Raw genomic sequence first — 57,671 nt, forward strand, 5'->3', positions numbered from 1 at the left:
GCCTGGCGGCACTAGCGCGGTGGTCCCACCTGACCCCATGCCGAACTCAGAAGTGAAACGCCGTAGCGCCGATGGTAGTGTGGGGTCTCCCCATGCGAGAGTAGGGAACTGCCAGGCATCAAACAAGTGGAAAGCCCTGTACTGACGTACAGGGCTTTTTGCTGTCTGCAATACGGCAATAATACCCGTGTATCTCGCTCATCAAGACAATATGGTTAATCCATTCCCGGCCCCTGACTGACGTCAGGGGCTTTTTTATTGGGCAAAGGGTTGGAAATAGCCTGTTTACCGGCGGTTCTTGCCGTCTTTTTAACCGCGGCAAATAGCTAAAAAAGCATATTCCAGAAGGATAAATAACCAAAAGATATAACTATATAGCTTTAAGCTGAAAAATTTTCACCTTGGACTTGCATGCTCGACATCGGCAGCGAAACCCGCTATCTTCAGGCATCTAGATGTCTAAACGTATAAGTGGATGTTGTAAGGGAGTCGTTATGCCGATCCGTGTACCAGATGAGTTACCAGCCGTGAATTTTTTGCGCAACGAAAATGTCTTTGTGATGACGACGTCACGCGCTAAAACCCAGGAAATTCGCCCGCTAAAGGTGCTGATACTTAATTTGATGCCCAAAAAGATCGAGACAGAGAACCAGTTTCTACGACTGCTTTCGAATTCTCCTTTGCAGATTGATGTCCAGCTACTGCGCATTGACAGCCGCGAGTCAAAAAACACGCCCGCTGAACACTTAAATAACTTCTACTGCGATTTCGACGATATCCAGCATGATAACTATGACGGCCTGATTGTTACCGGTGCCCCGCTGGGTCTGGTGGACTTTTGTGACGTCGCCTACTGGCCGCAAATCGAACGCGTGATCCATTGGGCAAAAGAGCATGTCACCTCTACGCTGTTCGTCTGTTGGGCAGTACAGGCCGCGTTAAACGTGCTGTATGGCACGCCGAAAATGACCCGGGACACCAAGCTGTCCGGGGTATATGCCCACCAGATGCTGCAACCGCTGGCCTTGCTGACGCGTGGTTTTGATGAGACTTTCCTGGCACCGCATTCCCGTTATGCCGATTTCCCGCTGGAAGAACTGCGCAAATACAGCGATCTGGATATTCTTGCCGGATCCGAAGAAGCCGGTGCATATCTGTTTGCCACCAAAGATAAACGTATGGCGTTTGTCACCGGTCATCCGGAATACGATGCCGGTACGCTGGCTGGCGAGTATCTGCGTGACCTGGAGGCGGGTCTGGCACCGGAAATGCCTTTCAACTATTTCCCACAGGATAACGCCGAGCTGACACCAAAAGCCACCTGGCGCAGCCATGGCCATCTGTTGTTTACCAACTGGCTGAATTATTACGTTTACCAGATCACGCCATTCGATCTTCGTCAGATGAACCCTACGCTGGAATGATCGCCACCATCGCCTAAGCAAACGGCCACTCGGCTGGCCGTTTGTTGCATTGCCTCCTTTCTCTTCTCTTTGCTGCTCCCCCTGCTTGACGATCCTTCGCCATTTCCCTTTTCCTGTTGGTTTTAATGCCGACATTGGAAATTACTCCTGTTTTTTATAAAAAAATATCCGCTCTAATTAAATGAATAATAAGGTGTTTATTTTTTATTTTCAAAAAAATGGAAATCGTTTTTGATTTTATAATTTTATTGATTATTCTTAGTCATATCGGCGAGTAAATGACCAGCCTGGCCATACGACTAAAAATGATCCTCTCTCCTCCAGGGATCTTGTCCGAGATCACCGCATTGCACTCAGGCCTTTAAGGCCAAATTCACTGATAAGTCAGGAGAATGTTGATGTCACAGCAGATAACCCGCAGTTCGCTAGACTTTACACGTCAGTTTTCGCAGCAAACTGCCAGCGTGCTGACCGAACCCGCTATCGACTTTTTAGCCGACCTGGTCAGTCACTTTACCCCGGCTCGCAATCAACTGTTGGCGGAAAGAAAGAAGGTTCAGGCCGCAATCGACGAAGGGCATTTACCAGATTTTATTTCGGAAACGAATTCCATTAGAGAATCATCCTGGCAGATCAAAAGTATTCCAGCCGATCTTCAGGACCGCCGGGTAGAAATTACCGGCCCGGTGGAACGTAAAATGGTGATCAATGCCCTCAACGCCAACGTCAAAGTTTTTATGGCTGACTTCGAAGATTCGCTAGCGCCGGACTGGAGCAAGGTGATTGAGGGACAAATCAATCTGCGTGATGCCGTAAAAGGGACCATCAGCTATACCAATGAATCAGGGAAAATTTATCAGCTTAAACCTGACCCTGCGGTACTGGTATGCCGGGTGAGGGGATTGCACTTGCCGGAGAAACACGTGCTGTGGCAAGGGGAGCCGATCCCCGGTGGCTTATTTGATTTTGCCCTCTACTTCTTTCACAACTACCGTGAGCTGTTGGCAAAAGGCAGCGGTCCCTATTTCTATCTGCCCAAAATGCAGTCCTATCAGGAGGCGCAGTGGTGGCATCGCGTGTTCTGCTTTGCCGAAGATCACGTCGGGCTGCCGCGTGGCACCATCAAGGCAACGGTGCTGATTGAAACCCTGCCCGCAGTGTTTCAGATGGATGAAATCCTTTACCACCTGCGTGACCATATTGTCGGCCTGAACTGCGGACGCTGGGATTATATTTTCAGTTATATCAAAACATTGAAAAACCATGGCGATCGCGTACTGCCCGACCGTCAGGTGGTCACCATGGAACAACCCTTCCTCAGCGCCTATTCGCGCCTGTTGATTAAGACCTGTCATCGTCGCGGTGCCTTTGCCATGGGGGGGATGGCGGCGTTTATTCCCAGCAAAGATACCCAGCGTAATGAATGGGTACTTAACAAAGTGCGTAAAGACAAGGAACTGGAAGCGAGTAATGGTCATGACGGTACCTGGATTGCCCACCCCGGCCTGGCAGATACGGTCATGGCGGTCTTTGATCAGGCATTGGGCACCCGACGCAACCAGCTCGATGTATTGCGCGAACATGACGCAACCATCAGCGCAGAACAGTTGCTGGAACCTTGTCAGGGCGCACGCAGCGAAGAGGGTATGCGCGCCAATATTCGCGTGGCGGTGCAGTACATCGAGGCGTGGATCTCCGGCAATGGCTGTGTGCCGATTTACGGTTTGATGGAGGATGCCGCCACGGCAGAAATCTCCCGCACCTCCATCTGGCAATGGATCCATCACGGCAAGACGCTTGATGACGGTCAACCGGTAACCAAGGCGCTGTTTCACCGCATGCTGGCCGAAGAGATGCAGGTGATCCAACAGGAATTGGGCGATGGCCGTTTTAGCGCCGGACGCTTCCATGAAGCCGCCACACTGATGGAAAAAATCACCACCCAGGATGAGCTGATCGACTTCCTCACCTTACCGGGTTATGCCCTGCTGGCCTGAGTAACCGAATTGACCGTCATTTTATGCTGTATCCCTGAAGGCTTAACATTAAACACGGAGTACCCACAATGAAACTGACCCGTAGCCAACAAATTACACAACTCGAAGAAAACTGGTCACAGCCGCGCTGGAAAGGTATCACCCGCCCTTATACGGCGACCGAAGTGATCAGCCTGCGTGGTTCGGTCAATCCGGAATGCACACTGGCGCAGCAGGGTGCCAGCCGTTTATGGGATCTGCTGCATGGCGCATCACGCAAAGGCTACGTCAACTGTCTGGGAGCCCTGACAGGTGGGCAGGCGTTGCAACAGGCCAAAGCGGGGATCGAGGCGATTTATCTTTCTGGCTGGCAAGTAGCCGCCGACGCCAATACCGCCTCCAGCATGTATCCGGATCAATCCCTCTATCCGGTAAACTCGGTGCCTGAAGTGGTGGCGCGGATTAACAATACCTTTCGCCGTGCCGATCAAATCCAATGGGCGAACAATATCGAGCCAGGACAGCCGGGCTATACCGACTATTTCCTGCCGATTGTTGCCGATGCCGAGGCCGGGTTTGGCGGTGTGCTCAACGCCTTTGAACTGATGAAAGCGATGATTAACGCCGGGGCAGCAGCGGTGCACTTTGAAGACCAACTGGCGGCGGTAAAAAAATGCGGCCATATGGGCGGCAAAGTGCTGGTACCGACGCAGGAAGCGGTTCAGAAGCTGGTCTCTGCGCGCCTGGCTGCCGATGTGCTCGGCGTGCCAACGCTGCTGGTAGCAAGGACCGATGCCGATGCCGCCGACTTGCTGACCTCCGATTGCGATCCTTATGACAGTGCCTTTATTACCGGCGAACGCACCCATGAAGGTTTCTATCGCACCCAGGCCGGCATCGAGCAAGCTATTGCTCGCGGGCTGGCCTACGCCCCTTACGCCGATATTGTCTGGTGTGAAACCTCGACCCCGGATCTGGCACTGGCCCGCCGCTTTGCCGACGCGATTCATCAGCGTTTTCCTGGCAAATTGCTGGCCTATAACTGCTCGCCTTCGTTTAACTGGAAGAAAAATCTCGACGATCGCACCATCGCCAGCTTCCAGGACCAACTGGCCGAAATGGGCTATCAGTATCAGTTTATTACCCTGGCGGGCATCCATAGCATGTGGTTCAACATGTTCGACCTGGCTCATGCCTATGCCCAGGGTGAAGGCATGAAGCACTATGTGGAAAAAGTGCAGCAGCCAGAGTTTGACGCCGTATCACGAGGCTATACATTTGCCTCACATCAGCAGGAAGTGGGTACCGGTTACTTTGACAAAGTGACCACCATTATCCAGGGCGGACGCTCCTCGGTGACCGCATTGACCGGCTCGACCGAAGAACAACAGTTTTCCTGATCGTTACCCGGCCCGGCGTCAGCCGGGCTTTTTGCTGATGCCATGGAGCGCCATGATGACGAGCGAGCTGTTAATCGCGCAGACTATTTTGCAGGGTTTTGATGCGCAGTATGGGCGCTTTCTGGAGGTGACCGCCGGTGCGCAACAGCGTTTCGAACGTGCCGACTGGGCCGCAGTGCAGCACGCCATGAAGCAACGAATTCATCTTTATGATCATCACGTTGGCCTGGTGGTCAGCCAGCTACAGTGCATTACCGGTGCACAATTTTATGATGCCGACTTTAGCCGTCGGGTCAAAGCCTGCTTTACCACGCTATTGCCTGATTATCCCCGTGGCGAAATTGCCGAAAGCTTTTTTAACTCGGTCTACTGCCGCATCTTCAAACATCGTGAACTGACCGCGGACCGACTGTTTATCTTTAGTGACCAACCGCAGGACAGTGGCAAACAACTGTATCGCCCTCTGGCCCGCGTGCTGGCTCCGGGTGGCGATTTGACCGGCATGTTGCATAAGCTGCTGATAGAACTTCCTCTGCGCCTGCCCTGGCAAGATAGCCTGCGCGATGCCCGAACCATTGCCGATGCGCTGGCCAGCGCCTTTCCCGATGCCCGGCTTGACGAGGCGCGTTTTGAGATCGCCAGCGAGCTCTTTTATCGTAACAAGGCGGCCTGGTTGGTAGGTAAAATCCGCTGGCGACAGCAGGTCTACCCCTTCTTGCTGCCGATCCTGCAAAGTTCGCAGGGCGCACTGTTTGTCGATGCTTGCCTGACCGAACATAACGATGCCAGCATTATTTTTGGCTTCGCCCGCTCCTATTTTATGGTCTATGCCCCTCATCCCGGGGCGCTGGTCGAGTGGCTGCGAGAGATTTTACCGGCGAAAACCACCGCCGAACTGTACAGCGCCATTGGCTGCCAAAAGCATGCCAAAACCGAATGCTATCGCGAGCATCTGCGCTTTATGGCCAGCGGCAACCAGCCCTTTATTATCGCCCCCGGGGTTAAGGGGATGGTGATGCTGGTGTTTACCCTGCCTGGCAGCGACCGGGTATTCAAAGTGATTAAAGACCGTTTTGCGCCGCAAAAACAGGTGACCGAGCAGCGGGTACGCGACTGCTACCAACTGGTGAAAGAGCACGACCGCGTTGGCCGAATGGCCGACACCCAGGAGTTTGAACATTTTGTTTTGCCCAAAAACCGCATTAGTGACGAACTGATGGCAGAATTGCAGCGTGAGGCCGCCGGGAAAATCGAAGATCTGGGTGACAGTATTGCGCTGCGCCATCTATATATTGAACGGCGTATGACGCCGCTGAACCTCTATCTGGAGCAGGCCACGGCGCAGCAACTGCATGATGTGATTGAAGAGTACGGCAACGCCATCAAACAGCTGGCGGCGGCCAATATCTTTCCGGGAGATATGCTGTTCAAGAATTTTGGTGTGACCCGTCATGGTCGCGTGGTGTTTTATGACTATGACGAGATTTGCTATATGACCGAGGTGAACTTTCGTCAGTTGCCTGCGCCGCGCTATCCCGAAGATGAACTGGCCAGCGAGCCCTGGTACAGCGTGGCAGAGAACGATGTGTTTCCCGAAGAGTTCCGTCACTTTTTATGCAGTGATGCCCGGCTGCGTCCATTATTTGACACCTTGCATGGCGATCTCTTTACCGCCGACTACTGGCGCGGTTTACAGCAACGAATTCTGGCCGGGCATGTCGAAGATGTTTACGCCTACCGCCGCAAACAGCGCTTTTGTCACCGCGCCGCGCAGCCCCTGAGTGCCTGAGAGGGGCGGCGGTTAAGCTTTGCCGCCGCCGTAGGCCCGAGTGATCTCTTTAGCTGCATGCATCACCAGCGCTCCCAGCTCGGTCACCCGGTTATCGGTGATCCGCGAGATCGGGCCGGAGATGGAGATCGCCGCATAAGCATCGTTATGCTCATCATAAATACAGGTGGCGACGCAGCGTAACCCCAGCGCATGTTCTTCATCATCAAAGGCATAGCCACGTTTACGCGTATCCGCCAACTCTTGCTTGAGATTGGCCGGTGAGGTGCGCGTCAACGGCGTGTAGCTATGCAAGCCGATTTTATGCAGCAATTTGACCAGACGATCCTCGGGCAGCGTCGATAAAAAGGCCTTTCCCGCCCCGGAAGCGTGCATTGGCAGCTTGCCGCCAATGGGTGCCGACATACGCATTAATGCATTGCATTGCACCTGATCGATAATGATCGCCTGATAGTCGCTGTGATCGAGCACTGCCAGATTGACCGTCTCTCCCGACTCTTCCATCAGTTGTCGCAACATCGGATGCACCATCGCCAGCAGATTTCGGCTTTGCAAAAAGCTGCTGCCCACCACAAAAGCGTGCGAACCAATGGTCCATAGCCCCAAATCCCCCACCTGACGGACAAAACCCTGCTGCTGCATGGTGGTGAGCAGACGATGGGTAGTAGAATTGGCCAGCCCCGCCTGCTGCGCCAGGTCGGTCAGTGCCACGCTGCCTTGCGCTTCGGCAATATATTCCAGCAGCTTCAGGCCACGGGTTAACGACTGCACCTGTCCGGTGGCCGCTGCGGCTCCGCTGGTGCTGCTCTTGGGTTTCTTTGTACGTTTTGCCGCCGTGGCAGAAGTGGTCACCATAATGATTTCCCTTGTCTGATTCGCCGGGAAACCGGTTAGTTTTGCCACGACCCCCTCGCGGACGAGTGGTTGCCTGGCAGATAACCGGAAACTGGCAGTAAACTATTATTTTGGAATTCGTTTTCGTTTTTACAGTATGGATCGCAAAGCAGATTTATGCACCTCCGATCTGTTGCCACTGTTTTGCAATAGGGCGCAAGGATTTGATGAAAAAGTCTCACGTTATGGCGAGCACTGCCCTTGAACAAGGTATGTTAGGATAACTGCCGTATTTTACAGCGCATAATAGCCGCCTGGACGGGGTAAAGAGTGATAGCAGCGGGTTGCAAGCGATGGGCGATGAGGTGAAAGTGACAAATCGAGTAGAAGCACTACATGAACAGCTGGCGAAGCGTATTTTGGTGCTGGACGGTGGCATGGGCACCATGATCCAGAGTTACCGCCTGCAAGAAGAAGACTACCGCGGCGAACGTTTTGCCGATTGGGAGAGCGATCTCAAGGGTAACAACGATTTGCTGGTCCTTAGCAAGCCAGAAGTGATCACCGCGATCCACTACGGTTATCTGGAAGCGGGTGCCGATATTCTCGAAACCAACACCTTTAACTCCACCACCATCGCCATGGCTGACTACCATATGGCGTCGCTCTCGGCCGAGATAAATTACGAAGCCGCCCGTTTGGCGCGGGCCTGCGCCGACGAATGGACGGCACGTACCCCGGAGAAACCGCGCTATGTTGCCGGCGTGCTTGGCCCAACCAATCGCACAGCGTCAATCTCCCCGGACGTTAACGATCCGGCGTATCGCAATGTCTCTTTTGATCAACTGGTCGAAGCTTACCGCGAATCCACCCGTGCGCTGATTGAGGGTGGCGTCGATCTGATTATGGTTGAGACCATCTTTGATACCCTCAATGCCAAAGCGGCCACGTTCGCCGTCGAAACGGTGTTTGAGGAGATGGGCGTGCTGCTGCCGGTGATGATTTCCGGCACCATTACCGACGCTTCCGGGCGAACTTTATCCGGACAAACCACCGAAGCTTTTTATAACTCCCTGCGTCACGTCAAGCCGCTGACCTTTGGCCTGAACTGCGCACTGGGACCGGATGAACTGCGGGAATATGTCGCCGAGCTATCGCGCATTTCCGAATGTTACGTCACCGCGCACCCCAATGCCGGTCTGCCTAACGCCTTTGGCGAATACGATCTCGAAGCCAAAGAGATGGCAGAGCATATTGGTGAATGGGCGCGCGCCGGATTTCTGAATATGGTCGGCGGTTGTTGCGGGACTACGCCAGCGCATATCGCGGCAATGGTCAAAGTGCTCGAAGGCGTACCGCCGCGGCGCTTGCCCAAGATACCGGTCGCCTGTCGCCTTGCCGGGCTCGAGCCACTGAATATCGATGCCAATACCCTGTTTGTTAACGTCGGCGAACGTACTAACGTCACCGGCTCTGCGCGTTTTAAGCGACTGATCAAAGAAGAAAAATATCAGGAAGCGCTGGCTGTGGCCCAGCAACAGGTTGAAAGCGGCGCACAAATTATTGATATCAACATGGACGAAGGCATGCTCGACGCCGAAGCCGCCATGGTGAAATTTCTTAATCTGATTGCCGGTGAGCCCGATATTGCCCGAGTGCCGATTATGATTGACTCCTCCAAGTGGGAGGTGATCGAAAAGGGCCTGAAATGCATCCAGGGCAAGGGCATCGTTAACTCAATTTCGATGAAGGAAGGGGAAGAAGCTTTCCTTAATCACGCTCGCAAGGTGCGACGCTATGGGGCTGCCATGGTGGTCATGGCCTTTGATGAAGTGGGCCAGGCTGATACCCGGGCGCGCAAAATCGACATCTGCCGTCGTGCTTATCAGCTGCTGACCGAAGAAGTCGGCTTTCCGCCGGAAGATATCATTTTTGACCCCAATATCTTTGCCGTTGCCACCGGGATTGAAGAGCACAACAACTATGCTGTCGACTTTATCGAGGCTTGTGCCGATATCAAATCGCAATTACCCCATGCGCTGATTTCCGGGGGCGTTTCCAACGTCTCCTTCTCCTTCCGCGGTAACGACCCGGTGCGTGAAGCGATCCACGCCGTATTCCTCTATCACGCCATTCGTAATGGCATGGATATGGGTATCGTTAACGCCGGTCAGCTGGCCATTTATGACGATTTGTCTGACGAACTGCGCGAAGCCGTTGAAGATGTGATCCTTAATCGCCGCGATGACAGTACTGAACGCCTGCTCGACCTGGCCGAAAAATATCGCAGCAGCAAAGACGATGGCGAAGCCAATAAACAACAGGCTGAGTGGCGCGGCTGGGAAGTGAGAAAACGCCTCGAATATTCACTTGTAAAAGGCATCACCGAGTTTATTGAACTTGATACCGAAGAGGCACGCCAGCTCTCTGCCCGTCCGATAGAAGTGATCGAAGGGCCGCTGATGGATGGTATGAACGTGGTCGGCGACCTGTTTGGCGAAGGCAAGATGTTCCTGCCGCAGGTGGTTAAATCTGCTCGCGTAATGAAACAGGCGGTGGCCTATCTCGAACCTTATATCGAGGCCAGCAAAGAGAAAGGCAAAACCAACGGCAAAATTCTGCTGGCGACGGTAAAAGGCGATGTTCACGATATCGGGAAAAATATCGTTGGCGTGGTGCTGCAATGTAATAACTACGAGATTATCGATCTCGGCGTGATGGTGCCGACGGACAAGGTGCTGAAGACCGCTATTGAACAAAACGTCGATATTATCGGTTTGTCCGGTCTGATCACCCCTTCGCTGGATGAAATGGTCAACGTGGCCAAAGAGATGCAGCGTCGCGGATTTACCATGCCATTGCTGATTGGCGGGGCAACCACCTCCAAAGCGCACACGGCGGTTAAAATCGAGCAGAACTACCAGGGGCCAACGGTTTACGTGCAAAACGCCTCCCGTTCGGTCGGCGTGGTTTCGGCGCTGTTGTCCGATACCCAGCGTGATGCCTTTGTCGAAAAAACCCGTAAAGAGTATGAAACGGTGCGTATTCAGCATGCCCGTAAAAAACCACGTACTCCGCCGGTTAGCCTGGAAGTTGCCCGTGATAATGCTACCCGCATCGACTGGGAGAGTTACACGCCGCCGGTTGCCCATCGTTTGGGGATACAAAAAGTCGAAGCCAGCATTGAAACGCTGCGCAACTATATCGACTGGACGCCGTTCTTTATGACCTGGTCGCTGGCGGGCAAATATCCGCGCATTCTCGAGGACGAAATCGTCGGCGAAGAAGCAAAACGTTTGCTGCACGATGCCAACGAGATGCTCGATAAGCTGGCCAGCGAGAAGTTGCTTAATCCTCGCGGTGTCGTGGGGCTGTTTCCGGCCAACCGCCGTGGCGATGATATTGAAATATATCGCGATGAACGCCGTGATGAAGTGCTGGTGGTCAGTCATCATCTGCGTCAGCAAACTGAAAAACCCGATTTTGCCAATTACTGCCTGGCGGACTTTGTTGCGCCAAAATCCAGTGGTAAAGCCGACTATATGGGGGCTTTTGCGGTTACCGGTGGTCTGGAAGAAGACGCGCTGGCCGAGGCCTATGACAAGCAGCATGATGATTATAATAAAATCATGATTAAAGCCTTGTCCGACCGCTTGGCCGAGGCGTTTGCCGAATATCTGCATGAGCGAGTACGTAAGGTTTACTGGGGGTTTGCCGCTAATGAAAATCTTAGCAATGACGAGCTGATCCGCGAGAACTATCAGGGGATCCGTCCGGCACCGGGTTATCCGGCCTGTCCTGAACATACGGAGAAAGGTCAGATTTGGCAGCTGTTGGACGTGGAGACAAACACCGGTATGCAGTTGACCGAATCTTTCGCCATGTGGCCGGGAGCATCGGTTTCCGGCTGGTATTTCAGCCATCCTGAAAGCAAGTACTTTGCCGTAGCGCAGATTCAGCGCGATCAGGTGGAGGACTATGCGGCCCGTAAAGGCATGCCGATCGCCGAGGTGGAACGCTGGCTGGCGCCAAACCTGGGGTATGATGCGGATTAGGTCTTAAATGGCAATTTTCTGTTTTAAAGTCAGTTGGCTATGAGGGGGTTGTATCGGGTTGGGCTTTGGCTTAAATGGCAATTTTTTGTTTTAAAGCCAATGGGCTATGAGGAGTTGTTTCGGTTTTATAATAGCGGTGGCAACTTAACCCGCTGTGCCGAACCGAGTTAAGGAGCGCTGGCCCGCTCCTTAACAATCCTTGGCCTTTTGGTGTCTTGGATTCGTCTGCTGCCTATTACCGGCTATGTTTCAGTAACCCCGAGCGTGGCACGAGCCGCGCTGCTGCGCAGTCCCCTTGCTCGGTCGGGAGCCAAAAGCGTCTCCCTCCGCTTCGCGCGGCGCCGTCTCTGAATGTGCCAGCCAGCTATGTAAACAGTGCCGGTTTGGCTTAAATGACAATTTTCTGTTTTAAAACCAATTGGCTCTAGCGGAATTGTTTCGGTTAGGCTTAAGTGTCAATTTATGATTTTAAAATCAATTGGCTACGAGGAGCTGTTTCGGTTTTATCATTGCAGTGACAGCTTAACCGACTGTGCCGAACCGAGTTAAGGAGCGCTGGCCCGCTCCTTAACAATCCTGGGCCTTTTGGTGTTGTTGATTTGTCTGCTGCCTATTACCGGCTATGTTTCAGCGACTCCCAGCGTGGCACGAGCCGCACTGCTGCGCAGTCCCCTTGCTCGGTCGGGAGCCAAAAGCGTCTCCCTCCTCTTCGCGCGGCGCCGTCTCTGAATGTGCCAACTAGCTATGTACATCGTACGGTTTTGGCTTAAATGTCAATTTTTGGTTTTAAAGGCCATTGGCTTTAGAGGAATTGTATCGGGTTGGGCTTAAATGGTAATTTTTGATTTTAAAGTCAATGGGCTATGAGGAGCTGTTTCGGTTTTATAATAGCGGTGGCCACTTAACCGACTGTGCCGAACCGAGTTAAGGAGCGCTGGCCCGCTCCTTAACAATCCTGGGCCTTTTGGTGTTGTTGATTTGTCTGCTGCCTATTACCGGCTATGTTTCAGTTACCCCCAGCGTGGCACGAGCCGCGCTGCTCCGCAGTCCCCTTGCTCGGTCGGGAGCCAAAAACGTCTCCCTCCGCTCCGCGCGGCGCCGTCTCTGAATGTGCCAGTAAGCTATCTACACCGTACCGTTTCAGACAAAGATTTTTTGTCTTTTTGTCTTTTTGTCTTTTTGTCTTTCGCAGTTGACCTTCGATGTTGCCGGTTTTGCAGTAAATGTTTCCTGGCCGATTCAAAACCTACGCTGAGCGACGTGGAGCGAGACGCTTTTGGCTCGCGACCGAGTGAAGGGACCGCGAAGCGGCGTGGTTTAGGCCACACACCGATGTCACTGGAAAGAACTCGAACCGAGGGCACGACACTGTTCAATTTGGACAAGGCGCAGGATTCCAAAGGAGGCGCGCCTTCGCCTCCTTTGGGCGGTCTGGGCCGCCGCCCAGTGAGCGCAGCGAATGCCCTTGACCTTGACCTTGACCTTGACCTTGACCTTGAAGTTGAAGTTGAAGTTGACCTTGAATCTAAAAGCAAATTTGCAATTAAAACCGAAACCCTTTGCTCGGAGTAAATTGACTTTTAAGCTATAAAGGCGCTCTGGGCCGCCGCCCAGTAAGCGCAGCGAATGCAGTTGAAGTTGACCTTGAAGTTGACTTTAAAACCAAAAAATTGTCATTTAAGCCCCCCCTGATACTTCCACATCAATATGCAATGCATCATACCGCCAGTACTCCAAATCACAGTCAATCACCCGATCCCGCTGATCGCGGTTGATCCGGGTAATAAACAGCGCCGGGCTGCCCAGAGCGATTTTTAAGGCATCGCATGCCTCAGGGGGCAGACGGGTGGGCACCATATCAAAACGTACCCGGCCATAACGTACGCCATAACGGGATAAATACAGGTCAGTCAACGATTTGGTGAGATCGTCATGAATGATTTCGGGAAAGAACTGCGGATTAAGGTAATGCTCTACGTACAACACTGCCCGCCCGTCGATATAACGTATGCGGCGAATACAGTAGAGCGCGCTTTGCGGTGGCAAAGCCAGTTTTTGACACAAATCGTCACTGCCGATCAGTTGGCAGGCATCAATAAGCTCGGTTTTGGCATGACGCCCTTGTTCCAGCGCCATAGCATGAAAGTGACTACGTTGCAGCGGGTTGTATAACAGTCGCGGCGGTGAAATAAACCAACCACGGCGTACTTCACGATAAATCAGCCCCTGCGCCTCCAGTTGGCTTAGGGATTCACGCAGCGTAATACGTGTCGTGCCAAACTGCTCGCTTAACGTGCGCTCCGAGGGTAAGCGCCCGGTTGCGGAATATCCCCCCGCGGCGATCTTTTCACTCAATGTCTGGCAGATGGTTGCCACGGTCGTCTGCGATCCACTCATCGGTCTTCAGCCTCATTTCAGTGCATTTTTGCACCACAGTGGCAATTAAAGGGCGAAAATCTGTGCGCTTGTTAACAGCTATCAGCTTAAATCCGCTGCTTTTTCACGCTGTAATATAATTATCACAAATGATCGTTAGATTGGCTTAGTTCTTGCTGGACTAGACCAGCACTCACACACACTATCATCTGGAGCATCAGTTATGAAACAGTTGTTCGCATCTGTGTTAGCCACCGCGCTGGTCGTGACGACCACCACGGCGTTTGCCGCCGACTCTTTGGCCGATCTGGAAAAAGCCGCCAAAGCCGAAGGTACGGTCAATAGCGTCGGGATGCCAGACTCTTGGGCAAACTGGAAAGATACCTGGAATGATTTAAATACCAAATACGGCATCAAACATAGCGATACCGATATGAGCTCTGCACAGGAGATCGCAAAATTCCTGGCAGAGAAAAATAATGCCAGCGCAGATATTGGCGACGTGGGTGCGGCATTTGGTCCAGTGGCGGTTAAAGAAGGCGTAGCGTTGCCTTATAAACCCAGCACCTGGGAGCAGGTTCCTGCCTGGGCAAAAGATAAAGAGGGTAACTGGGCGCTGGCCTACACCGGTACCATCGCCTTTATTATTGATAAATCTCAGGTTAAAGACGAACCCCATAGCTGGGCCGATCTGCTGAAAGGCAAATATAAAGTCACTATCGGTGATGTCAGCACCGCAGCACAGGCCGCCAACGGCGTCTTGGCCGCCACCTATGCCATGGGCGGCAACGAGAAAAACCTGAAACCTGGTCTGGAGTATTTTGCCAAACTGGCAAAAGCTGGCCGTCTGAGCCTGACCGATCCGGTTATTGCCTCACTGGAAAAGGGCGAAGTGCAGGTTGGCGTGGTCTGGGATTTCAACGGTCTTAACTACCGTGACCAGATTGATAAAACCCGTTTTGACGTGGTGATCCCGTCTGATGGCAGCATCACCTCCGGTTATACCACCATCATCAACAAATACGGCAAGCATCCTAACGCGGCTAAATGGGCGCGTGAGTATATCTTCTCTGATGCTGGCCAAATCAACCTGGCGCGAGGCTATGCCCGTCCAATTCGCGCCGAGCACCTGACCCTGCCGGAAGATGTCAAAGCCAAACTGCTGCCAAACAGCGAATATGCCAAGGCTCATCCAATTGCTGACCCTGATGCCTGGACCAAGAACGCCAAAACGCTGCCTCGTTTGTGGCAGGAAGATGTGATGATCAATATGCAGCAATAAATTAGATAAAAATCTTTTGGCTATCTCTCTGCAACGAGAACGGGCATCAGGCGCGCTTCTCGTTGCCGAGAGAACTCAACGCTCTGTGTTGGGTTTTTAGAGTTTATTCTCAGGGTTAACGTGTTATGAAGAGCATTCTGGTGGTACTGGATGGCCTGAATTTTCAGGTTGCCCGCGATGCAATGGGATATTTACAAGCACAGTGTGCCGCAGGACGCGGGCGCTTGTATCAACTGGAATGTGAATTGCCTTCGCTATCAAGGCCGCTTTACGAATGTATTTTGACCGGCGTTCCCCCGGTGGTCAGTGGCATTGTGCATAATCATGTCGATCGCCTGTCAACCGAACGCAGCATTTTTCATTATGCCCGCGATGCCGGATTGACCACCGCTGCGGCGGCTTATCATTGGGTCAGCGAATTATATAATCGGACGCCTTTTCTACCGGCGCGCGATCGCCATACCGACGACAAAACCCTGGCTATTCAACATGGTCACTTCTACTACGACGATACCTATCCCGATTCCCATCTGTTTGATGATGGTGAAAGCCTGCGCCTGCGCTATGACCCGGACTTTTTGCTGATCCATCCCATGAATATTGATGATGCCGGGCATAAGTCTGGTCTGGATTCGATGCAGTACCGCAACAAGGCGCGGGTCGCTGACGGTATTTTGTCGCACTACCTTGGCACCTGGCTGCAGGCCGGTTATCAGGTGATAGTCACCGCCGATCACGGTATGAATAACGATCGCAGCCACGGCGGTATTTTGCCTGAGGAGCGTCAGGTGCCGCTGTTTGTCTTTGGCAGCGCCTTTCGTCTCGGTGAGGCCGCGCCGTTACAGACCGAGCTGTGTGGCACCCTCTGTCAGTTGCTCAATGTGAGCCATGATAAGCCGTACTGTGCGGATTTACTGGCCTGAAACCACCGACAGGTGAGGATAACCAATGAAAGCTAAGTGGCTTGCTCTGCTGTTTGTGCTGCCTTTTGCGCTGTTCTTTATTGCCTTTCAACTGGCTCCGCTGGCATGGGTGGCGGTGAGCAGTTTCTATAGCGATACCTACGAAGCCTGGGGATTCGGCAACTACCAGGATATTTTGACCTCGGCGTTTTATTTGCAGGCGATGAAATTTTCGCTGGATATCTCAATCTGGTCGAGTGTCTATGGTTTGCTGATCGCTTTAGTTGGTAGTTACTCACTTCGCCAGCTAGGCCCGACCAAACTCCATGACTTTGTAATGTCCTTTACCAATATGACCAGTAATTTTGCCGGAGTGCCGCTGGCTTTTGCCTTTGTCATTTTACTGGGGCTGAACGGCACCCTGACCTTGATAATGCGTAAATACGGGTTGATGAGCACCTTCAACCTGTACTCGAAAGATGGCCTGATTGTGCTCTATACCTATTTTCAAATTCCTCTGGGCGTACTGCTGCTCTATCCGGCCTTTGATGGCCTGCGTGATGACTGGCGCGAGTCTGCTGCTTTGCTGGGCGCGGGGCGCTGGCGGTTCTGGCGCTATATTGGCTTGCCGGTGCTGGCCCCGGCGCTGATGGGCACTTTCGTGATTTTGCTGGCCAATGCCCTGGGTGCCTATGCCACTGTCTATGCGCTGACGACCGGTAACTTTAACGTGGTACCGGTGCGGATAGCCGCGCTGGTGTCTGGTGATATCTCTCTCGATCCCAATATGGGCAGTGCGCTGGCCATGCTGCTGGTAGTGTTAATGGCCTTTATCACGCTGATCCATCAATGGCTGCTGCGCCGGAGTTATCTCAATGTTCGCTAAAGTTTATTTACAGAGTATTTCTGGGGGCAAATCATGACGCGTGCGGAAGGGATTTATCATCGGCTGGTGGTCTGGGGGTTATTTATCCTGCTGCTGTTGCCGCTGGCAGCCACCCTGATCTACGCCCTGGTGAACGAGTGGGGGGCGACCATTTTACCCACCGGCTTTACGCTGAAGTGGTTGACCGCCTTGTGGAGCGATCCGCGTTTTTTGGTGGCCCTGGGACATTCACTGTTGATTTGTTTGGGGACATTGTTGTTGTCAATGGTGCTGATCCTGCCGCTGATGTTTGTGATCGCTTACTATTTCCCACGGCTTGATGCCCTGATGAACGTGCTGATCCTGTTGCCTTTCGCCGTTCCGCCGGTGGTGTCGTCGGTGGGGTTGATGGAACTCTATTCGTCCGGGCCGCTGGAGCTGACCGGTACGCCCTGGATTTTGATCGGCTGTTATTTCACCATTGCGCTGCCGTTTATTTACCGGGCAATTTCCAACAACTTGCAAGCGATCAATATGCGCGATCTGATGGACGCGGCGCATTTACTGGGTGCCAGCACCTGGAAAGCGGCACTGTGGGTAATTTTACCCAATCTGCGCAAAGGCGGAATGATTGCCGTGCTGCTGTCGTTCTCGTTTTTAGTCGGTGAGTTTGTGTTCGCTAACCTGCTGGTGGGCAATCGTTATGAAACCTTGCAGGTCTATCTCTACAATATGCGCAATGGCAGCGGCCATTTTACCAGCGCATTGGTGATCTCCTATTTTGTGGTCGTCCTGGTGTTTACCTGGGTGGCCAATGCCTTGAATAAAGGGAAGCGCTGATTATGTCCTATTTACAGGTGACTCAACTCAACAAGCATTACGGCCCCACGCAGATTTTCAATAATATTGATTTCAGCGCCAAAGAGGGGGAGTTCGTGACGCTGCTCGGCCCCAGCGGCTGTGGTAAGTCGACGTTGCTGCGTTGTCTGGCGGGGCTGACCTCGGTCGACAGCGGACAAATTATATTGCAGGGGCAGGATATCGTGCCGCTGACGCCGCAAAAACGCGGGATTGGCATGGTGTTTCAAAGCTATGCGCTGTTCCCCAATATGACGGTAGAAGGCAACGTGGCCTTTGGCCTGAAGATGCAGAAACTGCCAGCCAGTGAAACCCAGCGCCGGGTGGCAGACGTGCTGGCGATGGTCGAGCTGAATGATTTTGCCCGTCGTTATCCTCATCAGCTTTCGGGCGGTCAGTGTCAACGGGTGGCGCTGGCACGCTCGCTGGTGACTCAGCCTCGGCTGCTGTTGCTGGATGAACCGCTGTCGGCATTGGATGCCCGTATCCGTAAGCATCTGCGTGAGCAGATCCGCCGCATTCAGCGTGAAATGAACCTGACCGCCATTTTTGTCACTCATGATCAGGAGGAAGCATTGACTATGTCGGATCGTATTGTACTGATGAATAAAGGGGAAATCGTCCAGAATGGCGATGCGGAAACCCTGTATACTGCCCCGGTGAATGTTTTTGCGGCCGGATTTATCGGCAGTTACAACTTACTTACCGCCGAACAGGCACATACGCTCACCGGGCAACACTATCGTTCCCAGGTGGCAATCAGGCCGGAATCCATCACGCTATGTGCGCCAGCCGCAGGGATCCCGGCGCGCATCATCAATCACAGCCTGCTGGGTAATGTCGTGCGTTATCGAGTGATGGCTCACAATGTCGAGCTGTTGGTGGATGTATTAAACCGATCTGTTGACGCTCTATATCATGATGGCATTGATATTGGACTACAGTTAGATCTTGATACTTTACGGGAAGTCGCATGAACCTGGCGCTATTTGATCTGGATGAAACCCTGATTAGTGGCGACTGTTCCAGTCTGTGGTCGGCCTTTATGGTTGAGCAAGGCTGGGTTGCCGACCCCGCAGCTTTTTTGCAGCAGGATGCTGAACTGATGCGCTTATATGCGCTGGGTCAGATGGATATGACCGAATATATGAACTGGACCCTGACGCCGCTGCAAGGCCGCAGCGAGGGCGAGGTAGCAACTATGGTTGATCGCTTTGTTCACGAGGTGATCGATGCCAGAGTGTACGCCGATGCGCGCGCCTGTCTGGCCGAGCATCTTGCCAAAGGCGATCGCACCCTGGTGGTCTCTGCCTCGGGCGAGCATCTGGTTGCTCCCATTGCCAACTATCTCGGCGTCAATGAGACGCTGGCCATTGGGGTTGAACGGGTTAACGGCGTGTTTACCGGCCGTACCCAGGGCGTACTGACTTACCGTGAAGGTAAAGTTACCCGGCTGATGTCGCTGTTAAATCAGGATACGACGCAGCTTGAGTTCGCCAGTTTTTATTCGGATTCCCATAATGATTTGCCGCTGTTAACCAAAGTGGGCAAACCTTGTGCTGTTAATCCGGATGCTATCCTGCTCCGACACGCCAGGCAGGCAGGATGGCCTGTATATGCCTGGCGCTAAAGGAGTCTTTGTTTAGTGTTAACTCTTCTCCATTTGCTTTCTGCTGTTTCGTTACTGGTATGGGGTACGCACATTGTGCGTACCGGCATTATGCGCGTGTTTGGGGCGAATTTGCGCCGTGTGCTCAGCAACAGTGTGGAACGAAAACCCCTGGCGTTTATTTCTGGTATTGGCGTCACCGCGCTGGTGCAAAGCAGCAACGCCACCGCCCTGCTGGTCACCTCGTTTGTGGCGCAAGGGCTGGTGGCGCTCACCCCGGCACTGGTGATTATTCTCGGTGCCGACGTGGGTACCGCGCTGATGGCGCGCGTACTGACCTTTGACCTCTCCTGGCTCTCCCCGCTGCTGATTTTTGTCGGTGTGGCTTTTTTCCTTAGTCGCAGACAGACCCGCGCCGGACAGATGGGGCGCGTCGGTATTGGTCTGGGGCTGATTTTGCTGGCGCTGGAGTTGATAGTCGCTGCTGCCACGCCGATCACCCATGCCTCCGGCGTAAAAGTGCTGTTTTCTTCGTTAACCGGTGACACCATCCTCGATGCCTTGACCGGGGCGGTATTTGCTATTGTCAGCTACTCCAGTCTGGCCGCTGTGCTGTTAACCGCCACCCTGGCGGCGACCGGGGTGATCTCGCTGAAAGTCTCCCTTTGTCTGGTGATTGGTGCCAACCTCGGCAGTGGTGTGCTGGCGATGATTAACGCCAGTAAACAGAACGCCGCGGGCCGTCGGGTGGCGATGGGCAGCCTGCTGTTTAAACTGATTGGCTGTGTGCTGGTCTTGCCCTTTATCGGGCCATTGACCGAGTTATTGGCGCGTATTGGTATTCCTGACGAAGAGTTGGTGATCTACTTCCATATGTTCTACAACCTGATCCGCTGTGTGTTGCTGGTGCCGATGGCCGGACCTATGGCCAGGATCTGCGAGCGACTGATTGCCGATGTACCTGAGGAAGATCCACGCTTGCGTCCGCGCCATCTTGACCTTAGCGCCATTGATACACCGACGCTGGCATTGGCCAACGCCGCGCGTGAAACCCTGCGCATGGGCGACGTGGTTGAGCATATGCTGATCCTGCAACATGAGGTGATGCACGGTAAGCTCACTCAGGACCGCGAAGTTCGCCGTCTTGATGATGATGTCGATGTGTTGTATACCGCCATCAAGCTCTATCTGGCGCAGATCCATAAAGGGGATTTGGGCGAGGCCGATTCTCGTCGCTGGGCAGAAATTATCGAAATGGCGCTGAATCTGGAACAGGCTGGCGATATTATCGAACGTATGACCGGCGATATTGCCGCCAAGTCCCATGCTACCCGACGTGCTTTTTCCCCCGAAGGTCTGCAAGAGTTGGACAGTCTGCATGAGAAACTGGTGGAAAATCTGCGTCTGAGCCTGTCGGTTTTTCTGTCCAACGATCTCACCAGCGCCCGGCGTTTGCGTCGTTCCAAACACCGTTTCCGCTTGCTTGACCGGCGTTATGCCCATGCCCACGTCGATCGTTTGCATCAGCATAATGTGCAAAGTATCGAGACCAGCGCGTTGCATCTCGGATTGCTTGGCGATATGAAACGCCTGAATTCGCTGTTTTGTTCAGTGGCGTATAATGTGCTGGAGCAGGATGAGAAAGACGACGAGCGTGAAGAGCTTGATGATCTGCCGGGGATCGCAAAATAACTCTTCCGGTGATTAGTAATAAAAAGCGCAGTGCTCTGTTACTTCAGACAACTGACAAAGCCTGTTATTAGGGAGAGTACACCGTTGGGGTCGTAGCGGGCTTGCCCGCCGGAGCGCCCCTAGGTGTGCTATGCCCGGGTATCTCGATCATCAAGACAACTTTGTCAGTAGAAGCGCAGTGATGGGTGGCCACTATTTCTGCGCAATACCCGCCTTTTTCACCGGTCGACCTGACCAGTAACCCGCCAGCAGCGAGCCGGACAGATTGTGCCATACCGAGAAAATGGCACCTGGCAGCGCAGCCATCGGCGTAAAGTAAATCTTACCCAGCGTGGCGGCCAGCCCGGAGTTTTGCATCCCTACTTCCAGCGCAATGGTGCGGCAGGTGGTTTCATCAAAGCCAAACAGTTTTCCGCCCCAGTAGCCGCTCAGCAAACCAATGGTGTTATGTAACATTACCGCTACCACCACGACTAACCCCACTGAACCAATCTGCGCCTGACTGCCGGCAATCACCGCGCTGATAATTGCCAGAATACAGACCATGGAAAACAGCGGCAGTATGGGCTCAATGCGTTTCACAGCTTTGGTAAACAGATGATGGATAACCAGACCGGCAAAAATCGGGATCACCACAATTTGCAGGATACTCATCAGCATACCAACCACGTCCACCTTGATATGGGTATCGACATACAGACGGGTAAGCAGCGGTGTGGCAAACACCCCGACCAGCGTCGACACCGAGGAGATGGTCACTGATAGCGCCACATCGCCCTTGGCCAGATAGATCATTACGTTGGAGGCGGTGCCGCTGGCTACGCTGCCCACCAGGATCATCCCGGCGGCAAGGTCGGCAGGCATATGGAACAGCCGGGTTAACAGCCAGGCAGCCAGCGGCATCACCAGATAGTGCAGGAAAGTAGCAGCGGCCACCGGTGCCGGTCGCGACAGCACGCGTTTGAAATCGCCAAACTCCAGGGTTACACCCATCGCAAACATAATCAGCATTAGCAGCGTGCTAACGTTGGGACCTATGGGGGTAAAGGTCGAGGGGGAATAGTAGGCGGCAACCGCCAGCAAAACGGCCCACAGCGGAAACAGGCGGGTGATCTTGGCTAACATAGCAGGGTGATCCTTATGGTCTTGTTATAATCGTTATGGCTTTTTATTAAGTATTTTTTATGCCAGACAGTTTTAACTGCTCTGCTGCCTGCAGGCAATAAAAAACCGGATCTGTCGATCCGGCCTGGTTTATTTACGCTTGCAGCCAGCCGCAGCTGAGCTTATTCAAACAGATTGCGATGCAGCGTCTGCACAACCTTATCGGCATCAGTGCCCGGTACCAGGAAGCACAGGTTAAAACTGCTGGCACCGTAACAAATCATGCGGATGTTAAATGGATCCAGCACACCAAACACCTCTTTGCCGACGCCGCAGGCCTGGGACAGCTTGTTGCCAATGATGGCAATCAGCGCCAGATCCTCTTCGACCTCAACGCGACACAGCGAAGAGAGCTCGGTCAGCAATGCTGTGGTCAGCAGGCTGTCCCCCGAGGAAGTTGACCCGGTAGTATCCAGGGTCAGCGCTACGCTGACTTCTGAGGTGGTGATCAGATCAACAGAGATATTATGGCGAGCCAGGATGCTGAACACTTCCGCCAGAAAACCCTGGGAGTGCAGCATGGTCAGGCTGTGCAGGATCAGCAGCGTTTGTTTGCGACGCAGAGCCAGCGCGCGGAACAGCGGCGGGTTCTCAGTGGTGTTACACACCAGGGTGCCGCCGGCAGACGGATCTTTGCTTGAGCCGACAAACACCGGAATACCCCGGCGCACAGCAGGCAGTAGCGTAGCCGGATGCAGCACTTTTGCGCCGAAGGTAGCCATTTCTGCCGCTTCTTCAAAGGCAATGCGATCGATACGTTTAGCCGCCGGAACCAGACGCGGGTCGGTGGTATAGATGCCGGGGACGTCGGTCCAGATATCTACGCGACTGGCATTAAGCGCTTCACCCAGCAGGGCGGCGGTATAGTCGCTGCCGCCACGGCCAAGGGTGGTGGTACGGCCTTTGGCTTCAGCACCGATAAAGCCCTGGGTAATAATCATTGCCTGTTGCAGGCGTGGCAGCAGCTGTTGGCTTGCCAGTTCGGCCAGCACTTCGGTATCCGGTTCTGCACGACCAAAGCGATCGTTGGTGCGCATTACTTTACGCACGTCAAACCACTCGGCAGCCACCTGGCGCTGGCGCATAATTTCCACGAACAGCAGGCTGGACATCATTTCGCCGTGACTGACCAGCTCATCGGTCAGTGCGGTGGAGGTCGCCAGACTCGCGGCTTCTGCCAACATCGCGATATTTTCCAGCATCCGCTCTATCTCGTCATGGATCACCGCCGGGTGATCGAGACGTTCGATAATGGCTGTCTGGATATGGCGAATTTTGTCGAGCAGGACAACCCGGCGCGTAGCCTCTTTGCCTTCGGCCAGTTCAACCAGCAGGTTGGTAATACCGGCAGAGGCGGAGAGGACCACCACGCGAACATTTGGGTTGGCAAGTACGACATCGGCGCTGCGATTCATGGCTTCGAAGTCCGCGACGCTGGTGCCACCAAATTTGGCAACGACCGTTTGACTCAGCGAAGCCTGGTCTGCGTTGCGGGGTGCTACTTGATTCATGTAAACCTCGTGTAAGGGGTCGTCATTCAGACGGCCTAAAATTGCATAATCCTTGGCACAAGGGCAGAGCGGGAAACGGGAGCAGGCGTAGAGATACTACGATACACCCAGAAGCGCTCCACCTTGCCAATAGCTCCTGGAGCTATTGCGGTGACAACCCAGAGGATTCAGCCCCTGTGGTCGATCATACCCCAGCCGTTGGGATCAGACCTCGGCGTCGCACCCCCTCATGTACCATCGCAGGATACGGTTCCTCCGATACATTACCTGGGCGACGCGCCTCTTCTGGCTTACGCGCGCGCACGCGTATAAGTTAGGAGCTTAGAAATAACGGGTTATAGGCCGTCTGTCAACGGTCTGGCCGCATCTGTCTCAGCTTTTTCAAAGATTGCTGGCGATTATTGCCTACTATTAATCTTAGTCAACAGATATTACCTATCGTAAGAAACGCAAGAAAAGGCATCTCATCTTATAAAATACGGGATACAATCAAGGCAGTTGCGCTAAATTATCGTCAAGATGTCACCTAACATTCTCAGCCTAAGAGCATTGCTATGAAAAATATCAATCCAACTCAAACCGCTGCCTGGCACTCCTTGCAGCAGCATTTCGAACAAATGAAAGATGTGCAGATTAGTCATCTGTTCGCCCAAGACAGCGACCGTTTTTCCAAGTTTTCTGCCACCTTTGACGATCAAATGCTGGTGGATTTCTCTAAAAACCGCATTACCACAGAGACCCTGGATAAGCTGCAAGCGTTGGCAAAAGAGACTCATCTGCAAGACGCCATCAAGTCGATGTTCTCCGGTGAGAAGATTAACCGCACAGAAGACCGCGCCGTACTGCATGTTGCCTTGCGTAACCGCAGCAACACGCCAATCGTGGTAGATGGCAAAGATGTGATGCCGGAAGTCAACGCCGTACTGGCCAAGATCAAGGGCTTCTGTGAACGTGTTATTGGTGGCAGCTGGAAGGGTTATACCGGCAAACCGATCACTGACGTGGTAAATATCGGTATCGGTGGTTCTGACCTCGGTCCGTTTATGGTTACCGAAGCGCTGCGCCCTTATAAAAATCACCTGAACATGCACTTTGTTTCTAACGTTGACGGCACACATATTGCCGAAACGTTGAAAGAACTGAACCCGGAAACTACCCTGTTCCTGGTGGCGTCCAAGACGTTCACCACCCAGGAAACCATGACCAACGCCCACAGCGCTCGTGACTGGTTCCTGAAAACTGCCGGTGACAATCAGCACGTGGCCAAGCACTTTGCGGCCCTGTCTACCAACGGTAAAGCGGTAGCTGAATTTGGTATCGATACAGACAACATGTTCGAATTCTGGGACTGGGTCGGTGGTCGTTACTCACTGTGGTCTGCTATTGGCCTGTCTATTGCGCTGTCAGTCGGTTTCGATAACTTCGAACAACTGCTCAGCGGCGCTCATGCCATGGACAAACACTTTGCCGAAACGCCAGCAGAGAAAAACCTGCCGGTGCTGCTGGCGCTGATTGGTATCTGGTATAACGATTTCTTTGGTACCGAAACCGAAGCCATCCTGCCATACGACCAATATATGCACCGTTTCCCGGCCTACTTCCAGCAGGGGAATATGGAGTCTAACGGTAAAAACGTTGACCGTAACGGCAACCCGACGGATTACCAGACTGGCCCGATTATCTGGGGTGAACCGGGTACCAACGGCCAGCATGCCTTTTATCAGCTGATCCACCAGGGCACTAAAATTGTGCCATGCGATTTTATCGCACCGGCCATCAGCCACAATGCATTAAGCGATCATCACGCCAAACTGTTGTCCAACTTTTTTGCGCAAACCGAAGCGCTGGCATTTGGCAAATCGCTGGAAGTGGTCGAAGCCGAGTTCGCTGCTCAGGGCAAAAAACCGGAAGACGTTAAACACGTTGCACCTTTCAAAGTATTTGCCGGCAACCGTCCAACAAACTCCATCCTGCTGCGTGAAATCACCCCGTACAGCCTGGGTGCCTTGATTGCGCTCTATGAGCACAAAATCTTTACCCAGGGCGTGATCCTCAATATCTACACCTTTGACCAATGGGGCGTAGAGTTAGGCAAACAACTGGCCAACCGTATTCTTCCTGAACTGGAAGACGGTGCCCAGGTCAGCGGACACGACAGCTCCACCAACGGTCTGATTAACTGTTTCAAAAACTGGCGCGCATAAAAACAGTCGGCGGCTAAGCGCGCGAGTGGCGAGTCGCTGATTTTTTTCTGCAAGCGATAAAAGGGCTAACTGTCTGGCGGTTGGCCCTTTTTTTATGGCAATAAACAAGCAGATAAAAAAATCTGCGGGTAAACCCACAACCCACTTTCGCCGGGCTGATGCTGTGGTATTCTTCTGCCATTGGATAAAAAATGGGATGTAGATCACATGGCGGCAACAAAGCGGGCAATGATGGTTTCGACCATTATGCAGAGTATTTTAAATGTTTTTCTCCTGGGCCTGGCAGCGATCCTGATGCTGTTTCTCGGGCGGGAAACCTACCATCTGGCGCTGGTATTATTTGTTAATAACGATCAATCTTCTTCCTATCTGTTGATTGAAGGTATCGTTATTTATTTTCTGTATTTTGAATTTATTGCCTTGATTGTTAAGTATTTTTCATCGGGTTATCATTTTCCGCTGCGCTATTTTGTCTATATTGGCATTACGGCGATTATCCGCTTTATTATTGTCGACCATAAAAGTCCGGTCGATACCCTGCTGTATACCGGCGCCATCCTGGTGTTGGTCATTACCCTGTTTTTGGCTAACAGCGAACGTCTTAAGCGTGAGTAAATAAGCCTGCCGGAAGTTTCTCGCCGGCTGGCAACGCGGGCTTGTCTTACTGCAACTGGCATAAGTTTGGGTATAGAATAGACCGTAGAAACCGATTTATTTTGGGTAGCGAGATAGCTGCCCTTAACCGCCATGGAGCTTGTTGATGTCTGAGCCTTACGTTCCTTTTCCAGATGCCATCCATTGGTTTGAACACTCGTCAGATGTCCCGCCGGCGATTGTCGATTGGTTGCTGGAGATGGGATCGATGACGCGACGCTTCGAGCAGTTTTGTGCCAAAGTCAGCGTCACCCCGCAGCGTGAATGTTTTATCGAGCCCGATCAGCTCAGCAAGGAGGAGGCCGAACAGTTACCGCCAAGCGAGCGCTATTGGCTGCGTGAAATCGTCTTGTTTGGCGATGGGCAGCCCTGGTTGCTGGGGCGTACGGTGATCCCGCTGGAAACTCTGACCGGCCCGGATCAGGCGCTGGTCGATCTTGGCACCTTGCCGCTGGGGCGCTATCTGTTTAGCGGTAATCATTTGAGCCGTGACTATATTTATCTGGGGCAGCAAGCGCAGCACTGGGCGAGGCGTTCTCGTCTTTGTCTGTCCAATAAGCCGCTGTTGTTGACCGAGATTTTTTTACCCGCTTCGCCGGTTTATAACAGCGCAGCCACGCCTGGTCTATCCAAAGCCAAAAATGATTAAGTTGAAGCCGCAAGGGGAGAATAGCAAGTTGATGGAGACCCTGATGCAAGGACAATGGCGTGATTATTGCCGCCTGATGCGTATCGATAAACCAATAGGATCCTTGCTGCTGCTGTGGCCTACGCTGTGGGCGTTATGGCTGGCCAGTAATGGGGTGCCGGATATTCACATCCTGATCGTGTTTGTCCTGGGGGTGTTTTTTATGCGTGCGGCCGGTTGTGTGGTCAACGATTATGCCGACAGAAAGATCGACGGCCATGTCAAACGCACCGCCGGACGCCCGTTGCCCAGTGGTGCAATCAGCAGCAAACAGGCAAAGATCCTCTTTGTGTTGCTGGTACTGGCGTCGTTTGGCCTGGTGCTGACCCTTAACCGCATGACCATTCTGCTTTCCCTGGTAGGCTTGGCGCTGGCGTGGGTCTATCCCTTTATGAAACGCGTCAGCCATCTGCCGCAGGTGGTACTGGGCGCGGCCTTTGGCTGGGCGATCCCGATGGGCTATATGGCGGTGATTGAATCGGTGCCTATTAGCTGCTGGCTACTGTTTGTGGCCAATATCTGCTGGACGGTGGCTTATGATACCCAGTACGCCATGGTTGACCGTGATGATGACCTGAAGATTGGCGTGAAATCCACAGCGATCCTGTTTGGCCGTTTTGATAATCTGATCATTGGCTTATTACAGTTGGCAACCCTGGTGTTAATGGCGCTGGTGGGCTATCTCAGCCATCTCGGCCCTGCCTTCTACTGGTCATTGATCCTCGCTGCCTGCCTGTTCGCCCATCAGCAAAAAATCACCGCGCAACGTCAACGTGAGCAGTGTTTTCAGGCGTTTCGCAATAATAACTACGTAGGTATGGTGCTGTTTCTGGGCATACTGCTGAGTTATTCAGGGGGCATGGCGCAATAACCCTCTGTTCGAACGGCAAAGAAAAAGCCCCGTTTATCGCAGGATAAACGGGGCTTTTTTAACTTAACGCCGCACTGTTCGTGTTAGTGGTCAGTATCACGTACATCCAGTTTGGCTTCGGTAGGCGGCACGGCCGCTACCGGTAACTCGGAAGGCATGCCAGCGCTCTCAATGGTCAGACGAATATCCGGAGTGATCAAATCGCTGAGGATGGTGTAGATCTCGCGAGTATGTTCAGGGATAGCGTCACCAATATCGTTGATATAACCTTCATCACGCAGCGTGCCTACCAGGGTGGTAAACACGGCTTTGTCGAAGAACTCCGGCGCATTGATGCCATGCAGCACCGAAAGACGCTGGGCCATAATACGGCTCTCTTTTTCCAGAGCTCCGCGGCTGATGCTGGGATTGTTGCTCAGCAGCGACAAGGTAATGGCATAACGCTGCAGGGTTTCACGTACCCCTGCCGCCAGTAACTGCAACGGCCTGCTGCGTTGCGGGTTAAGCACCAGGCTATCGCCTTCAAGCTTAATCAATCCCTGGCGTGCCAGTTCGGCGCTCAGCACATTAAGCACTTCGGGCAGATGATCTTTGCTGTAGTGCATAAACAGCTCGGCTTTGATCATTGGATAAATCAGTTCAATCTGGCGCAGCAGTTCGCCTTGAGTGACCTGGCGATGGTACATCACGATGCAGGCGATCAGCGAAGGCAGCACCAGCAGGTGGTGAATATTGTTACGATAGTAGGTCATCAGGATTGCCTGCTCACGCGGCAGAATGATGATATCGCCAATACTGTCCTTCTCGACTTCAAACTTGTTCATATGCAACGCATGATCCAACAGCTGATCGGCGCTCAGGTTCGGCACCGTGGAGTCTGCGGTATAAGGCACATTGCGCAGCAGCTGCAGGTAGCAATCAAGCTGTTCGATCAGCTGTTCCCGCGTCAGGGAGCGCTGACGCGAGGCCAGCAGCGCAGTTGAGCACAGGTTCATGGCGTTGGCGGCTGCCGAGTTGTTGATGCGCACCATAATCTGGTTGGCAATATCCTGCACCGCAGGCGTCAGCCAGCTGGGACGGTGTGCTTCGATAGGATCGATAGCGTCACGCCAGTGAGGCACGGTCTGGTTAAGATAAGGGGTTAAATGCAGTGGTTCGCCAAAGTTGACGTAGCCCTGACCCAGGTTGCGCAGTTTTCGCAAGCCATTGATCATCTGCATAAAGCTCTCTTTCTCTTTGGTCGCACCGCGTAGCTCTTTGGCGTAGGTGCCGACTTCCATGACGTGCTCGTAGCCAATATAAATCGGTACCAGCGTAATAGGACGCGAGCCGCCGCGCAGCATGGCCTGGATGGTCATGGCCAGCGTGCCGGTTTTTGGCTCCAGTAAACGTCCGGTTCGCGAGCGGCCACCTTCCACAAAGTATTCTACCGAGTAGCCACGGGTAAACAGTTCCCCCAGGTATTCGCGGAACACCGTGGAGTAAAGTTTATTGCCCTTAAAGGTACGGCGAATAAAGAACGCCCCCAGACGGCGGAAGATAGGACCGGCGGGCCAGAAGTTGAGGTTGATACCCGCAGCGATATGCGGTGGCACCAGCCCCTGGTGATAGAGCACGTAGGAGAGCAACAGATAGTCCATATGGCTGCGATGGCAGGGAACATAAACAATCTCCTGTCCATCCTGCGCCAACTGACGCACGCGCTCGGCGTTATGCACGTTGATGCCTTTATACAGACGGTTCCAGGTCCAGCTCAGCACGCGGTCGGAAAGGCGCACGGTCTCGTAACTGAAGTCGGCGGCAATCTCTTCCATTAATGCGATGGCATTTTGCTGGGCTTTATCCAGGGAGATTTTTTTACTGCGCGCTTCATCTTCAACCGCTTTTTCGATGGCTTTCGAGGCCAGCAGCTTGTTGAACAGATCCTGCCTCACCGGCAGGCGCGGCCCGACGGCAGCCAGTCTCTGCCGCGAAAAGTGCATACGCGCGACGCGAGCCAGTTTATGGGCAATGGTTTTGTCGGTGCCGTGCTCGGTGGCCATATCGCGCAGCGAGACGGTATTGGAGAAACGGACAAAACTGTCGCGCCCCAACCACAGTACGGCAAAGAATTTCTGGATACCGTTTAGTACGCGCAGATGCGGCGTTTGCTGGCCTTCACGGCCCGGAGCGCGGCCAAACATCACCGATACCGGCAGCATCTGAATATCCAGGTTAGGATTATTGCGATGCAGATCCAGATAGTCGTGGAACAGTTTCACCGACTCTTGTTTCGGCTGGAAATAGTTGAATACGCGCGGTCCTTCGCCAATAAACACATGGCTTGGCAGATGTATGCCGTCTATTTCCAGGGGAATAAGCGGATCGGGCAAATTCTGCGCCAGACATTGTGTCCGTAGCGTCAGAAGATCGGCCTTTGAGTTATAAGGTAAAACATACAGAATCGGACGGGTTGGGTCGAGACGTAGCTCGGTAACCGGATCTGTAGGAATGACCTTGCTTTTTACCAGCAATTTTAGCGGTAAATTCAATAGGGTATAATAAAGTCTACGCCAACCTGACATAAAAACGTGAAGCCTCTTGTTAGCAATTCGCCGCAAGGATACCAGAAACCCGGTATGAGATCTGTGGTGATAGGACAACGAATTCAGGTTAAAATGCCCCAAATTCTCCTTAAAAACCTAAATAAATGACAAATCAAGTCACTGGATTTACCCGAATTTATAAGGCTGCCGGGTATTCGTTAAAAGGTTTATCTGCTGCCTGGAAAAATGAAGCTGCATTTCGTCAGGAGGTTATTGTCGTCATCCCTGCCATCTTACTGGCATTTTACCTTGATGTGAGCAGCATCGAACGTATTTTAATGGTTGGCGTGATGATCCTGGTGCTGGTTGTCGAATTATTAAACAGTGCGGTCGAAGCTGCTATCGATCGTATCGGTCCCGAGATCCATCCTTTATCGGGGCGTGCCAAAGATATGGGTTCAGCGGCAGTGTTAATCACTATCCTCTTTGCCATTCTGACCTGGACAATAATCCTGGTGCCGCACTGGCGCTAAATACAGAAAGTCTGTTAATGCCTGTTTTTGTTCACTCTTAGGTTTTCATTCCCGCCTTACCTGTATATACTCACAGCTGGACTGTATAAACAACCAGGGGGCGGCATGAAAGCACTAACGACCAGACAACAAGAGGTTTATGACCTTATTCGCGATCATATCTCTACCACCGGTATGCCGCCAACCCGTGCCGAGATCGCCATGCGTCTGGGATTTCGCTCACCTAACGCTGCGGAAGAACATCTCAAGGCCCTGGCGCGCAAAGGCGTTATCGAGATTGTCTCCGGCGCTTCTCGCGGCATTCGTTTGCTGATGGAAGAAGAGTCCGGCTTACCGCTGATTGGCCGCGTTGCCGCCGGCGAACCTCTGCTGGCTACTCAACATATTGAAGCTCATTACCAGGTCGATCCGGCCATGTTTAAGCCTAACGCCGATTTCCTGCTGCGCGTCAGCGGCATGTCGATGCGTGATATCGGCATTCTCGACGGTGATTTGTTGGCGGTGCATAAAACTCAGGATGTGCGTAATGGCCAGGTTGTGGTCGCGCGTATTGATGATGAAGTCACGGTCAAACGCCTTAAAAAGCAGGGCAATATCGTGCATCTGCTGCCCGAAAACAGCGAATTCGAACCCATCGTTGTCGATCTGCGCCAACAGACCTTTAGTATTGAAGGGCTGGCTGTGGGTGTTATCCGCAATGGCGACTGGATCTAACGCTCCTCGCTGAACATCGCCATGCGTGCGCTGTTCCAGGCCTGCAAAGTTGCTTAATAACGCTTTGCCCGTCGCCCCTTGATTGGGGCGATGTTGTTTTTGGCGGTTGAAATCCTGGTTCAGCGCCTTCTTGTTCTGCCCGGATGATGGCTTTTCCCCTGCTCAGTAGTTAAAAAAACCTTGCAAAGTCCAAAGGATAAAGCACTTTTCCTGTGGTTTTATATGCTTTGGATTAATCCTAATTCTACCGTTATGACTGATCTTATCTGCAATATCAAAATTCCCTACTACAATTATTCTTGTCGAAAGGCATTTATTTTCTGATTGCCCACTGTGGCAGTGGCAGGTAAATGCAGTCTAACCTAAGCGAAACAGGAGAGTTAATGATGAATAAGGATCAGGCAGACGGTAACTGGAAACAGTTCAAAGGCAAACTGAAAGAAAAATGGGGTAAGCTGACCGACGACGACCTGACAGTGGTTGAAGGTAAACGCGACCAACTGGTTGGTAAAATCCAGGAAAGATACGGATATCAGAAAGATGCAGCTGAAAAAGAAGTGAAAGCCTGGGAAACGGACAACAAGTACCACTGGTAATCGCCGCTTATCTGGCACGCAACAATGCATCCTGAGTATAAATGCTGCTCTTACCCGGTAAGCGAACAGGATGCAGGGTACAAGGAGGTACCCAATTCTGCATTTTCTACGTTACGACTCCCCCCTACGATGATCCCCTTAACAGTGCTTCAGCGCTTTTTCACGGCAATGCTATGATCGTGTTCGCAACAATCGTGGCTGTCGCAAGATTCAATCACCGAACACTCTGCGCAAAGGCCATGGGCCTCGACCACCGAATGCCGTAGGGCAAAACCGGAGTCTTTCGCCAGCTTGCTCAGACGTTCTTCAATACCGTCGGTGGTTTTCTCGGTAACCAGTCCACAGCGATCGCAGATAAACAGCGCCGAGGTGTGGCTTGGCTCTTCAAAATGATGGCAGACCACATAACTGTTGGCGGATTCCACGCGGTGGATAAATCCCTGCTCCAGCAGAAAATCCAGTGCCCGATAGACCGTAGGCGGTTTGGCCTGCGGTTCGGTTTTGCGCAACAGGTCGAGCAGGTCATAGGCGCTGATGGCACCAGGTTGCTCCGTCATTAAACGCAACACTTCAAGCCGCTGCGGTGTCAGCCGAACGCTACGTTGCTGACATAACTGTTCAGCCTGGGTAAGGAGTTTTGCCGTAGTGGTTGAATTCATCGCGACGTCTCTGCATAAATAGAATACTGATTTTATCATGCTTCTGGAAAATCGCCGAGAGGCATGCGGCAGAACGAGCGGGCACAGCCGATGCTGAATCTTTGTTCTGTGATATAATCTGCGGTTCATTCTCGGTCTTATTGCCGAACTACGGTGGATCAGCAAGTTAAGCGCTGTTCTCCCCAAGGCAAAAGACGGGTCCGCCATAAGCCTTTTTCAGTGAATTTCAGGTCGATGTCAGAGATTACTCATCCAGATAAGCAAACCCTCGTATCAGCGGATGCTGAGACGTCTTTATCGCGCTTTTCAACACAGCGTTTCTCCATTGCCCCCATGCTGGACTGGACCGACCGCCATTGCCGTCATTTCCATCGTCTGATGAGCCGCGAAGCGCTGTTGTATACAGAGATGGTGACCACGGGTGCAATTATTCACGGTAAAGGTGACTATCTGGCGTTTGGCGAACAGGAACATCCTGTTGCCTTGCAACTGGGTGGCAGCAATCCGCAGGATCTGGCGACCTGTGCCAAACTGGCGGAACAGCGTGGCTATGACGAAATCAATTTAAATGTCGGCTGCCCGTCAGATCGCGTGCAAAACGGCATGTTCGGTGCCTGTTTGATGGCTCAGGCTACATTGGTGGCCGACTGCATTAAGGCCATGCGCGATGTGGTCTCCATTCCGGTGACGGTAAAAACGCGTATTGGCATCGACGATCAGGACAGCTATGAGTTCCTGTGCGATTTTGTGCATCAGGTCTCGACGCGGGGTGAGTGCGATACCTTTATCATCCATGCGCGTAAAGCCTGGCTGTCAGGGTTAAGTCCTAAAGAGAACCGTGAAATCCCGCCGCTGGATTATCCGCGGGTTTACCAGCTTAAACGTGATTTCCCGCAACTGACGATGGCCATTAACGGTGGTATCAAGACGTTGGAGGAAGCCAAACTGCATTTACAGCATATGGATGGCGTGATGGTGGGCCGCGAGGCTTATCAAAACCCGTCAATGCTACTGGATGTCGATAGCCAACTGTTTGGCGCTCAGGCTAACCCTCTCACCGGGCCTGACGTTATCCGCGCCCTCTATCCTTATATTGAGGCCGAGCTGGCTAAAGGGACCTATCTCGGACATATCACCCGGCATATTCTTGGCCTGTTCCAGGGGATCCCGGGAGCACGGCAGTGGCGCAGACATTTAAGCGAAAATGCCCATAAGCCAGGGGCAGGGGTGGACGTTGTCGAGCAGGCGTTAATGATGGTCACTCGTCCACAGCAGACGTCGGAATAAATTCACCAATAGTTGGTTTTTTTAACCACATTATTTTACCTGCTCACGCGGCAGGTAAAATAACACTCATAAATTCAAAGTATTAAAAATCACTTCAGTTGGCATGCTTCTTGAAAGTACTTGATATCACGATCGCGTTTTCCCGGCGAAAGTTTTTGCTGCGGCAGGCGAATTGCCGCCTGCTATTGTTGTTTGAGGAGTGATGCCATGTTGGAAGTATTATTTGTGCTCGGCTTTTTCTTTATGCTGTTGCTGACCGGCATTTCGTTGCTGGGGATGATTGCGGCGCTGATAGTCGCTTTTGCCCTGATGATGTTTGGTGGCTTGCTGGCAATTGTTATAAAAATGTTGCCATGGTTGATCCTGGCGGTGGTCGCGGTATGGATCTATCGGGCGGTCAAGCAGCCGGAAAAACTGCGTTATAACCGTCGCCGCTGGCCTTAAAGGTGGCACTTGCGGCTAACCAAGTATAAAATTCTGTCTTATCAGCGTGATAAGCTACGGCCATTCGTTAAGGGAAATGTAATATTTCAGTCATAACTTTTACTTATGTGGGATTGATCACAGCTTGAACGATAAAATGCTATTGGTGCTAATTAATCATATTTTTTAACATTGTTGGCTGTTAGGATGGATGTATCGTGAAACACGAAATGCTTTCATCACCCTCTGGCGAGGTGCAAAAATAGTTGCTTAAGCAACATCGTCTCTCCAGATTTACCTTGCAGTAACCTACAGGCAGTACCGTCCCGACCTGGCGTAATGGCAGTCAGGACAGCATAAGAGGGCTCCCTAATCGGAGCCCTTTTTGCATGCAAAGATCGCTGCGTTATCCGCGAGTATCTAAAGGGTTATTTCCCCGGTATCAACAAGCTTGAACCTGTGGTTGCCCGGCTTTCCAGCGTCTGATGGGCGGTTCTTGCCTGGGAAAGCGGAAACTTCTGCGCTTCTTTGACATCCACCTTGATGGCACCGCTGGCGATCAGCGAGAACAGCTCCTGACTGGCGGCCGTCAGCTCCTGCAGATTGGTGACATAGTTATTAAGGGAAGGGCGGGTAACAAACAGCGAGCCTTTCTGATTGAGGATTGCTAAATCCACACCGGTAACCGGTCCGGAGGCGTTGCCAAAACTGACCAGCAGACCTTGACGCTGCAGACTGTTTAACGAGTCCAGCCAGGTGCTTTTGCCCACCGAATCATAAACCACGGAGACTTTCTCACCCTGTGTCAGCTCGGCAACGCGGGCGGCGATATCTTCTTGGTGATAATTGATGGTGGCCCAGGCACCGGCCTCTTTGGCCAGTGCGGCTTTTTCGTCCGAACCGACGGTACCGATCAGCCTGGCTCCGAGCGCTTTGGCCCATTGGCAGGCGATCAGACCGACGCCCCCGGCCGCCGCGTGGAACAGGAAGGTATCACCGGCTTTGATTTTATGGGTCTGAAAGAATAAATAGTACACCGTCAGGCCCTTCAGGAAGGAGGCTGCGGCTTGCTCAAAGCTGATGCTGTCCGGCAGGATCGCCGCTTTCTGTGCCGAGAGCGTATGAAACTCGCTGTAGGAGCCAAGCGGTGCCTGGGCATAAACCACGCGATCGCCAACCTTGATATGGGTCACCCCGGCACCGACTTTGCTGACCACGCCAGCCGCTTCGCTACCCAGTCCGGAAGGAAAGGCGGCGGGGGCATAGAGCCCGCTGCGTACATAGGTATCAATATAATTGATGCCGATAGCTTTATTCTCAACCTGGATTTCGCCTTCGGCGGGATCTTGTGGTTGAAAATCAACATACTCTAAAACGTCGGGTCCACCTGTCGAGCTAAATTGAATGCGCTTGGCCATATGATATTCCTTGTGAACGAGTTTGAATTTTACCCTACGCCAATTGAATGCCACGATCTAGTCAGCCAGTGCGGCGGTTAAGACCGTTTGGAAATGAGGCATCACAAGGAATTATAATTGGGTATACTGACGCGTTATCAGCGTTCGTCCTGACTCTCAGGCCGGCGTGGCCAAGCCGGTTATTCAAAGTAGGAAAGTATTCACCAATGGCAGGAAACAACAGACCCACCAACAAACCGAACGAAACCCGCGACCGTCAGATGGAGGGGTTAAAGCTTCCACCTCATTCATTAGAGGCCGAGCAGTCTGTGCTTGGCGGGTTAATGCTCGATAACGAGCGTTGGGACAACGTGGCCGAACGCGTCGTCAGCAATGACTTTTTTAGCCGTCCGCATCGCCTGATTTTTACGGAAATGCAGCGATTGCTGGAAATGAGCAAGCCTATCGACCTTATCACGCTGTCTGAATCCCTCGAGCAGAAAGGGGATTTGGATTCGGTGGGCGGTTTTGCCTATCTGGCTGAATTATCAAAGAACACTCCCAGCGCCGCCAATATTGGTGCCTATGCCGATATCGTCCGTGAGCGCGCCGTGGTGCGTGAAATGATTTCGGTGGCCAATGAAATCGCCGATGCCGGCTATGATCCCCAGGGACGCAGCAGCGAAGACCTGCTGGATCTCGCCGAATCACGGGTATTCCAGATTGCCGAAAGCCGTGCCAATAAAGACGAAGGCCCGAAAAGCGTTGACCGCATTCTGGAAAGCACCGTCGCGCGTATTGAAGAGTTGTTCCAGCGCCCGCACGATGGCGTCACCGGCGTGTCTACCGGCTACAGCGATCTGGATAAAAAAACCGCGGGTCTGCAAAAATCAGACTTGATAATCGTCGCCGCTCGTCCTTCAATGGGGAAAACCACCTTCGCCATGAACCTGTGCGAAAATGCGGCCATGATGCAGGAAAAACCGGTGCTGATCTTCAGTCTGGAAATGCCCGGCGACCAGTTGATGATGCGTATGCTGGCATCACTGTCACGCGTTGACCAGACCCGTATTCGTACCGGCCAGCTCGACGATGAAGACTGGGCGCGCATCTCCAGTACCATGGGGATCCTGCTCGAAAAACGTAATATGTATATTGATGACTCCTCGGGTCTGACGCCAACGGAAGTGCGTTCCCGTGCGCGGCGTATTTTCCGCGAACACGGCGGCCTGAGCCTGATTATGATCGACTATTTGCAGTTGATGCGCGTTCCTTCGCTGTCGGACAACCGCACCCTGGAAATTGCCGAGATCTCCCGCTCGCTGAAAGCGTTGGCCAAAGAGCTGCAGGTGCCGGTTGTCGCCCTGTCTCAGCTTAACCGTAGCCTTGAGCAGCGTGCCGATAAACGCCCGGTCAACTCCGACCTGCGTGAATCAGGCTCCATCGAGCAGGATGCCGACTTGATCATGTTTATTTATCGTGACGAGGTCTATCACGACAACAGTGACGAGAAAGGCATTGCGCAGATTATTCTTGGTAAGCAGCGTAACGGCCCTATCGGTACGGTGCGTTTGACGTTTAACGGCCAGTGGTCGCGCTTTGATAACTATGGCGGCCCGCAATACGACGAAGACTGATCGGTTACCGGGCTAGCTTACTTGCCAGCTTGTGTCCGGGCAGTGCTCACCCTCCTCACGTACCGATGTACGCTGCGGTTGTTGCGCGCTGGCCGCATGCAATCTGCCTGCGCCGCTGACGCCCTGACGATCGAATAAAGAAAAACATCAAAATCATTAAAAGGACAAGTAATGAAAGCGGCTACAGCAGTGATCGATCGCTGCGCTCTGCGTCATAATCTGCAATGCATCCGGCATGTGGCACCGCAAAGTCGGGTGGTGGCAGTCGTGAAGGCAAACGCTTATGGACACGGTCTGATTGAGGCCGCGCGCAGTTTACAAGATGCGGATTACTACGGCGTTGCCCGCCTGAGTGAGGCGCTGGCGCTGCGTGAAGGGGGGATCCTCAAGCCGATTTTGCTGTTGGAGGGGTTTTTCTCCGCCGATGAGTTACCGCTGCTGGTAGCCCATGGCCTGGAGACGGCGGTGCACAGCGAGGAACAGCTGGCGGCGTTGGAAAACGCACAACTTGCTGCCCCGCTTAAAGTGTGGATGAAGATTGATACCGGCATGCACCGCCTGGGCGTCTCTCCCGAGCATGCCGAGGCGTTTTACCAGCGTCTGTCGCAGTGTGCCAATGTGGTTCAGCCGGTCAATATGATGAGTCATTTTAGCCGTGCCGATGAACCCGAAAGCGATTACACCCTGCAACAGTTGGCCTGTTTTCAAAGGGTAGCCAATAACAAGCCGGGCTTGAAGTCAATTGCCGCCTCCGGTGGCACTCTGCTGTGGCCTGCTGCCCATCTGGATTTGGTGCGCCCGGGGATTATCCTCTATGGCGTATCACCTTTGGGCATGCCTGACGCCAGCCATTTTCACTGTCGCCCGGCGATGACCCTGAGTTCAAGCCTGATCGCCGTTCGTCAGCACCGCGCCGGCGATCCGGTGGGATATGGCGGTACCTGGGTTAGCCCGCGCGATACTCTGTTGGGTGTAGTGGCTATCGGCTATGGTGACGGTTATCCTCGCAGCGCACCCACGGGGACGCCGGTAAGAGTGAATGGTCGCGAAGTGCCGATTGTCGGACGTGTGTCGATGGATATGATTTCTGTCGATCTCGGCCCCGATGCGCAGGATTGCGTGGGTGACGAAGTGATCCTCTGGGGGGAGGGCTTGCCGGTAGAACGTATTGCCGAAGCGACCGGTATTAGTGCCTATGAATTGATCACCGGTTTGGCCGCACGGGTGGTTCGTCTTTATTGCGGCGAGTAATAACCAGCGGGGGCGAACCTGGCCCCCATTATTTATGCATAATGACCGTCATTAATATGCCAAAATAAATCAACAGCATCATTTTCGGGTTGCTGCCGTCACGGGTAATAACCTAATAACCGCCCGAATGATGCAATATAGCGGGGAACCCTCAGTGACTCAGAGAAGGAAAAGACCCTGAGTGTTCAAAGAAACTCTGCGGGACATAATTACCGATCTCTTTTTCATGACAATATTCGATAATACTCCGCCGGTTGCAAACTCCAGATTTTTTATAAATACTCTGGGTGATATTACAAATAGTTCTCGGTGATAAATGCAATTTTTGGGCAGTATCTATACTGGAAAATCCGTGTAGCACATAAAAAAGCACTTCCCATTCTCGGGTGGTGAACATATCTGATGGCGGGCTAAAAACCAGTGAGGTGGGCGTTTTTATTTTGCTTAAATGCGTTAGCGTAATATGCTCCACCGGCCTGCCATGGAAGATGGTTCCTCGTGATATTCCCGTTTTATCCAGCAAGGGATATTTATCAAAAAACCACGGTTGAAAATAGGTATGTCCCTCAAAAGGGTGTATTTCAACCGAGGTAATACGATCCTGCAACATTTCTACTTTTCGGTCATGCAGCTGAAACGCCGCCTGAAACTCGGCCGTGGGGGCAGGCAGTTCGCCATCCAGGCGACCCTCGACGCTGAAATGAGCGGGTAAGGCCAGCAATTTATGATAGCGGGGGTTGGCATAGATAAATCGAGACAGATGATCTTTCGCTCCCCAAGGCTCTGCGCTGTCTTGCCAAAAAGATATTAATAACTTGAGTGAGTTAAAGAGACTGCTTTTCATTATATTTCCTTTTGAAGGCGCGGTTTTTTCTTATCGTGTTTCTAATTTTGGCATTTCCTCGTTCGTCAATAAATCGGCTAGGCCATATCTCCTGAGGAGAAAGGCCGATAGCTTCCGCGATGATGATTTCTCCTTTTGGCCATGGACGTATTAATGTGTTGGAGAGGGTGCTGGCCGAAAGTCCGTTTTCCCTGGATAACGCAGACAGGGAGCCTTTTACCTTTCGCACAGCGGCCAAGATATCTTGTCGATGCCAGTCTTTATTCAATCTTGATTTACTCCCTATTCTTTTATGCGAATAAATTATTGAATCTATTAAGTTGCTTGGCAATTTATTCGAACTTGTTCTGATTAATTTCCTGTATTACTTTAAGGCGAGCAATTTCAATTTCTTGATTTTTGTTGCGGAAGGTTTTAGGTATTAGATAACGATTTAATCATATCGTCCAGTTCATTATCTACTCTATATGACGCGAAAAAATGTCATAGACGCGATGTTTCTGACTTAATGATCGGAATATACAACGATTTCCCCGCCAGCCGTTCTCCTCCGGCGAGGTAATCATTAAAGGATTTAATTATCGTTTTTCGCCGTCGCCAACCATTGGCTGACAATCTGCTGATAATCGCCCTTGGCTTTGCTTAAATGCAGCCACTGATCGACATACATTTTCCAGCTAATATCATCTTTAGGTAACAGATAGGCCTTTTCACCGTATTGCAGCGGTTTTTTCACGTTAACGGCGCAAAGTTTGGGGAAACGTTTCTGCTGGAACTGTGCCTCTGAGGCATCGGTGATCATCACATCGGCCTTGTTATCCAGCAACTGCTGGAAAATGGTGACGTTATCGTGAAACAGCTCCAGATGGGCATTGGGCAGATAAGCACGAGCAAAGGCTTCGTTGGTGCCGCCAACGGGTTCGATCAAACGAACGCCGGGCTGGTTAAGCTGGGCGATGGTCTGATACTTATGCACGTCTTCACAGCGTACAAAGGGAATTTTGCCATCTTGTGCCAACACATCGGCAAACCAGGCTTTTTGCTGGCGTGCCAGCGTGACTGAAACCCCGCCCATGGCAATATCACATTTGTTGGACGTCATATCTTGCATCATGGTTTTCCAACTGGTTTTTACCCAGTTCACCTTGACGCCGAGGCTGGCTGCCAGCGATTGCGCCATGGCAATATCAATCCCTTCATATTGACCATCGGGGCGCAAATAGCTGTAAGGTTTGTAATCGCCGGTGGTGCAGACATTAAGCGATCCTTTCTGCAGCACGCGATCAAGATGGGAAGAGGTGCCTTCGGCCTGAGCCGTGGCGGTACCTGCGGCCAGCAGGGTGAGAAACAGCAGCGTTTTTTTCATGACATTTCCTTGTTGACGACGACGCTATGCAAGAGAGCATAAACAAGCTCGCAGGCAATGATTTACACCTTGCTAAAATAATGAACGCAAGTATAAGAAAAAAAAGCCGATAAGTAATGGTCAGGCAGTGTTAATCGTGCAGTGGACAAGTATCTGGCGGCATTTGCCAGCTCAGGCATAAATGGTCGGTTCAATGAATAAAAAACTGATAGTCTGTGAGTCAGGGAAGACCCGGGGGAATAACGCTTTGCCCCCTGGCAGGCAATTCCCTGTTGGTTAAAAAATAATAAAACGGGTAAGCAGCTATGTATAGCATTGATGATTATGACTTGAAAATCTTGACCTTATTGCAAGCCAATGGTCGTTTAACCAACCAGGAACTCAGTGAGATTGTGGGTTTATCTGCGTCGCAGTGTTCACGCAGAAGAATTAGCCTGGAGCAGCAGCAAATGATCCTCGGCTATCACGCCAGACTGGCACCAGAAGCGCTGGGTTTGGGGATGATAGGGTTGATAGAGGTTAGGTTAATCAATCACTTGCCTGAGTATGTCGCCAGCTTTAACCAGATGCTGGAAGAAGTGGATGCCATTATCGATGCCTATAAAACCACGGGCGATGCCGACTATTTATTAAAAGTGGCGGTGGCCGATCTGGCCGGATTAAGTGCGCTTATCAGCCATATTCTTTCTGTGCATAAAAGTGTTGCCCATGTAAAAACCTCGGTGGTGCTTAATCGTATCAAAGAAAATGGCTTATTAACGTTGCCGGATTAAGCCCTATCGCAGGCGTCATCGCCGTGAACCAGATTGGTGCGCTTTCACCAATCTGGTGCATAAAAACTGTATTTAATGCGTGAAGTAACTTAAATATTGTCGCTTATTGCGTGAGTTGCGTATTTTATTACGCTTTAATGAATAAAATGCGCAAAAGCCATTGCCTTATTTATCTCTGTCGTTAATTATCTTTTAAAGTTAACTCGCTTCAGCAGGCCCATCTCGGCCTGTGGGGTATTTTTTTGATTTTTTAAGGCAACAGGTATTTTTATGGATAACAGCGATAACATTGCGCCGCCGCGTATTGCCCACACCTGGGTGGAAGACGTGTTGGCTATTGTGATGGGGACTCTGATGGTCTCTTTTGGCGTGATAATGTTGCGTCAGGTTGGCGCGTTGACCGGCAGTACCGCGGGCCTGGCTTTTCTGGTGCACTATCTGACCCATTTCTCTTTTGGCGCGGTATTTTTTACGATCAATTTACCTTTTTACTATTTGTCTATCCGCCGTATGGGCTGGGCTTTTACCCTCAAAACCTTTAGCGCCGTGGCGCTGGTCTCGGTCTTTACCAGCCTGCATCCGCTGTTTGCACATTTTGACCACCTGGAACCCTTCTACGCGGTACTCTTTGGCAATGTCATTATGGGCATGGGCTTTATTGTGTTGTTCCGCCATAAGGCCAGTCTCGGGGGCATGAATATTCTGGCGTTGTATTTACAGGATAAATACGGCATCCGCGCCGGAAAACTGCAGATGGCCGTCGATTTTGTGATTGTGCTGGCCTCGCTGTTTGTCGTCAGTCTGCCGATGCTGATCGCCTCGATAATGGGGGCCTTTGTGCTTAATCTGATCATTGCCATGAACCACCGTCCGGGGCGCTACCTGGTGTAACGCGCTTTAATCGGAATTGATATGTTCGCGGCAGTAAAGTTTTTTGTAGGCGGCGGGGGTCAAGCCGAGGGTTTTTCTGAAGATACGGCGAAAATAGGCGACATCGTTAAAACCGGTGCGCATGGCGATCTCGGCAACGCTGTCGCTGGCGGTCAACAGCAATTTTTCTGCGGCACTGACCCGCTGTTTATGCAGTGCTTCCGTCAGGGTCATCTGAAAGGTCAGGCGAAATACCCGCCCAAGATAGTCGGCATTGCAATGCAGGCGCGTGGCCAACTCTCTGGCTGCCAGCGGCTGATGATAGTGGGTCAAAATCATTTGCCGCGCTTTATAGGCTAACGCCACCCCTGCGCCTTTTGGCTCAATGTTATCGGGCCAGGCGCGGGCAACCTCTTGCAATAACAACAGTAACAGCAATTCCTGCGCCTGATTTCCATTGCCACGCTCCTGCTCATGCAGGAATAACCGGAAGAGGGTGATTAGTTTATCCACTTCTCTTATTTTACAGTGTTGTGGAATATTGAGCTGTAAACAGGGATCTTTTTGCTGTTGTGGTAAAATATCGAAGTGCAGCCAATAAAATTTTAATTCCGGATCAAAATTCTCCAGCCCTTTATGTTCCCGCCCGGGAAATAAAAGCAAACTTTCCCCCTGATTTAATTTGAAATCTTTATTTCCTTCGCGCAGCGCCAGCGTTCCCTGTAGCACAAAAATCAGTTCATGGGAGCTGAGAGTACGTGTCGGATGCGTTCCTATCCCGCGAGAAATAAACAGGCCGCCATTTTGTACTTTTACCGGGTAGTTAACGGATATTTTTAGCATTTTTACTCACTAAAATAACGAGTTATCATCTATTTTAGCATGGCTTTTTGCGGTGATTTCAACTGCCGCCGGAGAATTTGATCCGCTTCACAGTTTAATATTTAGGTCGGAATCGTGCCGTTTAACTACTCAACTCACCCCTTGTTGCTCCATCGGGCTTATGCCAAATTAAATTCAGGCCTGATAAAGATATTCTTAATCTGAGGTGGTGATTATTTCATTGGCTCAGAACTCACCTTTCTTATTGCTTATTTACTGTTTAAATAAAGCGAGGAAAATACCCATGCCAACCGTTTCGATTGATACTGGCCATGTTCCAGTCAAAGAAGATGGCAGCGAAATTGCCGTCGGTAATCATTTATCTGTCAGTGAAAAAATAGGTTACGGTTTGGGTGATGCAGGCGGGACTATTATTACCTGCCTGATTGCCAACTTTCTTACCTTTTTTTATACCGATATCTTTGGCCTGACCCCGGCCATTGTCGGCACCCTGTTTATTACTCTGCGGGTGATTGATGCGGTCTCGGATCCGCTGATGGGCATCCTCGCTGACCGGACACAAAGTCGCTGGGGCCGTTTTCGTCCGTGGCAGCTATGGATCGCTCTGCCGATTGGCGTGGTCGGATTTCTGACCTTTAGCGTGCCGGGTTTTGGGGGCGATGCCAAAATTGCCTACGCATTTTTTACCTATTTTCTGCTGTCTATTTCCTACACCGCCATCAACGTGCCTTATTGCGCGATGATCAACACCATGACCACCGACCATCGGGAAGTTATGTCCTGTCAGGCCTGGCGCTTTGTGTTGTGCGGTGTCGCCGGATTTATGGTGTCGGTGGGATTACCCTGGTTAGTGCAACTGCTGGGCAAAGGCAATCTGGTGGTGGGCTATCAGCAGGGCGTCGGTTTGCTTTGTGTGGTGGCGGTGGTGATGTTTCTTTGGTGTTTTTTCACCGTGCGCGAACGTTTGCCCCTGGCGCTGCTCGGCCAGTTCAGTATTCGTCAGCATATTCGCGGCATGCTGAAAAACGATCAATTGCTGCTGGTATTGCTGATGTCATTCCTGCTGATCAATGTCTTTAACTTGCGCGGCGGTGGTTATATGTACTTTATCACCTATGTGCTGAAAGGCGGTGCCGGCTATGCCTCGCTGTTTTTTGGCATGGTGACGCTGGCATCCATTTTGGGGGCGGTGATTGTTAACCAACTGACCAAATTTATTGATAGCGTCCGCCTCTATCTGCTGACCAATCTGCTGTTGGCGGTGTTCTCCTTGTCGCTGTGGTTTGTCCCGGTGGGTGAACAATGGCAGTCCCTGTGGCTGGGCATTATTTTTGTCCATTGCGTGATCCTTGGTTTTACCTTGCCGTTGCACTTCTCCCTGATGGCGTTTGCTGATGACTACGGTCATTGGAAAAACGGTATTCGTTCATCGGGCATGAACTTCGCTTTCAATCTGTTTTTTATCAAGCTGGCCTGGGCATCCAGTGCCGGGATCATCAGCATCGTATTTATTGTGGTGGCCTATCACGCCGGGGCGGCAAACCAGACCCCTGCGTCGCTAACCGGCATCACCCTGCTGGAAACCCTGCTGCCGGCGGTGCTGCATCTGCTGCTCGCCTTTACCCTTCGCTTTTGCAAGCTCGACAATCGCCTGCTGATAAGAATGTCGACTGAATTAGCCAGTAAAATTTGATTTTTTAACCTTATTATCAGGAGGTTGTATGCCATTTTCTCCCGTGGAACAGCTTGAAGTCCCGTTACAAAAGGTCAATATCACCGATGCGTTCTGGCTGGAATATCAGCGGCTGGTCAAGGATGTTGTCGTGCCCTATCAGTGGCTGGCGCTTAACGATGAAGTGGCGGACGCCGAGCCTAGTCATGCCATTGAAAACTTTCGTATCGCCGCTGGTCGCAGCGACGGTGAATTTTATGGCATGGTCTTTCAGGATAGCGACGTGGCCAAATGGCTGGAAGCCGTTGGCTATTTGCTGGCCAAATCTGCCGATCCGGCGTTGGAAAAAACCGCCGATGAGGTGATTGAGCTTATCGGCGAAGTGCAACAGCCTGACGGTTATCTCAATACCTATTTTACGGTTAAAGAGCCGCAACAGCGTTGGAGCAATCTGGCGGAATGCCACGAATTATATTGCGCGGGCCACCTGATCGAAGCCGGTGTCGCCTATGCGCAAGCCACGGGCAAAACCCGCCTGTTGGAGATTGTCTGTAAACTGGCCGATCATATTGCCCGGGTGTTTGGGCCAGGCGAGCAGCAACTGCACGGTTATCCGGGGCATCCTGAGGTGGAGCTGGCATTGATGCGCTTATATGAAGCCACCGGTGAACGTCGTTATCTCGAACTGACGCGTTACTTCGTTGAGCAGCGTGGAACGCAGCCCCATTTTTACGATATCGAATATGAAAAACGCGGCAAAACCTCGCACTGGAACACCTACGGCCCGGCGTGGATGGTGAAAGACAAAGCCTACAGCCAGGCCCATTTGCCGATTGCGCTACAGCAAACCGCCATCGGCCATGCGGTGCGTTTTGTGTATCTCTATGCCGGTGTCGCTCATCTGGCGCGATTGAGCCAGGATCAGGAAAAACGCGATATCTGCCAGCGGCTGTGGCAAAACATGACCCAGCGGCAGATGTATATTACCGGCTCTATTGGTTCGCAAAGCAGTGGCGAAGCCTTTAGCAGCGATTACGATTTGCCTAACGATACCGCGTATACCGAAACCTGCGCCTCGATCGGCTTGATGATGTTCGCCAACCGGATGTTGCAAATGGGTGCCGACAGCCAGTATGCCGATGTGATGGAGCGGGCGTTATATAATACAGTGCTGGCAGGGATGGCGCTGGATGGTAAACACTTTTTTTATGTTAATCCGCTGGAAGTCCATCCGGTCTCTATACCGTTTAATCATCTCTACGATCATGTTAAACCGGTACGTCAGCGCTGGTTCGGTTGTGCCTGCTGTCCGCCGAATATTGCCCGTCTGCTGGCTTCGCTGGGTCACTATATTTATACCCAACGCCCGGAAGGGATTGATATCAATCTCTATATTGGCAGTGATGCCGAAATCCAAATTGGCGAGCAAAGGCTGCACCTCCGACAGTCGGGCGGCTATCCGTGGCAGGATCGCGTGTTGATTGAAATTGACTGTGACTGCCCGCTGGCGGCGACCATTGCGCTGCGTTTACCGGACTGGTGTGCCGATCCCCAGATCTCGCTAAACGGCACTCCTCTACAGGTCGCTCCTCAGGTTCAGCGCGGCTATTTACGACTGACGCGGCAATGGTGCAGCGGCGATCGCCTGGAACTGACGCTGCCGATGCCGATCACCCGGGTGAAAGGTAATCCACTATTGCGCCATGTGGCCGGAAAAGTCGCCATTCAGCGCGGTCCGTTGGTCTATTGTCTGGAACAGGCTGACAATGGTTCCGAGTTGCATAACCTGCAATTACCGGCAGATGCGCCATTCAGTTTGCTGGCCGGGAAGGGGATGCTAAGCGGTAAAACCTTGCTGCAAGCCTCTGGTTTACGGATCAGTGCCAGCGATGCCGCGCAGCAGCCGTTATATCGCTTTAATCCAGCCCCGGCCGAAATGCAGCCACAAACCCTGACTTTTGTGCCCTATTTTACCTGGGCCAATCGCGGCGAAGGGGAAATGCGCGTCTGGGTGGACGAAAAATAACGGTGAGGGCTTTTTTTCTCTGCCGCGGCACCAGGATTTTACAGCACATTTTAGCAACATAAATGTGCTGTTATGGGACGATATTTGTTAGTCTAGATGACAACAAACACAGCCGTAAATCGTCGGTGCGTTACTATGCCAACCCCCGCTGCCGGGGGTTGTAGCCGGTCCGAGAAAAGAAATCCAAGGAGAAATACACCGTGTTCCAACATGTTGATGCTTATGCTGGTGACCCTATTCTGTCGCTGATGGAAAGCTTCAAGAACGACCCAAGAGAGAAAAAGGTAAACCTGAGTATCGGCCTGTACTATGACGATAAAGGGATTATCCCCCAGCTGAATGCTGTCGAGGCGGCTGAAAATCAGCTGAATGCCCAGGCGCAATCGGCGTCGGTCTATCTGCCAATGGAAGGGCTGGCGGCTTATCGCGGCAGTGTGGCACAACTGTTGTTTGGCGCTGAACATCCGGCCTTGCAACAGCAGCGTATTGCCACCATCCAGACCGTGGGTGGTTCGGGTGCGTTGAAAGTGGGCGCCGATTTCCTCAAGTTTTATTTCCCTAATTCCGAAGTCTGGGTCAGCGATCCGACCTGGGATAACCACGTCGCCATCTTTGCTGGTGCAGGTTTCAAGGTGCATACCTACCCGTACTTTGATGCCGAAAAACTGGGCGTCAACTTTGCCGGGATGATCGACAAGCTGCAAAGCCTGCCGGCGCAAAGCATTGTCTTGCTGCATCCATGTTGCCATAACCCGACGGGCTCCGATTTGACTGCCGCCCAGTGGGATCAGGTGATTGAACTGGTAAAACAGCGTGAGCTGATCCCGTTCCTGGATATTGCCTATCAGGGCTTTGGTCAGGGCATGGACGATGATGCCTATGCACTGCGTGCCATGGCAGCGGCAGGCGTCAATATGCTGGTCAGCAACTCCTTCTCGAAGATTTTCTCGCTGTACGGTGAGCGCGTTGGGGGCCTGTCAGTGGTTTGTGAAAACCGCGAGGCGGCTGATCGGGTTCTGGGACAGTTAAAGGCCACGGTACGTCGCAACTACTCAAGCCCGCCAAGCTTTGGCGCTAAAGTGGTGGCGACCGTGCTTAACGATAGCCAGCTCAAGGCGCAATGGCTGGCGGAAGTGGAAGCGATGCGCACGCGTATTATTGAAATGCGTCAGACACTGGTCAACAGCCTGAAAAACGCCTTGCCGGGCCGCAACTTTGACTATCTGTTGCAGCAGCGCGGCATGTTCAGCTATACCGGCTTTAGTGTGGCTCAGGTCGATCGGCTGCGCGAAGAGTTTGGCGTCTACCTGATTGCCAGCGGACGTATGTGTATGGCCGGACTGAATCACCATAACGTGGAGCAGGTTGCGGCGGCGTTTGCCGCCGTACAATAACGGCGAAGCTGCGCAGCAGGCGTACTCTGCGCAGCAAACTGACTGCTTGCGGCGTGATAAACACTATCACGCCGTTTTTATTGGCTTAAACTTTTACCACTACGCGTCCGCGAATTTCACCTTTCATCAGTCGCTGTGCGGCGTCAATCACCCCATCGAGGGAGATCTCTTCACTGATACTGTCAAGCAAGGGGGTATCGACCAATTCGGCCAGACGTGACCAGGCCTGCTGACGCTCGGCGGCAGAGCGCGTAACGCTATTGATCCCCGCCAGCGTGACGTTGCGTAGAATAAAGGGCGCGACGCTGCCCGGGAAATCCAGCCCCTGAGCCATGCCGCAGGCGGCGACGACACCACTTTCTTTCATGCTGGCACAGACATTGGCCAACGTATGGCTGCCCACTGAATCGATAGCTGCTGCCCAATGCTCTTTTTGCAGCGGCTTACCCGGCGCACTCAGGGTCTGGCGATCGATAATCTCGCTGGCACCCAGTTTTTCCGTCAGATAGGTGGCTTCTTGTGGTCGTCCGGTGGCGGCGGTGACCTGATAACCGAGGCGTGACAGCAGGGCAATGGCAAAGCTGCCGACGCCACCGTTGGCACCGGTCACCAGTACCGGGCCTTTGTCCGGCGTCACACCGTTTTTTTCCAGTGCGATAATGGCCAGCATGGCGGTATAACCGGCAGTGCCGATCGCCATACTGTCTTTCAGACTCAGCGTGGCAGGCACTGCGGTAAGATATTTGGCATCAATCCTGACTTTTTGCGCCAGGCCGCCCCAGGCTTTTTCGCCAAATCCCCAACCGTTAAGCAGTACGCGATCGCCGACGCTAAATTGTGCATTGCTGCTTTGCGCCACGATACCGGCAAAATCGATGCCGGGAACCATAGGAAAACTGCGCACAATGGGACCGCTGCCGGTGATCGCCAGGCCGTCTTTATAGTTAAGGGTTGAATAGTGCACATCAATCAACACTTCACCGGCGGGCAGTTGGCTCTCGTCCAATTCTTTGAGCGTGGTTTGGTACTGATCTTCTGCTTTCTCGATGTAGATTGCTTTAAACATCTTTCACTCCAGAGTGAGACCTAAGATTGGTTAACAGGTAATAGAATTTATTGCGGCAGACCGGCAAGAAAATGGCGAATAAAATTGGCCAGCGGATCGGCGTTGGCATTGAGTTTGGCGCGCATCACCGCGCCTTCCCATCCGGCCCAGAAATAACCGGCCAGCGCATCGCAGTCGGCCTGTGGCGAAAGTGTGCCCTGACGCTGGGCAAGTTGCAGGCATTGGCTCATGCGTTGTTCCCAGCTGTGCAGAATGGTTTTTAGCTGTTGACGATAATCGCCAGGTAAACAGGCCACTTCCTGGCCGAGATTGCCCACCAGGCAACCGCGGGTAAAGGCATATTTCGCCATGCCGCGGGTGGCATCCTCGACAAAAGCGCTAATGCGCTGCAGGGCTGGGAGGTTTTCATCCAGCAGGCATTTGTCCAGCTTATGGGCAAAGAAGCTGGCATAGTTTTCCAGGATCGCCTGCCCGAAGGCCTCTTTGCTGGCAAAGTAGTAGTAAAAGGAGCCTTTCGGCACCCCGGCCTGTTTGAGGATCGCGTCCAGCCCGCTGGCGGCAAAGCCTTGTTCGGTCAGGATCGCCGTGCCGCTGCGGATCAGCGCCTGACGGGTATCTGCGTTTTCGCGCCCGATTTTGGGCGGGCGACCCCGGCGGGGTTTTGTTTGTTCACTAGTCATAGCTGGAATATAGACCGATCGTCTTGTTAAATCAAAAGGTGGCGGCAAGGGGTTATACTTTTAATGATTTTAATCAAAAAGGGAGTCTGTCATGTGGTTACAAAAAGAGCTCAGGCTAAAACAACGTCCGCGCGGGTTTCATCTGGTTACCGATGAGATTTTGCAGCAGTTGCCCGAAATACGGCAGCTTGCCGTGGGCATCTGCCACGTTTTTATTCAGCATACTTCGGCCAGCCTGACCATCAATGAAAATGCCGACCCCACTGTCCGTCAGGATTTCGAAGGCTATTTCAATCGCGCGGTAAAAGAGGATGAGCCGTGGTATCAACACGATTACGAAGGCAGTGATGATATGCCCGCCCACCTCAAGAGCAGTATTCTCGGTTGCAGCCTGACTGTGCCGGTCAGTAACGGCCGCCTGAATCTCGGTACCTGGCAGGGCATCTATCTGTGTGAACACCGTAATCAAGGGGGCGCCAGGCGATTAGTGGTCACCCTCAATGGAGAATAACGTTTTGTTAGCTGGATTGCAGTTGCGCATTTTTTAGCCAGCTATACTTCATTTTCCTACATCACTGCGGAAAAGAGGTTGAATAATGAATCGCACACAGTTAATTGATTACTGCCTGTCCAAGCCGGGGACTGAGCAAAGTACCGAAAACCGCTGGCAGGCCAATCAGATAAAAGTCGCTGGCGTGCTGTTTGCCATGCTGCGCGATATTGAAGGTCATCCGGTGATTGCACTAAAAGCCGGGCAGCAAGCGGCTGAGCAACTGCGTCAGCAGCATCCTGAAATTGTGCCCTGTGATTGCCTGAACAAGGCTCACTGGAACAGCGTCCAGTTGGAGGGGAATTTGCCAGACTCCCATGTCTATTCGCTGATCGATAGCTCCTATCAGCAGGTGGTGGCCGGTCTGTCGGAGGAACAGCGCCAGGCTATTGCTGGTTAGCCGTATCCCAGGTGCCGGTAGCGCGCGTCGCAGGGGAAAACTCTGCCGCGTCTGCCCGCCAGGGAAGCCAGGCCGCAAAGCGCCAGGCCCGCTCAATATGCAGACACCAGAATCGCTCGGCACCGTCAAAGTTCGGCAGGTTTTCTTTTTGCCAGCGTATCTCGGTACGTCCCTGCAAATGCAGCACGTCGCCGTTGTTAAAGTCGAGAAATAGCAGCGCCGCACGCGGCTCCGCCAACATATTTCCCAGCGTATTCATATAACGATTGCCACGGAAATCAGGGATCCACAGCGTATCCCCTTGGCGTTTGATAAAGCCGGGGTTACCGCCGCGATGCGAGATATCCGCGCCGCCGTGGGCATGGGTTGCTACAAAGAAGGTATCGGCACTCTGCAGCATTGTTGATGCGGCGTTATCTAAGGTCGGCAAATGACTGATCGCGGCCGGCTGACGGCTTAGCGGAATGAGCTGCCGTTGCTGAATATATTGCGGGCAGTTGCCAAAGCTTTGTTCAATCTCGATTTCCAGGCGATTTTTATCCATCCTGGTCAGATGACCATTAGCCCGGTTACGTCGGCGATTGCTGAAATCCAGCCCCAGCGCCGCCAGCGGTTTTCCCACTGCCAGCGTGGCGAGCGCCGGGCAATCTGCACGGCGCGGGGCGTTAATGCGCAGATGGCGAGGGTCATAACTGCTGATAAATCCGGGCGTACCACTGAGCACGCTGGCCACCGGCCATCCTTGCGGGTCAAGCGTGGCAATAAACAGCATCGGCAAACCGGCAAAAAAGTCGCGATGTTGCTGCGGCATGGCGCTGCGGATCCCGCTACTGCTCACTGAGTCAAACCCAGCCAGCCATTGCGCGCGTTGTTCATCGACGTGGAACACGGACTGGGTCATCGGTCACTCCTGCGCCGAGTCGGGCAACGGCAGCGGCGGCATGGAGAAAAAGCCGGGCAGCTTTTCAATGCGTGCCAGCCACTGTCTGATAGCCGGGTAGGGCTGCAAGTCAATTCCCCCTTCCGGTGCGGCGGCGATATAGCTATAGCAGGCCAGATCGGCCAGCGTTGGCTGCGCGGTGGCTAAAAACTGGCGGCTGCCGAGATGCTGTTCCAGATGGGGCAACAAGCGGTGAGTGACTGCCAGCGCCGAGGAATAATTTTCTGCAACGCCAAATTGTTTAATCAGACGCGCCGAGCCCGGACCATAGCGCACTTCACCGGCGGCTTTGCCCAGCCACTGTTGCGTCTGCGCCGCCTCGACAGCATCTTGCGGCAGCCAGTGGCTTGCTGGTGCATAGCGTTTGATTAGATAGACCATAATCGCGTTGCTGTCGGCGATCACCTGCTCGCCGTCGACCAGCACCGGCACTTGTCCCCAGGGATTTAACTGCTGGAACTCATTGTTTTTACGCATTTGATTGTCGACCGACACGTAGTCATAGGGTAAATCCAGCATGCGTAATAACAGTTCGACACGATGGCTGTGACCCGAAACCGGCAGGGCGTACAGGGTGATAGTTGACATAGCGATCTCCTCAGTGGTGTTCGCTTAGATTACTCTTGCAATTGATGAATGGGATCCGGGATTATTGAAATTGATAATTTCAATTTCCGGAAGAATAAATGGACCGTTTGGACGAGTTGGCGATTTTTATCGAGGTGTTAAATCACGGCAGCTTGTCCGCGGCGGCGCGCAAACTGCGGCGCTCTGCCCCGGCGGTGACGCGGGCGATTGCCTCGCTGGAGCAGCGTTTTGGCGCGCGGCTGGTGGAGCGCACCACTCGTCGTCTGGCACCCACCGAAGCGGGTTTACGGCTGGCAGAACGTGCGCTGATTGTGCTCAATGCTTATAACGAGGCGCTGCAGGATACCGCCAGCACCCAGCTGAAAGGCCGACTGTGTATTACCGCGCCGGTGGTGTTTGGCCGCCGGTTTGTCGCTGCTGTGGTGATGGAGTTTCAGGCGTTACATCCCGAATTACAAATCGAGCTGCTGCTGAACGACCGCAATCTCGATTTTATCGAGCAGGGTATTGACGCCGCAGTGCGCATCGGCAATTTGCAGGACTCCTCGCAGGTGGCGCGGCGTTTGGGCGAGGTGAGCATTGTGCTGGTGGCCAGTCCGCAATATCTGGCCCGGCAGGGGGTACCGCGTCATCCTGCCGAGCTGAGTCAGCATCAGGTTATTCTCGGCAATATCGGCACTGCCAGCGAGTGGCGCTTTGGTCTCCATGAGGAGGGGCCCCGCGTCAGGCTATCGCCGCATTTGTTGTTTAACGATGTTGAAACGCGTCGGCTGGCGGTTAAAGCAGGAAAAGGAGTAGCCAGATTTTTGTCCTATCAGGTGGCCGATGATCTGGCCGAGGGTTCTTTGGTGAGGTTGTTGCCGGAGTTCGAACCCTTGCCGCTGTCGGTGCAGCTTGTGGTGCAAAATATGCAGCGCATACCACCCAAGGTCAGGGCATTTTGGGACTTTGCCTGGCAAAGATTAAGCCAGTTGCCGCAGCTACAAAAATAAAAAGCGCGAGGTTTTCACCTCGCCAATGTCTTTTATTTGCTTAGAGCGAAATAGCAACATGCTGACCATCCGGCAATTCGACATCAAGGCGCAATGTTGCCCCCATTGAGTCGAAATAACGCTTAAGGGTAGAAAGCTTAAGCTCGCTGCCGCGTTGTTCAATTGCAGCGACGGAAGGCTGGGCAATATTGAGTTTGCGGGCAACCTGAGTCTGAGAAAGTGCCAGCACTTCACGAATTTGTGCCAGGCCAATTTCCAGCTTTATTTCAGAGACTTTGTCTGCAATTCTCTGGCGGCTTTCGGGACTGCGTTGCGCGAGCATCTCTTTAAGAGTGGCCATTATTTATTCTCCAGATTGTGCAGATATTGTCTGAATTCAGCGTCAGCATTGCGGATCATCTGTTGGTAAAATTGCTTCTGGTTAACGCCTGTTTTCACGCCCGCACAGAGTACAACCGCTTTACGTGTCGGATCAAAGGCGAAAAATGCCCGCACAGGGTTGCCTTGATGCTGAATTCTCAGTTCTTTCATATTCGAATAATCAGACATTTTGACGGTATCAACATAAGGACGGCCAAGACTCGGGCCGTACTCACTCAGAATCAGCATCATAGCCAGAATGTCTTCTTGCATCGCTGATGTCTGTTGATGAAACCACTTATCAAAGTGTCTGACGGTGACGACTTCCCATGTCATGCTACACCCCATTTATAGACTACAGCCTATGAAGGGAATATAGACTACAGTCTATAGATGTCAAGCCAAAAAAAGCGCGAGGTTTTCACCTCGCGCTGAGTTTGATGACAACGTTGTCTGTGTGATCGAGATACCCGGGCATAGCACACCTAGGGGCGCTCCGGCGGGCAAGCCCGCTACGACCCCAACGGTGTACTCTCCCTAAAAATGGGTTTTGTCAGCAGTCTGGGCGCGAGGTTTTCACCTCGCGCTCCTGTATTACCGCGCCATGATTAAACGGCTTTAAGGATTTTTTTACTGTGACGTTCCAGCAGTGGCTTAAGGAAGCGCGCGGTATGGGATTGCGCGCACTCGGCCACGGTTTCTGGCGTACCGGAAACCAGGATCTCACCACCGCCGTGACCGCCCTCTGGCCCCAGGTCAACAATCCAGTCAGCGGTTTTGATCACATCAAGATTGTGCTCAATGACCACGATGGTATTACCCTGATCGCGCAACTGGTGCAGTACTTCCAGCAACTGCTGAATATCGGCAAAATGCAGGCCGGTAGTCGGTTCATCAAGGATATACAGCGTTTGCCCGGTGCCGCGTTTCGACAGTTCACGCGCCAGTTTTACCCTTTGCGCTTCACCGCCAGACAAGGTGGTGGCCGACTGTCCCAGACGAATATAGGACAGGCCGACATCCATCAGCGTCTGCAGCTTGCGCGACAGGGCCGGTACGGCATCAAAGAAATCACGGGCTTCTTCGATGGTCATATCCAGCGTCTCGTGAATGCTCTTGCCTTTGTACTTGATCTCCAGCGTTTCGCGGTTATAGCGTTTGCCTTTGCACTGATCGCAAGGCACATAGATATCCGGTAGAAAGTGCATTTCTACCTTGATCACGCCATCGCCCTGACAGGCTTCGCAGCGACCGCCTTTGACGTTAAAACTGAAACGGCCCGGAGTATAACCACGGGTGCGCGATTCAGGTACCCCGGCAAAGAGTTCGCGTACCGGAGTAAAGATACCGGTATAGGTGGCCGGGTTGGAACGCGGTGTACGACCGATCGGGCTTTGGTCGATATCAATGACTTTATCGAAATGCTCCAGTCCCTGAATATCGCGATAAGGTGCGGCTTCGGCAATGGTTGCGCCATTGAGTTGGCGTTGGGCCAGCGGGAACAGCGTATCGTTGATCAGCGTCGATTTACCGGAGCCGGAAACCCCGGTGATGCAGGTAAACAGCCCTACCGGCAGCGTCAGCGTCACGTCTTTCAGGTTATTACCGGTGGCACCAACCAGTTTTAACACCTTGGTGGCATCGGCCGGGACGCGCTGGCCAGGAATGGAGATTTCACGTTTGCCGCTGAGGTATTGCCCGGTAAGGGAGGCCTCGGTGGCCATAATCTCTTCCGCCGTGCCCTCGGCCACGACTTCGCCGCCGTGTACACCGGCACCGGGACCAATATCGATAATATGGTCGGCGGCGCGGATAGCGTCTTCATCGTGTTCTACCACAATCACCGTGTTGCCGAGATCGCGCAGATGGATCAGCGTTTCCAGCAGGCGTTCGTTATCGCGCTGATGCAAACCGATGGAGGGTTCATCAAGCACGTACATTACGCCTACCAGACCGGCACCAATCTGGCTGGCCAGACGGATACGCTGTGCCTCGCCGCCGGACAGGGTTTCCGCTGAACGGGACAGGGAGAGATAATTCAGCCCGACGTTGACCAGAAATCTGAGGCGATCGCCGATCTCTTTGAGGATTTTCTCGGCAATCTGTTTGCGTTGTCCGCTTAGGTTCATGCCGAGGAAAAAGTCCATCGCATGGCCAATGCTGAAATCGGAGATCTCCGGCAGCGTGGTCTCTTCGACAAACACATTGCGGGCTTCTTCGCGCAGACGTGTGCCTTTGCAGGAGGTGCAAGGGCGATTGCTGATATATTTTGCCAGCTCCTCGCGTACCGCACTGGATTCGGTCTCTTTATAGCGCCGTTCCATATTGTGCAGCACCCCTTCAAACGGGTGGCGGCGCACCGAGGTATCCCCACGGTCATTAATATATTTAAATTCGATGGTGTCTTTGCCGGAGCCGTGCAGGATAGCATGCACTACGTCTTCGCTCAGGCTGTTAAAAGGGGCTTCGACGTCAAATTTATAGTGCTCGCCCAGTGAGCGCAGCATCTGAAAATAGTAGAAGTTACGACGATCCCAGCCGCGGATCGCGCCGCCGGCCAGTGACAGTTCCGGATTCTGGATCACCCGTTCCTGGTCAAAAAATTGCTGCACGCCCAAACCGTCACAACTCGGGCAGGCGCCTGCCGGGTTGTTAAAGGAGAACATGCGTGGTTCCAGCTCGCGCATGCTGTAACCGCATATCGGGCAGGCAAAGTTGGCGGAGAACAGCATTTCGTCGGCTTTGGGGTCATCCATATCGGCGACCACGGCGGTACCGCCGGAGAGCTCAAGGGCGGTTTCAAAGGATTCCGCCAGACGCTGTGCCAGATCGTCACGCACTTTAAAGCGATCGACCACCACCTCGATACTGTGTTTTTTCTGTAATTCCAGCTTGGGCGGATCGGAAAGATCGCAGACTTCGCCGTCGATCCTGGCGCGGATATAGCCCTGGGTAGCCAGATTCTCCAGCGTCTTGGTATGCTCGCCTTTGCGATCTTTGACGATCGGCGCCAGCAGCATCAGACGCTGGCCTTCAGGCTGAGCCAGCACATTATCGACCATCTGGCTGACGGTTTGCGCCGCCAGAGGGACACCATGGTCAGGACAGCGCGGCTCGCCCACGCGAGCAAA

50 protein-coding genes, 1 rRNA gene and 1 riboswitch (1 of these 52 running past the window's edge) are annotated in these 57,671 nt (G+C 52.7%); of the genes, 33 read left to right on the top strand and 18 right to left on the bottom strand.

Features of this window, described 5'->3' with window-relative positions; genetic code table 11:
• Window position 1: 1 nt before the first annotated feature.
• The 5 genes from rrf (at window position 2) to aceK (ending at window position 6,589) form a co-directional block, all read left to right on the top strand.
• Window positions 2-117: ribosomal RNA gene (rrf, locus tag GW590_RS16615) — 5S ribosomal RNA — on the top strand.
• Between the two features lie 377 nt (window positions 118-494).
• Complete coding sequence (gene metA, locus GW590_RS16620; RefSeq protein WP_169404202.1) at window positions 495-1,424, top strand: homoserine O-acetyltransferase MetA; 930 nt, start codon at window positions 495-497, stop codon at window positions 1,422-1,424.
• A gap of 398 nt (window positions 1,425-1,822) precedes the next feature.
• Window positions 1,823-3,421, top strand: coding sequence for a malate synthase A (gene aceB / locus GW590_RS16625; protein ID WP_169404203.1), 1,599 nt, complete (start codon window positions 1,823-1,825; stop codon window positions 3,419-3,421).
• 68 nt (window positions 3,422-3,489) lie between these two features.
• A complete protein-coding gene (aceA, locus tag GW590_RS16630; protein ID WP_169404204.1) occupies window positions 3,490-4,800 on the top strand; it encodes an isocitrate lyase in 1,311 nt (436 codons plus the stop codon).
• A gap of 55 nt (window positions 4,801-4,855) precedes the next feature.
• On the top strand, window positions 4,856-6,589 hold the full coding sequence (gene aceK / locus GW590_RS16635) for a bifunctional isocitrate dehydrogenase kinase/phosphatase (protein WP_169404397.1): 1,734 nt from the start codon (window positions 4,856-4,858) through the stop codon (window positions 6,587-6,589).
• A gap of 12 nt (window positions 6,590-6,601) precedes the next feature.
• On the opposite strand, the gene iclR is transcribed toward aceK, so the two are convergent.
• A complete protein-coding gene (gene iclR, locus GW590_RS16640; RefSeq protein ID WP_169404205.1) occupies window positions 6,602-7,444 on the bottom strand; it encodes a glyoxylate bypass operon transcriptional repressor IclR in 843 nt (280 codons plus the stop codon).
• A gap of 332 nt (window positions 7,445-7,776) precedes the next feature.
• On the opposite strand from iclR, the gene metH reads away from it, so the two are divergent.
• Both metH and GW590_RS16650 read left to right on the top strand, forming a co-directional pair.
• Window positions 7,777-11,478, top strand: coding sequence for a methionine synthase (gene metH / locus GW590_RS16645; RefSeq protein WP_169404206.1), 3,702 nt, complete (start codon window positions 7,777-7,779; stop codon window positions 11,476-11,478).
• A gap of 1,332 nt (window positions 11,479-12,810) precedes the next feature.
• Window positions 12,811-13,050: a hypothetical protein gene (locus GW590_RS16650; protein WP_169404207.1), complete on the top strand. Its 240-nt coding sequence runs from the start codon at window positions 12,811-12,813 to the stop codon at window positions 13,048-13,050.
• Between the two features lie 105 nt (window positions 13,051-13,155).
• Here GW590_RS16650 and GW590_RS16655 read toward each other — a convergent pair whose 3' ends face one another.
• Window positions 13,156-13,875: a UTRA domain-containing protein gene (locus GW590_RS16655; protein ID WP_169404208.1), complete on the bottom strand. Its 720-nt coding sequence runs from the start codon at window positions 13,873-13,875 to the stop codon at window positions 13,156-13,158.
• Window positions 13,876-14,077: 202 nt separating this feature from the next.
• On the opposite strand from GW590_RS16655, the gene GW590_RS16660 reads away from it, so the two are divergent.
• The 7 genes from GW590_RS16660 to GW590_RS16690 all read left to right on the top strand — a co-directional run bounded on the left by GW590_RS16660 (window position 14,078) and on the right by GW590_RS16690 (window position 21,062).
• Window positions 14,078-15,136 carry an ABC transporter substrate-binding protein gene (locus GW590_RS16660; protein WP_169404209.1) on the top strand — a complete coding sequence of 353 codons (1,059 nt, stop codon included), beginning with the start codon at window positions 14,078-14,080 and terminating at the stop codon, window positions 15,134-15,136.
• 125 nt (window positions 15,137-15,261) lie between these two features.
• The gene (locus GW590_RS16665) at window positions 15,262-16,059 is read left to right on the top strand and encodes an alkaline phosphatase family protein (RefSeq protein WP_169404210.1); all 798 of its coding nucleotides are present in this window, start codon (window positions 15,262-15,264) and stop codon (window positions 16,057-16,059) included.
• A gap of 25 nt (window positions 16,060-16,084) precedes the next feature.
• Window positions 16,085-16,924 (top strand): ABC transporter permease, encoded by an 840-nt coding sequence (locus tag GW590_RS16670; protein ID WP_169404211.1) that lies wholly within the window; start codon window positions 16,085-16,087, stop codon window positions 16,922-16,924.
• A 33-nt stretch (window positions 16,925-16,957) separates the two neighbouring features.
• Window positions 16,958-17,743, top strand: coding sequence for an ABC transporter permease (locus GW590_RS16675; RefSeq protein ID WP_169404212.1), 786 nt, complete (start codon window positions 16,958-16,960; stop codon window positions 17,741-17,743).
• Between the two features lie 2 nt (window positions 17,744-17,745).
• Window positions 17,746-18,738 carry an ABC transporter ATP-binding protein gene (locus GW590_RS16680; RefSeq protein ID WP_169404213.1) on the top strand — a complete coding sequence of 331 codons (993 nt, stop codon included), beginning with the start codon at window positions 17,746-17,748 and terminating at the stop codon, window positions 18,736-18,738.
• Window positions 18,735-19,391 carry an HAD family hydrolase gene (locus GW590_RS16685; RefSeq protein ID WP_169404214.1) on the top strand — a complete coding sequence of 219 codons (657 nt, stop codon included), beginning with the start codon at window positions 18,735-18,737 and terminating at the stop codon, window positions 19,389-19,391. The genes GW590_RS16680 and GW590_RS16685 overlap by 4 nt, the downstream gene beginning before the upstream one ends.
• Before the next feature lie 15 nt (window positions 19,392-19,406).
• Entirely contained in the window at window positions 19,407-21,062 is a 1,656-nt protein-coding gene (locus GW590_RS16690; protein ID WP_169404215.1) for a Na/Pi cotransporter family protein, read from the top strand.
• A gap of 192 nt (window positions 21,063-21,254) precedes the next feature.
• Here the strand turns inward: GW590_RS16690 and panS are convergent, their stop codons facing one another.
• Complete coding sequence (gene panS, locus GW590_RS16695) at window positions 21,255-22,187, bottom strand: ketopantoate/pantoate/pantothenate transporter PanS (protein ID WP_169404216.1); 933 nt, start codon at window positions 22,185-22,187, stop codon at window positions 21,255-21,257.
• 161 nt (window positions 22,188-22,348) lie between these two features.
• The gene (gene lysC / locus GW590_RS16700) at window positions 22,349-23,737 is read right to left on the bottom strand and encodes a lysine-sensitive aspartokinase 3 (protein ID WP_169404217.1); all 1,389 of its coding nucleotides are present in this window, start codon (window positions 23,735-23,737) and stop codon (window positions 22,349-22,351) included.
• A gap of 103 nt (window positions 23,738-23,840) precedes the next feature.
• Window positions 23,841-24,030, bottom strand: a riboswitch (Lysine riboswitch).
• Window positions 24,031-24,291: 261 nt separating this feature from the next.
• On the opposite strand from lysC, the gene pgi reads away from it, so the two are divergent.
• The 4 genes from pgi (at window position 24,292) to ubiA (ending at window position 28,154) form a co-directional block, all read left to right on the top strand.
• Window positions 24,292-25,941, top strand: a complete 1,650-nt coding sequence (gene pgi / locus GW590_RS16705; RefSeq protein WP_169404218.1) for a glucose-6-phosphate isomerase — start codon at window positions 24,292-24,294, stop codon at window positions 25,939-25,941.
• 207 nt (window positions 25,942-26,148) lie between these two features.
• On the top strand, window positions 26,149-26,556 hold the full coding sequence (gene psiE, locus GW590_RS16710) for a phosphate-starvation-inducible protein PsiE (RefSeq protein WP_169404219.1): 408 nt from the start codon (window positions 26,149-26,151) through the stop codon (window positions 26,554-26,556).
• Window positions 26,557-26,701: 145 nt separating this feature from the next.
• Window positions 26,702-27,244, top strand: coding sequence for a chorismate lyase (ubiC, locus tag GW590_RS16715; protein ID WP_169404220.1), 543 nt, complete (start codon window positions 26,702-26,704; stop codon window positions 27,242-27,244).
• Window positions 27,245-27,275: 31 nt separating this feature from the next.
• The gene (gene ubiA, locus GW590_RS16720; RefSeq protein ID WP_169404398.1) at window positions 27,276-28,154 is read left to right on the top strand and encodes a 4-hydroxybenzoate octaprenyltransferase; all 879 of its coding nucleotides are present in this window, start codon (window positions 27,276-27,278) and stop codon (window positions 28,152-28,154) included.
• 83 nt (window positions 28,155-28,237) lie between these two features.
• On the opposite strand, the gene plsB is transcribed toward ubiA, so the two are convergent.
• On the bottom strand, window positions 28,238-30,718 hold the full coding sequence (gene plsB / locus GW590_RS16725; protein WP_169404221.1) for a glycerol-3-phosphate 1-O-acyltransferase PlsB: 2,481 nt from the start codon (window positions 30,716-30,718) through the stop codon (window positions 28,238-28,240).
• Window positions 30,719-30,843: 125 nt separating this feature from the next.
• Here plsB and GW590_RS16730 point away from each other — a divergent pair, with 125 nt between their 5' ends.
• The 3 genes from GW590_RS16730 to GW590_RS16740 all read left to right on the top strand — a co-directional run bounded on the left by GW590_RS16730 (window position 30,844) and on the right by GW590_RS16740 (window position 32,522).
• Window positions 30,844-31,212, top strand: coding sequence for a diacylglycerol kinase (locus GW590_RS16730; protein ID WP_169404222.1), 369 nt, complete (start codon window positions 30,844-30,846; stop codon window positions 31,210-31,212).
• Between the two features lie 105 nt (window positions 31,213-31,317).
• Window positions 31,318-31,926, top strand: coding sequence for a transcriptional repressor LexA (gene lexA / locus GW590_RS16735; protein ID WP_169404223.1), 609 nt, complete (start codon window positions 31,318-31,320; stop codon window positions 31,924-31,926).
• A 386-nt stretch (window positions 31,927-32,312) separates the two neighbouring features.
• On the top strand, window positions 32,313-32,522 hold the full coding sequence (locus GW590_RS16740) for a CsbD family protein (RefSeq protein ID WP_169404399.1): 210 nt from the start codon (window positions 32,313-32,315) through the stop codon (window positions 32,520-32,522).
• A gap of 149 nt (window positions 32,523-32,671) precedes the next feature.
• On the opposite strand, the gene zur is transcribed toward GW590_RS16740, so the two are convergent.
• Window positions 32,672-33,181 carry a zinc uptake transcriptional repressor Zur gene (gene zur / locus GW590_RS16745; protein WP_169404224.1) on the bottom strand — a complete coding sequence of 170 codons (510 nt, stop codon included), beginning with the start codon at window positions 33,179-33,181 and terminating at the stop codon, window positions 32,672-32,674.
• 234 nt (window positions 33,182-33,415) lie between these two features.
• Between zur and dusA the strand changes: the two genes are divergently transcribed.
• Both dusA and pspG read left to right on the top strand, forming a co-directional pair.
• Window positions 33,416-34,468 (top strand): tRNA dihydrouridine(20/20a) synthase DusA, encoded by a 1,053-nt coding sequence (gene dusA / locus GW590_RS16750; protein WP_169404225.1) that lies wholly within the window; start codon window positions 33,416-33,418, stop codon window positions 34,466-34,468.
• A 207-nt stretch (window positions 34,469-34,675) separates the two neighbouring features.
• The gene (gene pspG, locus GW590_RS16755) at window positions 34,676-34,912 is read left to right on the top strand and encodes an envelope stress response protein PspG (protein WP_169404226.1); all 237 of its coding nucleotides are present in this window, start codon (window positions 34,676-34,678) and stop codon (window positions 34,910-34,912) included.
• A gap of 407 nt (window positions 34,913-35,319) precedes the next feature.
• Here pspG and GW590_RS16760 read toward each other — a convergent pair whose 3' ends face one another.
• On the bottom strand, window positions 35,320-36,309 hold the full coding sequence (locus GW590_RS16760; RefSeq protein WP_169404227.1) for a quinone oxidoreductase: 990 nt from the start codon (window positions 36,307-36,309) through the stop codon (window positions 35,320-35,322).
• Window positions 36,310-36,515: 206 nt separating this feature from the next.
• Here GW590_RS16760 and dnaB point away from each other — a divergent pair, with 206 nt between their 5' ends.
• Together dnaB and alr are read left to right on the top strand one after the other, a co-directional pair.
• Window positions 36,516-37,925: a replicative DNA helicase gene (gene dnaB / locus GW590_RS16765; protein WP_169404228.1), complete on the top strand. Its 1,410-nt coding sequence runs from the start codon at window positions 36,516-36,518 to the stop codon at window positions 37,923-37,925.
• Window positions 37,926-38,096: 171 nt separating this feature from the next.
• Window positions 38,097-39,176, top strand: coding sequence for an alanine racemase (gene alr / locus GW590_RS16770; RefSeq protein ID WP_169404229.1), 1,080 nt, complete (start codon window positions 38,097-38,099; stop codon window positions 39,174-39,176).
• 151 nt (window positions 39,177-39,327) lie between these two features.
• Here the strand turns inward: alr and GW590_RS16775 are convergent, their stop codons facing one another.
• The 3 genes from GW590_RS16775 to GW590_RS16785 all read right to left on the bottom strand — a co-directional run bounded on the left by GW590_RS16775 (window position 39,328) and on the right by GW590_RS16785 (window position 41,386).
• Window positions 39,328-40,020: a helix-turn-helix transcriptional regulator gene (locus GW590_RS16775; RefSeq protein ID WP_169404230.1), complete on the bottom strand. Its 693-nt coding sequence runs from the start codon at window positions 40,018-40,020 to the stop codon at window positions 39,328-39,330.
• Window positions 40,001-40,288 carry a helix-turn-helix domain-containing protein gene (locus tag GW590_RS16780; protein WP_169404231.1) on the bottom strand — a complete coding sequence of 96 codons (288 nt, stop codon included), beginning with the start codon at window positions 40,286-40,288 and terminating at the stop codon, window positions 40,001-40,003. The genes GW590_RS16775 and GW590_RS16780 overlap by 20 nt, the downstream gene beginning before the upstream one ends.
• A 306-nt stretch (window positions 40,289-40,594) precedes the next feature.
• Window positions 40,595-41,386 carry a transporter substrate-binding domain-containing protein gene (locus GW590_RS16785; protein ID WP_169404232.1) on the bottom strand — a complete coding sequence of 264 codons (792 nt, stop codon included), beginning with the start codon at window positions 41,384-41,386 and terminating at the stop codon, window positions 40,595-40,597.
• Window positions 41,387-41,691: 305 nt separating this feature from the next.
• Between GW590_RS16785 and GW590_RS16790 the strand changes: the two genes are divergently transcribed.
• Entirely contained in the window at window positions 41,692-42,159 is a 468-nt protein-coding gene (locus GW590_RS16790; protein ID WP_169404233.1) for an Lrp/AsnC family transcriptional regulator, read from the top strand.
• A gap of 270 nt (window positions 42,160-42,429) precedes the next feature.
• Window positions 42,430-43,050, top strand: a complete 621-nt coding sequence (locus GW590_RS16795; RefSeq protein ID WP_169404234.1) for a YitT family protein — start codon at window positions 42,430-42,432, stop codon at window positions 43,048-43,050.
• Window positions 43,051-43,056: 6 nt separating this feature from the next.
• On the opposite strand, the gene GW590_RS16800 is transcribed toward GW590_RS16795, so the two are convergent.
• Complete coding sequence (locus tag GW590_RS16800; protein ID WP_169404235.1) at window positions 43,057-43,872, bottom strand: AraC family transcriptional regulator; 816 nt, start codon at window positions 43,870-43,872, stop codon at window positions 43,057-43,059.
• 283 nt (window positions 43,873-44,155) lie between these two features.
• Between GW590_RS16800 and GW590_RS16805 the strand changes: the two genes are divergently transcribed.
• The 3 genes from GW590_RS16805 to GW590_RS16815 all read left to right on the top strand — a co-directional run bounded on the left by GW590_RS16805 (window position 44,156) and on the right by GW590_RS16815 (window position 48,964).
• Entirely contained in the window at window positions 44,156-45,565 is a 1,410-nt protein-coding gene (locus GW590_RS16805; protein WP_169404236.1) for an MFS transporter, read from the top strand.
• A gap of 28 nt (window positions 45,566-45,593) precedes the next feature.
• Entirely contained in the window at window positions 45,594-47,570 is a 1,977-nt protein-coding gene (locus GW590_RS16810; protein WP_169404237.1) for a glycoside hydrolase family 127 protein, read from the top strand.
• A 200-nt stretch (window positions 47,571-47,770) separates the two neighbouring features.
• The gene (locus GW590_RS16815; protein ID WP_169404238.1) at window positions 47,771-48,964 is read left to right on the top strand and encodes an amino acid aminotransferase; all 1,194 of its coding nucleotides are present in this window, start codon (window positions 47,771-47,773) and stop codon (window positions 48,962-48,964) included.
• Between the two features lie 85 nt (window positions 48,965-49,049).
• Here the strand turns inward: GW590_RS16815 and acuI are convergent, their stop codons facing one another.
• Together acuI and acuR are read right to left on the bottom strand one after the other, a co-directional pair.
• Window positions 49,050-50,030, bottom strand: coding sequence for an acrylyl-CoA reductase (NADPH) (gene acuI, locus GW590_RS16820; protein ID WP_169404239.1), 981 nt, complete (start codon window positions 50,028-50,030; stop codon window positions 49,050-49,052).
• A gap of 47 nt (window positions 50,031-50,077) precedes the next feature.
• Window positions 50,078-50,710: an acrylate utilization transcriptional regulator AcuR gene (acuR, locus tag GW590_RS16825; RefSeq protein WP_169404240.1), complete on the bottom strand. Its 633-nt coding sequence runs from the start codon at window positions 50,708-50,710 to the stop codon at window positions 50,078-50,080.
• A 91-nt stretch (window positions 50,711-50,801) separates the two neighbouring features.
• On the opposite strand from acuR, the gene GW590_RS16830 reads away from it, so the two are divergent.
• Both GW590_RS16830 and GW590_RS16835 read left to right on the top strand, forming a co-directional pair.
• Complete coding sequence (locus GW590_RS16830) at window positions 50,802-51,221, top strand: secondary thiamine-phosphate synthase enzyme YjbQ (RefSeq protein ID WP_169404241.1); 420 nt, start codon at window positions 50,802-50,804, stop codon at window positions 51,219-51,221.
• Between the two features lie 85 nt (window positions 51,222-51,306).
• On the top strand, window positions 51,307-51,660 hold the full coding sequence (locus GW590_RS16835) for an MmcQ/YjbR family DNA-binding protein (RefSeq protein WP_169404242.1): 354 nt from the start codon (window positions 51,307-51,309) through the stop codon (window positions 51,658-51,660).
• On the opposite strand, the gene GW590_RS16840 is transcribed toward GW590_RS16835, so the two are convergent.
• Window positions 51,647-52,561 carry a pyridoxamine 5'-phosphate oxidase family protein gene (locus GW590_RS16840; protein ID WP_169404243.1) on the bottom strand — a complete coding sequence of 305 codons (915 nt, stop codon included), beginning with the start codon at window positions 52,559-52,561 and terminating at the stop codon, window positions 51,647-51,649. The two genes, GW590_RS16835 and GW590_RS16840, sit on opposite strands and share 14 nt — an antisense overlap.
• Window positions 52,562-52,564: 3 nt before the next feature.
• Window positions 52,565-53,188, bottom strand: coding sequence for a glutathione S-transferase (locus GW590_RS16845; protein WP_169404244.1), 624 nt, complete (start codon window positions 53,186-53,188; stop codon window positions 52,565-52,567).
• A gap of 98 nt (window positions 53,189-53,286) precedes the next feature.
• Here GW590_RS16845 and GW590_RS16850 point away from each other — a divergent pair, with 98 nt between their 5' ends.
• Window positions 53,287-54,180 carry a LysR family transcriptional regulator gene (locus tag GW590_RS16850; RefSeq protein ID WP_169404245.1) on the top strand — a complete coding sequence of 298 codons (894 nt, stop codon included), beginning with the start codon at window positions 53,287-53,289 and terminating at the stop codon, window positions 54,178-54,180.
• A gap of 40 nt (window positions 54,181-54,220) precedes the next feature.
• On the opposite strand, the gene GW590_RS16855 is transcribed toward GW590_RS16850, so the two are convergent.
• The 3 genes from GW590_RS16855 to uvrA all read right to left on the bottom strand — a co-directional run.
• On the bottom strand, window positions 54,221-54,520 hold the full coding sequence (locus tag GW590_RS16855) for a helix-turn-helix domain-containing protein (protein WP_169404246.1): 300 nt from the start codon (window positions 54,518-54,520) through the stop codon (window positions 54,221-54,223).
• Window positions 54,520-54,876, bottom strand: a complete 357-nt coding sequence (locus GW590_RS16860) for a type II toxin-antitoxin system RelE/ParE family toxin (protein WP_169404247.1) — start codon at window positions 54,874-54,876, stop codon at window positions 54,520-54,522. Before GW590_RS16860 ends, GW590_RS16855 begins: the two co-directional genes overlap by 1 nt.
• A 272-nt stretch (window positions 54,877-55,148) precedes the next feature.
• Window positions 55,149-57,671: the 3' portion of an excinuclease ABC subunit UvrA gene (uvrA, locus tag GW590_RS16865; RefSeq protein ID WP_169404248.1), read on the bottom strand. The gene runs 333 nt beyond the window's last position; 2,523 of the gene's 2,856 nt are visible here — the last part of the coding sequence; its start codon lies off the right edge, out of view; it ends in the stop codon at window positions 55,149-55,151.

The sequence above is a fragment of the Rouxiella aceris genome, assembly GCF_012933545.1.
Classification (GTDB): domain Bacteria; phylum Pseudomonadota; class Gammaproteobacteria; order Enterobacterales; family Enterobacteriaceae; genus Rouxiella; species Rouxiella aceris.

Bases quoted from the DNA above. Each gene is read 5' to 3' on its own strand.
- metA (WP_169404202.1), top strand. From the start codon at position 495: ATGCCGATCCGTGTACCAGATGAGTTACCAGCCGTGAATTTTTTGCGC.
- aceB (WP_169404203.1), top strand. From the start codon at position 1,823: ATGTCACAGCAGATAACCCGCAGTTCGCTAGACTTTACACGTCAGTTT.
- aceA (WP_169404204.1), top strand. From the start codon at position 3,490: ATGAAACTGACCCGTAGCCAACAAATTACACAACTCGAAGAAAACTGG.
- aceK (WP_169404397.1), top strand. From the start codon at position 4,856: ATGACGAGCGAGCTGTTAATCGCGCAGACTATTTTGCAGGGTTTTGAT.
- iclR (WP_169404205.1), bottom strand. From the start codon at position 7,444: ATGGTGACCACTTCTGCCACGGCGGCAAAACGTACAAAGAAACCCAAG.
- metH (WP_169404206.1), top strand. From the start codon at position 7,777: ATGGGCGATGAGGTGAAAGTGACAAATCGAGTAGAAGCACTACATGAA.
- GW590_RS16650 (WP_169404207.1), top strand. From the start codon at position 12,811: ATGTCACTGGAAAGAACTCGAACCGAGGGCACGACACTGTTCAATTTG.
- GW590_RS16655 (WP_169404208.1), bottom strand. From the start codon at position 13,875: ATGAGTGGATCGCAGACGACCGTGGCAACCATCTGCCAGACATTGAGT.
- GW590_RS16660 (WP_169404209.1), top strand. From the start codon at position 14,078: ATGAAACAGTTGTTCGCATCTGTGTTAGCCACCGCGCTGGTCGTGACG.
- GW590_RS16665 (WP_169404210.1), top strand. From the start codon at position 15,262: ATGAAGAGCATTCTGGTGGTACTGGATGGCCTGAATTTTCAGGTTGCC.
- GW590_RS16670 (WP_169404211.1), top strand. From the start codon at position 16,085: ATGAAAGCTAAGTGGCTTGCTCTGCTGTTTGTGCTGCCTTTTGCGCTG.
- GW590_RS16675 (WP_169404212.1), top strand. From the start codon at position 16,958: ATGACGCGTGCGGAAGGGATTTATCATCGGCTGGTGGTCTGGGGGTTA.
- GW590_RS16680 (WP_169404213.1), top strand. From the start codon at position 17,746: ATGTCCTATTTACAGGTGACTCAACTCAACAAGCATTACGGCCCCACG.
- GW590_RS16685 (WP_169404214.1), top strand. From the start codon at position 18,735: ATGAACCTGGCGCTATTTGATCTGGATGAAACCCTGATTAGTGGCGAC.
- panS (WP_169404216.1), bottom strand. From the start codon at position 22,187: ATGTTAGCCAAGATCACCCGCCTGTTTCCGCTGTGGGCCGTTTTGCTG.
- lysC (WP_169404217.1), bottom strand. From the start codon at position 23,737: ATGAATCAAGTAGCACCCCGCAACGCAGACCAGGCTTCGCTGAGTCAA.
- pgi (WP_169404218.1), top strand. From the start codon at position 24,292: ATGAAAAATATCAATCCAACTCAAACCGCTGCCTGGCACTCCTTGCAG.
- psiE (WP_169404219.1), top strand. From the start codon at position 26,149: ATGGCGGCAACAAAGCGGGCAATGATGGTTTCGACCATTATGCAGAGT.
- ubiC (WP_169404220.1), top strand. From the start codon at position 26,702: ATGTCTGAGCCTTACGTTCCTTTTCCAGATGCCATCCATTGGTTTGAA.
- ubiA (WP_169404398.1), top strand. From the start codon at position 27,276: ATGGAGACCCTGATGCAAGGACAATGGCGTGATTATTGCCGCCTGATG.
- plsB (WP_169404221.1), bottom strand. From the start codon at position 30,718: ATGTCAGGTTGGCGTAGACTTTATTATACCCTATTGAATTTACCGCTA.
- GW590_RS16730 (WP_169404222.1), top strand. From the start codon at position 30,844: ATGACAAATCAAGTCACTGGATTTACCCGAATTTATAAGGCTGCCGGG.
- lexA (WP_169404223.1), top strand. From the start codon at position 31,318: ATGAAAGCACTAACGACCAGACAACAAGAGGTTTATGACCTTATTCGC.
- GW590_RS16740 (WP_169404399.1), top strand. From the start codon at position 32,313: ATGAATAAGGATCAGGCAGACGGTAACTGGAAACAGTTCAAAGGCAAA.
- zur (WP_169404224.1), bottom strand. From the start codon at position 33,181: ATGAATTCAACCACTACGGCAAAACTCCTTACCCAGGCTGAACAGTTA.
- dusA (WP_169404225.1), top strand. From the start codon at position 33,416: ATGTCAGAGATTACTCATCCAGATAAGCAAACCCTCGTATCAGCGGAT.
- pspG (WP_169404226.1), top strand. From the start codon at position 34,676: ATGTTGGAAGTATTATTTGTGCTCGGCTTTTTCTTTATGCTGTTGCTG.
- GW590_RS16760 (WP_169404227.1), bottom strand. From the start codon at position 36,309: ATGGCCAAGCGCATTCAATTTAGCTCGACAGGTGGACCCGACGTTTTA.
- dnaB (WP_169404228.1), top strand. From the start codon at position 36,516: ATGGCAGGAAACAACAGACCCACCAACAAACCGAACGAAACCCGCGAC.
- alr (WP_169404229.1), top strand. From the start codon at position 38,097: ATGAAAGCGGCTACAGCAGTGATCGATCGCTGCGCTCTGCGTCATAAT.
- GW590_RS16775 (WP_169404230.1), bottom strand. From the start codon at position 40,020: ATGAAAAGCAGTCTCTTTAACTCACTCAAGTTATTAATATCTTTTTGG.
- GW590_RS16785 (WP_169404232.1), bottom strand. From the start codon at position 41,386: ATGAAAAAAACGCTGCTGTTTCTCACCCTGCTGGCCGCAGGTACCGCC.
- GW590_RS16790 (WP_169404233.1), top strand. From the start codon at position 41,692: ATGTATAGCATTGATGATTATGACTTGAAAATCTTGACCTTATTGCAA.
- GW590_RS16795 (WP_169404234.1), top strand. From the start codon at position 42,430: ATGGATAACAGCGATAACATTGCGCCGCCGCGTATTGCCCACACCTGG.
- GW590_RS16800 (WP_169404235.1), bottom strand. From the start codon at position 43,872: ATGCTAAAAATATCCGTTAACTACCCGGTAAAAGTACAAAATGGCGGC.
- GW590_RS16805 (WP_169404236.1), top strand. From the start codon at position 44,156: ATGCCAACCGTTTCGATTGATACTGGCCATGTTCCAGTCAAAGAAGAT.
- GW590_RS16810 (WP_169404237.1), top strand. From the start codon at position 45,594: ATGCCATTTTCTCCCGTGGAACAGCTTGAAGTCCCGTTACAAAAGGTC.
- acuI (WP_169404239.1), bottom strand. From the start codon at position 50,030: ATGTTTAAAGCAATCTACATCGAGAAAGCAGAAGATCAGTACCAAACC.
- acuR (WP_169404240.1), bottom strand. From the start codon at position 50,710: ATGACTAGTGAACAAACAAAACCCCGCCGGGGTCGCCCGCCCAAAATC.
- GW590_RS16830 (WP_169404241.1), top strand. From the start codon at position 50,802: ATGTGGTTACAAAAAGAGCTCAGGCTAAAACAACGTCCGCGCGGGTTT.
- GW590_RS16835 (WP_169404242.1), top strand. From the start codon at position 51,307: ATGAATCGCACACAGTTAATTGATTACTGCCTGTCCAAGCCGGGGACT.
- GW590_RS16840 (WP_169404243.1), bottom strand. From the start codon at position 52,561: ATGACCCAGTCCGTGTTCCACGTCGATGAACAACGCGCGCAATGGCTG.
- GW590_RS16845 (WP_169404244.1), bottom strand. From the start codon at position 53,188: ATGTCAACTATCACCCTGTACGCCCTGCCGGTTTCGGGTCACAGCCAT.
- GW590_RS16850 (WP_169404245.1), top strand. From the start codon at position 53,287: ATGGACCGTTTGGACGAGTTGGCGATTTTTATCGAGGTGTTAAATCAC.
- GW590_RS16855 (WP_169404246.1), bottom strand. From the start codon at position 54,520: ATGGCCACTCTTAAAGAGATGCTCGCGCAACGCAGTCCCGAAAGCCGC.
- GW590_RS16860 (WP_169404247.1), bottom strand. From the start codon at position 54,876: ATGACATGGGAAGTCGTCACCGTCAGACACTTTGATAAGTGGTTTCAT.